Genomic DNA, 53970 nt, shown 5'->3' with positions numbered 1-53970 from the left:
GTGACGCCGACGGAGCGGGTGGCGGGACAGGCGCGGACGGCAGTGAGACGGCGGATGCCTTTGTTCCGAACCAGCTGGACCGGCGGTCGCGGCCGCAGAAACACCTCGACGGGCTCGTCGGCGGCTGCAAGGTCGCCATGGCCTCCGGCGGACTCCCCGTCACGGGAGGCTTCCGGCCCCAGGTCATGGTCACCATCGACTACCGCGACCTCCTCGAACGCCTCCACCGCCTGACCGACACCGGGGAAGCTTGGAAGCTGGGAGAGGCCGTGCACTCCGGAAAGTCCGGCCGGACTGGAGACGCCAGCGGACTCAACCCTCGCACCGGCACCGGCGCCGGCCCGTTCGGTTTCACCGCCACGGGCACGATGGTGTTCACCGGACCCGTCACCGCCGCGACCATCCGCAAAATCGCCTGCGACGCCGACATCCTCCCCGTCCTCCTCGGCAGCAAGGGCCGCGTCCTGGACATCGGCCGCACCACCCGCGTCTTCCCGCCCCGCATCCGCAAAGCCATCACCGCCCGCGACCAGGGCTGCGCGTTCCCCGGCGGCACCATCTCCGCCCCCTGGTGCGAAGCGCACCACATCACCTACTGGTCCCGCGAAGGCTCCACGAGCACCGACAACGGAACACTCCTGTGTTCACACCATCACCACCTGATCCACAAAGAACATTGGACCATCCAGCCCCACGCGGGCGTCCCGTGGTTCATCCCGCCACCCCACCTCGACCCCCACCAAACACCGAGACGCAACCACTACTTCCGCTGCTGAGACAGGCGGCCAGTTGGCCAAGAGCCGCCCCCGGGACAGCGAATCATGCGCCGAGCACGAACATTCCATCCGGGCCCTCGGCCGCACGTCGGGTGCCTCCGCTCGAGTAGACACTGACCGACCAGAGTGATTCGTCGCTATGCGGACCGAGGTGCCAGTCCGAAAAGCGGTGGGTCAGGGTGAGACCGGAGCCGGCAGCCGCCACGTCCTGCTGCGCAGGTCCGCCCCTGGCCTTCGTGGAAGTACCGATGATGAGGCGGCCACCCGGATTCAGGATCGAGGAGACCTGCTTGAAGATTTCCGGCAGAGCGTCACCAGGGAGGAAGGCCGGGACGTTCCCGGACATGAGGACGCAGTCATAGGCGCCCGGAAGTCCCCATGTGCGCAGTGCCGAGGCAGACACGGCTCCGCCACTCAAGTTCTGAAACCAGGCCCGGTCGAACAGTTCGCGGGCCACCGTCAGGACGTCGTCGGACGGATCAACGCCGTACGCCATATGGCCGCGGGCTCGAAGCGCGCCGACCGCCGACCCGATACCGCAGCCGAGATCCAGGATGTGGGCCCGACGCGGACTCAGCATGTCCACGAACCGCGCGTCCACCTCGAGGTCGACGCCGGCGTCGACCAGGCCGCGCATCTTGGCGGCGTACGCGGCATAGCCGGGTCCGGGATTCACTGCATCAGTCTGCCCCGGCGCCGTCACGGCGTTCAGCGCCGCCAGCGATACGGGGTCGTCGTGGACACCCGGACCAGGCCGTAGCGCTCCAGGATCGGCCGTGAATATCCGGTGGAGTCGCTGTGGATGAGAGTCTTGCCCAGGGACAGTGCCGCACGCGCCCGGCCTGCGGTGACCGCGCGGTAGATGCCCCGGCCTCGCCACTGTTCGCGCGTGGCCCCGCCCCAGATCCCCGCGAAGTCCGTGTTCGGCACCGGCTCCAGCCGGCCTGCACTGACAATCAAACCTTCATGTTCGGCCACCCACAGCTCCATGCCGTCGTCACGGGCCATTCGGCGCAGGATCGCTTCGGCGTTTCCGTCCGAGACGGGACTGCCAAAGACCTCGTCCTGCATGGCGCTCATCGCCCGGATGTCCGGTTCTTCCGTCACACGCCGCAGGCGCACTCCGGGCGGCAGCGCCACGTCGACGTCGAGCGCATCGCCGGCCCCGATCATCACGGACTCGGTCTCCTCCGGCTCAAAACCGTTCGCCAGCAGCGCGTCGTGGAGCCCGGGCGCATGGTCGTGGCCGCGGGTCTTCCATTCGACCCGCGTGATGTCCGGATCCGCACGGTAGAACGCCACGGTCTCGGCCACCCACCGCGCGATCGTCTCTGCGCTGGCTCCGGCCAGGTCCTGATAGGTCACAAATCCGCGGCCGCCGGCAAAGGTCACGAGCCGCAGCGGGCCCAGCCGCTCGACGGCGACCGCGCTGGGAGTCTCGGCGTCGGTGCGGAGCTGCTGGTCGTACGCCGCAAGGAGTGTTGAAGTATCCATCAGGCCCACGGTACAGCGGCAGGCGGCCGGGTTGGCGTCGAAACCTGTCCTTCCGAGGCGGGTAGTACGGTAAGCGGTAGCACGGCCAGCGTGGCCGGCCCGGGGGAGGTCAAGTGGGTACAAAGCGTCGGCTGGGCGCTGCGGTCGGGGTCGCCGGAGTTGCTGTCCTTCTTGTCAGACTCCTGGCCAAGGTCAACGATGCCGCGCGCTATCCGGACAGTCTTAAGGTTCTAGCCGTCGTCGTGCTTCTTTTGGCGGTGGTCATTCCCATTTGGCTGACGTGGCTGTTTCACAAGGCGAGAACGTTTAAGGCGCAGTTGCAACTGGCCCATCCCGGCGCGCTCGTCGTGGATACCTTCTGGACGGGGCGGGAACTCGGGCGGTTCCTCAAGAAAGGCCCGTTGTCGCCGAAGGCGAAGGGGACCGGATACATCCTTGCCCTGGTTGCGGACGCCCGCGGGCTCCAGCTGGTCAGACCGCGACGGCGGCCCGTCTATTTCGGACTCGTGCCGTGGGAGCAGGTGGTCTCAGTGAGAATGGAAACCCTGCGGAGGCCGCTGGAGCGCCGGGCCATGGTGGTCATCGAAATTGAATCGTGGGGCACGCCGTATGTCGCCGTTTTCCGTCTGGTGCCTTCCGGGAGGCAGAACCGCGAAACAGGAATGGATCTCGCCGAGATGATCCTCGCAAAGAGGCCCCGTGTTCCTTTGCCGGAGAACCGTGCGTAGCATGGCAACCCTCGAGAACCTGGCCAACGTCAGGTCCGCCTATGACACGGTGGCCGAGGCATATGCGACGGCGCTCCCGGACACCAGCTTCGAGGCCCCACTGGATATGGCCATGATCGATGACTTCTGCGCCAGGCTTCTCGCCGTCCCCGGGCCCAAGGTGATCGACGCCGGATGCGGCGCCGGGCGCCTGAGCGCCTACCTCAGCAACGCCGGGCTGGATGTCATCGGGGTGGATCTCTCGCCGGGGATGGTCCGGGTGGCGCGGCGGAGCCATCCCGCGCTCGTCTTCGAAGTGGGCCAACTAACCGATCTCCCCGCTGCAGATGCTGCCGCGGACGGCATCCTTGCCTGGTACTCGATCATCCATTCAGCGCCGGCGGAGTTACCGGCGATCGCCCGCGAATTCTGGCGGGTGCTGCGTCCCGGCGGCCTGGCCCTCATCGCCTTCCAAGCCGGCAGCGGACACCGCGCGCTTGAACGCGCCTACGGGCACGACGTCGAACTCCGGGCGGAACTGCACTCCCCCGACGACATCGTCCTCCGCTTCACGGAGCAGGGCTTCGTGCTCGAGGCGCAACTTGTCCGGGCCGCGCGGTCAACTGAAAAACACCCGCAGGCAATGCTCCTGGTGCGCAAACCCATGGTCTCCGGACCCTAGCCACCGGGCGCCGGCCCCGCCCGGCCGGCGCGGTAAAGTGACACCCGGAAGATTCCTTCCCGGTCCCGCCACACATTCTTGAAAGGCTCGCTGCAATGAGCATGCTCGGCACCAAATGGAAGATCCACGGAAACGGCAAGTCCATCCGCCCCGGCGAGGTAGTGCGGCCCGATGAGCGCCTCGCGTGGCCCCTGACAATCGGCGTGGGCATGCAGCACGTCGTCGCCATGTTCGGCGCCACCTTCCTGGTCCCGATCATCACCGGCATGCCGCCGGCCACCACCCTGTTCTTCTCCGGCATCGGCACCCTGCTGTTCCTGGTCATCACCAAGGGACGGGTGCCCAGCTACCTCGGTTCCTCCTTCGCCTTCATCGCCCCGATCATGGCCTCACAGCAGCAGTACGGGATCCCCGGCGCCCTCGGCGGCGTGGTGCTGGCCGGCGTGGGGCTGGCGATCATCGGCGCCGTCGTGCAGAAGTTCGGCGCCGGCTGGATCAACCGCCTCATGCCGCCGATCGTCACCGGCGCCATCGTGGGCCTGATCGGCCTCAACCTCGCCCCCGCTGCCAAGAACAACTTCGATGCCGCCCCGATCACCGCCCTGATCACCCTCGCCGTGATCATCGTCGTCAGCGTCGTCTTCCGCGGAATCCTGGGCCGGCTGAGCATCCTGGTGGGCGTTGTGGTGGGCTACCTCGTCGCCATGATCCGCGGCGAGGTCAACTTCGCCAAGGTCGACGCCGCCGCGTGGGTGGGTCTCCCGCACTTCCAGACCCCCGAGTTCCACCTCGGCGTCGTCGGCTTGTTTGTGCCGGTGGTGCTGGTGCTAGTGGCGGAGAACATCGGCCACGTGAAGTCGGTGTCCGCCATGACCGGGCAGAACCTCGACGGCGTCTCGGGACGCGCGCTGATGGCTGACGGCGCCGCGACGGTGCTGGCCGGCCTGGGCGGCGGCTCGGGCACCACCACCTATGCAGAGAACATCGGCGTTATGGCCGCCACGAAGGTCTATTCGACCGCGGCCTACTGGGTAGCCGGCATCTTCGCCGTTGTGCTGAGCTTCTCGCCGAAGTTCGGCGAACTGATCGCCACCGTCCCGGCGGGCGTACTCGGCGGCGCCGCCACCATGCTCTACGGCATGATCGGCGTCCTGGGCGTCAAGATCTGGGTGCAGAACAAGGTGAACTTCTCGAACCCGATCAACCTCACCACCGCCGCCGTGGCGCTGATCGTCGGCATCGCCGATTACACCTGGACCATCGGCGACCTGAAGTTCACCGGCATCGCGCTGGGCTCCGCGGCCGCCCTGGTGATCTACCACGGCATGAAGGCCATCGCGAAGGCCCGCGGCACCGTGGCCGAACCGGAAACCGAAGACGCCGCGCCGGTCGCCGCGGTCAAGGCTGCCGTCAACGCCGCCGCGAAGCGCGCCCCGAAGAAGCGCCGCTAACCCCGGCCCGCGGCACAAGAAGGCCGGCGCCCTCCCACCATCTGGTGGAAAGGCGCCGGCCTTCGACGTGTGCGCGGCGGTTTAGCCGGCGTCGAACGATTCCTTGTCCTCGCCGTCGCGGTCCTTGGGCGACTGTTCCTCCGGCAGGTCCGTGCCGCTGCCGTCCGGGATGCCAGCGGCGTCCTGGCCGGATTCCGAGGAGAACGGCCGGCCCGGCGCGGGTTCCTCGGTGTTGGCCGCGTCCATCTCGGCTTCCGAGGACGGCACCGCACCACCGCTCTCGGCTGCCGCCTGGCTGCCCTGCTCGAATCCGGCTTCGCTGTTTTCGTTTTCCGCGTTCATCTGTTCCTCCGTTCCTCCGAAGCGTCCGGCTCCGGGTTCTCCTGCACTGTCCTGGTCTTCGGCGCCGAACTGGCTCAGATCCGGCGCGCCGGCCGGGTACGTCTCGCCGTCCGGGCTGTCCTGGTTAAGGCCCGCGGCGTCGAAAGCCTCTTCTTCGCGCGGCTGGGCGAACGTCTTCCCATCTCCGCCTGGCATTTCCTGCTCCGCGGTGGGCGTACCGTAGCCGCCTGCTTCTTCTTCAACGGCGCGTCCGTGCTGGTTTTCCTGAGTCATGTCGTTCCTCCTGCGCTCTGGCATTTGGCCGGTCGAATCTGGATGATCGGATCGAGGGGTAGGCCGCGCCCGGGAGCGCGTCCTTACCGTGTCTTCCACCGTACCGGAAAATCGTCAGTAAGCTTAGTACCAAGTTTTGATCCACATTAGGAGCGCTGATGCCGGACGCCGGGGAAAGCCGCGAGGGCGGCCGGGACGAGACCTTCGACGAAAAGATGGACCGCAACTGGACGGAGCTGCTGCAGGAACTCCGGGTGCTGCAGACGGGCGTCCAGATCCTTGCGGGCTTCCTGCTGACACTGCCCTTCCAGTCCCGTTTCGAGACGCTGGACGGCTTCGAGCTGACGCTCTACCTCGCGAACGTCGTCCTGGCGGCGCTGACGACCGCCCTGATTCTGCTGCCGGTCAGCGCGCACCGCAGGCTCTTCCGCAAGGGGCTCAAGGAAACCCTCGTAGCGAGCGCGGACCGAATCGCGAAGGTGGCGCTGGCCGGCGTCGCCCTCCTGAGCGTGGGAACCTCGGCGCTGGTCTTCGACGTGGTGGCGGGACGGGCCGCCGGGCTAACGGCCGGCGGCGCACTGCTCGCCATATTGTTGGCGTTGCTGGTCCTGATTCCCAACCGGCTCCGCCGTCGGGCCGTTCGGGGATAAGTCATGCCCGCTACAGTCGTTCAGACCATTCATCCAGATTCAGGAGCAAAGATGCGCAAGTGGGCCAAGGAACACGGACTGCTGCTGGCCAACATCGGACTTTTCCTCGTCTTCTTCGGCGGCATGGTGGTCAGCGGGGCGGCCGACTACAGCGAGGACCAAGTGTCCCACGGCCAGTCCGCCGTCGGGATCTTCGAGTACCTGGGTACCGGTGCCTTCCTGGAGGCGACCTTTGAGAACTGGGAGTCGGAGTTCCTGCAGATGGGCATGTACGTCATCCTGACGGTGTTCCTCTTCCAAAAAGGCTCCTCCGAGTCCAAACCGATCGGAACGAAAGCCCCGCAGGATGAGGACCCTCGGCACGCCACGATCAAGGCGGCAACGCCGTGGCCGGTCCGCCGCGGTGGGTGGGTGCTCAAGCTCTATGAGCACTCCCTCTCGATCATGTTCGCGCTGCTGTTCCTGATGTCCGTTGTGCTGCACGCGGTCGGCGGCAGCGAGGAGTACAGCCAGGAGCAGCAGGCCCACGGCCAGCCTGGTGTCACGGTGCTGGGCTATCTCGCCACGAGCCGGTTCTGGTTCGAGTCATTCCAAAACTGGCAAAGCGAGTTCCTCGCCGTCGCGGTGCTGGTCGGTGCCTCCGTATACCTGCGCGAGCGAGGCTCGCCGGAGTCAAAGCCGGTAGCCGAGCCGCACTACGAAACCGGCGCCTGATCCCGGGGGAATCCGGCTGCCGGCAACGCCTGCCGGATTCCGTCGCCGGCCCGCCCTGTGTAGTCTGGCCGGTGTAAGCAGACCATGATCCAGAAGGAGCTTCCAATGGCCAAGGGTGATATCGAGACGTACTACGAAGACGGAGTGTGGAAGAACAAGCGCGAAGGAACCGGGCGCGCTTTTTCCACCAGCGCAACGAAAGACGAGGCGGTCGCGGAGGGCCGGGAAGCCGCCAAACGGGACAAGGTTGAGCACATCGTCAAGAACCAGGACGGGCAGATCGCCAGCAAGAACAGCTACGGAAACGACCCCGCCAACATCCGGGGCTAGCCACAGCGTACGGCGGCGGCTCAGGCCCCTTCGAGCACCTGGCTGGTGGTCCAGGCCACGTACTTCGCGGCCTTCGCGATCGCTTCCTCGGGGCTCGGCGCCGCGTCCAGCAGCTGGGCGGCCGCGACCACCCCGTGGCGGGCCAGCTCGTCCGGGGTGACAAGGATCTGGCCCGCGACCATGATCACCGGGATGCCGAGCGCGTGCGCGGCGTCGGCCAGGGCAATGGGCGCCTTCCCGGTCAGTGACTGGGAGTCCAGCGAGCCCTCCCCCGTGATCACCAGATCCGCGTCCGCGAGCTTTTCGGCCAGCCCGGTGAGCCCGGCCACAAGGTCGAACCCGCCTTCCAGTTCGGCGTTCGTGAAGGCCAGGAACGACGCCGGGAATCCGCCGGCCGCGCCCGCGCCCGGGACGTTGACGTCCCGGCCGCTGGCCTGCCGCAGCACCGACGCCCAGTTGCGCAGCCCGGCGTCGAGCACTTCCCTGGTGTCCTCGTCGGCACCCTTCTGGGGGCCGAAGACGTGGGCCGCACCTTCAGGCCCGTAAAGGGGATTCTGCACATCCACGGCGATCCGGAACTTCACGGCTGCAAGCCGGGGATCCAGTCCGGCGACGTCGACGGCGGCCACCTCGGCGAGCGAGCCGCCGCCGAGGGGCACCACGTTCCCGGCGTCGTCGACGGGCTTGAGGCCCAGGGCACGCAAGGCGCCGCTGCCGCCGTCGCTCATCGCCGAGCCGCCCACGCCCAGCACGATTTCGGTCGCGCCGGCGTCGAGCGCGGCCGCGATCAGCTGCCCGCATCCGTAGCTGTGCGCGCGCAAGGCGTTCGCCGGGGTCGGTTCCATGTGTGCGAGCCCGGATGCCTGTGCCGTCTCGATGACCGCGGTGGCGCCGCCGAAGGCATCCTGGCGGATGGCCCAGGCCGCCCCGATCGGGGCCAGGATGGGCCCGACGACGGCATTCAGGCGTTCCTCGTATCCGGCCGCGACGGCTGCCTCCAGGGTGCCTTCGCCGCCGTCTGCCACCGGGAACTGGACGGTTTCGGCGTCGGGGTACACCCGCAGGGCGCCCTCGGCCATGGCGGCGGCGGCTTCGGCGGCGGTCAGGGAGCCCTTGAACTTGTCCGGGGCGATCAGGATACGCATGGCTCCATCCTGCCAGCCGGCACCGACTTTCCCGCACCGCGACAAGGCCGGGGCGCGGTAGTAACGTGGGCACTTCCGGAAACCCGGCAACCTCCCGCGGCAGTCCGCGGCCGTATTGGCACGCTTCCGCGGGACCAGAGCACAGGAGGAAACGGTGGGCGACAGCAGACAGGCCAGCGGAACCGGGCCCGGCATCAAGGGACTCGTCTTGGTCCGGCACGGGGAAAGCGAAGGAAACGTTGCTGCCACGCTTGCCCGTGAGGCGGGGGCGCACGTCATCAACGTTCCGGCGCGCGACGCCGACGTCGGACTCTCCGAGACCGGCCGGGAACAGGCGCTGGCGCTGGGCCGCCTGCTGGCCGCCGTCTCCGAAACGGACCGTGCCGCCGTGTGGTCCTCCCCGTACGCCCGCGCACGCCAGACCGCCCAACTCGCCGTCCAGACCGGCGGGTGGCAGGTGCGGATCCGGCTGGATGAACGGCTCCGCGACCGCGAACTCGGGATCCTGGACATGCTGACCTCCGCCGGCGTGGAAGCCCGGCTGCCGGAGGAAGCCCAGCGGCGGCGGTGGCTGGGGAAGTTCTACTACCGGCCGCCGGGCGGCGAGTCGTGGGCCGATGTCGTGCTGCGGCTGCGGTCGCTACTTGCCGATCTGGACCGCGACCACCCGGGCGAAGAGGTTCTGCTGGTCTGCCACGACGCCTTGATTGTGCTGTTTCGCTACATTCTCGAGGGCCTCACGGAGGCAGAATTGCTGGACATCGCCGCCACCACCAGCGTCCTGAACGCCTCGGTCAGCCGCTTCGTGCGGAGGGATTCCACGGGGGCGTGGGAGCTGGAAAGCTTCAATATGGCGGACCATCTGACGGAGCACGGCGTCCCCGTCACCGAGCACGCGGGAGACGCAAATGTCCACCCGCGCTGAGGCCGCCGCCCAACTGACACCAACGCTGCTGCGCGGCTGGCCGCTGCCCGGCGGCGGCGCCGGCAAGGACGACCGCGGTTCGGTACTCGTGGTCGGCGGTTCCCGTAAAACGCCGGGTGCAGCCCTGCTGGCTGGCATCGCGGCCCTGCGCTCCCGGGCCGGGCGGCTGACCCTTGCGACGGCGGAGTCGACGGCGGTTCCGCTGGCCGTCGCGTTTCCCGAGTCCGGCGTGGTGGGCCTGCCGGAGACGGCGCGCGGATCGGTGAAAGGCTCCTCGGCCTCGCTGCTGGCCGACGAAGTGGAGGCCGCCGACGCCGTCCTCATCGGGCCCGGACTGGACGACAAGGATGAGACGCTGGCGCTCCTCCGGGGCCTCCTGCTTCCGGGGCGGGGGCGGCCGAAGCGCGGCCCCGCCGTCGTGCTCGACGCCTATGCCCTGGGCTGCCTGCCCGAGCTGGTCGACGAATTGAAGCCTTGGGCGGGCAGACTGATCCTCACCCCGAACATCACCGAAGGCGGCATCCTGCTGGGCCGGGATGTTGAGGACCTCAAGCGGGACGTGCCGAAGATTGCCGAGGCCTACCAGGCTGTGGTGAGCTGCCAGGGGGTGATCGCGGAACCGGGCGGGGACCTTTGGGAAATCACCACCGGACACAGCGGGCTCGGCACCTCGGGGAGCGGCGACGTCCTGGCCGGCGCCATCGCAGGCCTCCGGGCACGCGGCACCACCGACGCGCAGGCCGCCTGCTGGGGTTCCCACCTGCATGCCGCCGCCGGCGATAGGCTCGCGAGCCGACTCGGCGGATTGGGCTATCTGGCCCGAGAGCTCTGCGACGAATTACCTGCGCTGATGGTGGAACTCAGCAGCTGAGCACCACAGCCGGCGGGCCGAAACGGCACCTCAGTCCCCCCACTGCCCCCGCTCCTGCAGGACCGCCTTCAGCAGGTCGGCCCGGTCGGTGACGATCCCGTCCACCCCGAGGTCCAGGAGCCGGTGCATCTCGGCCGGTTCGTTGATGGTCCAGACGTGCACGTGCAGGCCGTGGCGGTGGGCGCGGCGGACGAACCCGGCCGTCACCACGGTCACGGCGCCGTAGCGGACCGGGACCTGCAGGGCGTGGACGCCGCGGAGCGCACGGGCCGACACAAGGCGGAACAGGGGCGCGGGAAGCAGCGGGCCCAGCAGCACAAAGAGCGCGTTGGAGGCCATGCTGGCGGAGCTTGCGGCGGGACGGCTGAGGCGGCGCAGCACCGCGCGCCGCCGCCGGTCCGAGAAACTGGCAATCAGGACGCGGTCGTGCAGGCCGTACTGCTCGATCGCCGCGGCCAGGGTTTCCACCGAGTTCCAGTCCTTGACGTCGAGGTTGAGCCGGACCTCCGGGAACTCCGTGACGAGTTCGGCCAGCAGTGGGACCGGCTCCGCACCGGCGATCCGGGCCTTGGCCACGGTCTCGGCAGACAGCTCCGAAATGCGGCCGCTGCCGTCCGTGACGCGGTCCAGGGTTTCGTCGTGGAAGAGCAGCAGGACGCCGTCGGCGGTGGTGTGCACGTCGGCTTCCAGGTAGCGGTAGCCGAGGGCGACGGCGGCGCGGAACGCGGCCATGGAGTTCTCGGCGCCCTCCGGCGAGAAGCCGCGGTGGGCCATCGCCACGGGCTCACCCGCAGTGCCGCCGGAGGCGAGGAAGGGGTGCGGGTCGGTCACCCTTGAAGCGTACCGGAGCGGTTCGCTCAGGATCCCTGCGGCAGGATCTCCACCCCGTCGCTGCAGTGCAGCAGCGTGCGGCCGCCGCCGTCGAGGTCCACCCAGACCGTGGTGTGGTCCACCGTCAGCGCGTCCACGAACCCGCCGGTCTCATAGCCCGGCGCGAGCCGGACCCGCACACGGTCGCCCTGGCGCAGGCTCTGCCAGTGCGCGTCGGGGTCCACCCGCCGCAGCGGCTGCTCATCAAGATGTCGGTTACCGTTCCTGGCCATGATTGCCCCACTTCAGTCATACGATCCGTTCGGTGCTGCCAGCCTAGGAGACCAAGGTGAACGGCAGTTGTCAGCCAGCTGGGAATCCCGTGACCGCCGGGTGCCGATCGGTTTGAGGGAGGTTGCAGGGACTTTACGGAAGCCGGACGCCCAGTTCGGCGAGCTTGGCCTCGAGGATCTGGGCCACGCCGTCGTCGTCGAAGTGCGGTGCCTGCTGGCCGGCGGCGCGGATGGCTTCCGGGTGGCCGCTGGCCATGGCGTAGCCGTGCCCGGCCCAGCGCAGCATTTCGATGTCGTTGGGCATGTCGCCGAACGCCACGACGTCCTGCGCCTGAACGCCCAGGGACGCCGCGTATTCGGCCAAGGTCACAGCCTTGTTGACGCCGGGCAGGGACAGCTCCAGCAGCGCGATGTTGGGTGCGGAGTGCGTGGCGGCGGCCAGGTGCGCGACCGCCGGGGACACCTCGGCCAGGAATTCGTCCGCGGTTCCTTCCCGGACGATCGCGAGGAATTTGACGACGGCGTCGTCGGCCGTGAGCGTCTCGTCCAGCGGGGCCGGCGTGAATTCGGCGAGCAGGCCGGTGGAGCCGGTGCCGAGGAAGCCCGGTTCCAGGTGGAAGCCGGTGAGGGTTTCGGCGGCGAACAGCGCGGACGGACGCAGCCGCTGGATGATCCGGCGGGCCTCGAAAACGGCGTCGAGCTCCAGCGATCGGGCGGAGACCACCCGATCCGCCTCCAAGTCCCACACCACCGCGCCGTTGGAACAGATGACCGTGCCGGCATGGCCCAGCTGGTCCTGCAGCGGGTGCAGCCAGCGCGGCGGGCGGCCGGTGACAAAGACCAGTTCCACCCCGGCATCGCGGCAGGCGTGGAAGGCGCGCACGGTCCGGTCGCTGATCTTGCCGTCGTGGCCGAGGATCGTTCCGTCAATATCACTTGCTACCAGCCGCATACTGCCAGTCTACGTGGGCGTCGACGGGCGCCGGCCGGGGGGACGGCCGGCGGGACAGCACACGTGGGCGGCGGTCAGAATCGTTCGTAGATGCCGGTCAGGGACGCGCGGGCAAGGACGTGCGGGCCCAGCTTGACTTCCAGCTTGGCCGGGGACGCACCGGCGTCGAGCCCGGACTTCTCCACGTTCAGGGCGAGCACCGTGATGACGTAGCGGTGCGGACCGTGGCCCTTGGGCGGGGCCGCCCCGAGGTAGCCGGCCGAACCTCCGTCGTTCCGGAGCTGGAAGGCACCGAGGGGCAGGCCTCCGCCGTGGCGTGAGCCGGCGCCGGCGGCCAGCGAGGTGATGTCCGCCGGGAGGTCCAGCACGGCCCAGTGCCAGAAGCCTCCGTGGCCCGGGGCGTCCGGGTCGAACACCGTAACGGCGTAGCTCCGAGTGCCGGCCGGGGCGCCGCTCCAGTGCAGCGGCGGCGATTCGTCCCGGCCGCCGGGTCCGGTCGAGGCACCGCGCTGGGCCGCGGGCAGGACCTGGCCGTCCTCGAAAGTGTCGCTAAGGAGCGTGAAGGTTGCCATGGCTTCCTCTCAGTTGCTGGTGAGGCCCGCACTTTCCGGGTCGAGTTCCATCCGGTTCACTTCGGCCCGTGTGGGCGGGTTGGCGCCGGCACGGGAGACCGTGACGGCAGCCGCAGCGGCAGCGTGGGCGAGGAGTTCGCGCAGGCTTCCAGCCGAGAGTTCGCGCAGGTCCTTGCGGTTCTGTGCCCCGTTGAGGCCCAGGTCCACGATGCCGGAGAGCAGCGCCGCCATAAAGGAGTCGCCCGCGCCGACGGTGTCCGCGACTTTTACCGGCGGCGCCGGGACGTGCGCCTCGCCGGCGGCGTTCACCGCCCACGGGCCGGAGGCGCCGCGCGTGACCACCACCATGGCGGGCCCCTCCGACCCGCCGAGGGAGAGCCAGCGCCGCGCTGAATCCAGCGGATCCACGCCGGGGTAAAGCCATTCGAGGTCCTCATCGGAGGCCTTGACCACGTCCGCGAGCGTAACGAACTTTTCGGCCTGGCGGCGCGCGTAGTCGGCGTCGGTGATGATGCTGGGCCGGCAGTTGGGATCGAAGCTCACCGTGGTCGACGGGTGGGCATGTTCGACGGCGGCGAGCACGTCCGCAGCGCCCGGCGCCAGCATGGTCGCGATCGAGCCGGTGTGCAGCAGCGTGCTGCCCTGCAACATAAACGGCAGCCGGTCCGCCAGGCCGGGCAATTCCCACGCGAGGTCGAAGATGTAGCTCGCGGCGCCGTCGTCGTCGATCTGGGCGGTGGCCACCGACGTCGGCAATTCGTCGGGTCCCAGCGGGAGCAGCACCGAACTGGACCGCAGGTGCGCCGCGACGGCCTCCCCGTAGGCGTCCCGCCCGTAACGCCCGATGAACTGCACCGGGTGGTCCAGCCGGGCCAGGCCCACCGCGACATTCAGGGGGCTGCCGCCCACATGGGCCTGGATACCTGAGGAGCGCTGGACGACATCAACCAGGGCCTCACCGATGACTGTGAGCATGCTCATACTCTGCCAGAGAACGCGGCCCGGCGCTCCTGTGAACCGGCGTGGGATGATTTTGCGGTATACCCCCAGGGGTATATCCTTTTTGAATGGCAGACCTCAACATCCCGGCCGGGCGGAGCGCCGTCGTGCTGGGCCTGCGCCAAAACCTTGCCCAGTTCATGCTGCTCGTGACGGTCAACGCCCTCGTCGGCGGCACCCTTGGCCAGGAGCGCACCGTCCTGCCCCTGCTGGCCAGCGACGTTTTCCATCTGGACAAGTACACGAGCGCGCTGACCTACATCCTGGCCTTCGGCCTGGCCAAGGCGGCAACCAACTACTTCGCCGGAACCCTTTCGGACCGCTTTGGACGCAAGCCGGTGCTGGTGGCGGGGTGGCTGATCGCCCTTCCCGTCCCGCTGCTGCTGATCTTCGGCACCAACTGGTCCTGGATCGTTGCCGCCAACGTGATCCTGGGCATGAGCCAGGGCCTGACCTGGTCCACCACGGTGGTCATGAAGATGGACCTGGTGGGCCCGAACCGGCGCGGCCTGGCGATGGGCTTCAACGAGGCCGCGGGCTATCTGGGCGTGGCCGGCACCGCCCTATTCACCGGCTACCTCGCCGCCTCCTACGGCCTGCGTCCGGCGCCGTTCCTGCTCGGCGCCGCGTACATCGCCCTGGGCCTGGGCCTGTCCGTGCTTGCCGTGAAGGAGACACACCACCACGCGAAGACCGAGGCCGCGAACCACGTGGACGCGCACAGCGGTGCCGGAGCGGCTCTCAGCACCCGCGAAATCTTCACCCTGACCAGCTTCCGGGACCGTTCGCTCTCTTCCGTGAGCCAGGCCGGGCTGGTGAACAACCTCAACGACGGACTGGCCTGGGGACTGTTTCCGGTGCTCTTCGCCGGCGCCGGCCTCTCGATCGAGCGGATCGGCATCCTCGCGGCGGTGTACCCGGCGGTCTGGGGCGCGGTGCAGTTGGTCACCGGCGCGGCCTCGGACCGGCTGGGCCGCAAGTGGCTGATTGCGGGCGGCATGTTCGTCCAGGCCGCAGGGCTCGCGATTGTGGCCGCCGGGCACGGCTTCGAAATCTGGCTGCTGGCGGCCGTCCTGCTCGGCGTCGGCACGGCCATGGTCTACCCCACCCTCCTGGCGGCCATCGGCGATGTGGCCCACCCGCAGTGGCGTGCGCGGTCGGTCGGCATCTACCGGCTGTGGCGCGACGGCGGTTTCGCCGTGGGCGCGCTGCTGTCCGGGCTGCTCGCGGACGCCTACGGCATTCCGGTGGCGATCTTCGTCGTCGCCGGCGTGACCGCGGTGTCCGGGCTCGTCGTCGCGGTCCGGATGCGCGGCACCGACCACCACGCGTAGCGCGGCGGCGCGCACCAGCCCGCGCAGGGCCGGCACCACGCCGGCTCAGCGCTCCGCGCCGCCTTGCTGGTAGACGTCCGGGATCCCGTCCTGGTCCGAGTCCCGTGTCTCCTCTTCCTCCGCCGCCCGGTACTGCCGGTTCCGGGTCTTGAGAACCGCGGTGGCCAGCAGGGCGGCGAGCAGTGAGGCTGCCAGGATGCCGACCTTGGCGTGGTCGTCGTGGAGGCTGCCGTGGCCGAAGCTGAGTTCCGCCACCAGCAGCGACACGGTGAAGCCGATCCCGGCCAGGATCGAGACACCGAAGACGTCGATCCACTTGAACGAACTGTCCAGGCGGGCCCTGGTGGCCTTGGTCAGCAGCCACGTGGTGCCCAGTATGCCGGCCGGTTTCCCCAGCACAAGGGCCAGGATGATGCCCAGGGTCACAGGATCGGCCAGCGCCGAGCCCAGCCCGTCCCAGCCGCCCACGGCGACGCCGGCGGAGAAGAAAGCGAAGACCGGCACCGCGACGCCGGCCGAGATCGGCCGGAAGCGGTGCTCGAAGATCTCAGAGAGCCCGGGACCGGCTTCCGGCCCCCCGCTGGCCTGCGAGCGGAGGACCGGGATGGCGACGCCGAGCAGGACGCCGGCCACCGTGGCGTGGATGCCCGAGGCGTGCACGAGGGCCCAGGTGGCAAGGCCGAGGGGCAGCAGGATGAACCACGCCGCGGGGGCCTTCAGCCCGAAGAAGCGGCGGTAGCGGTGCGCCAGGTAGGTGTACAGGCCCAGCGGCACAAGGGCCAGAAGGAGGGGGGCGATCTGAATATCGCTCGAGTAAAAGACGGCGATGATGGTGATGGCGATCAGGTCGTCCACCACGGCGAGGGTCAGCAGGAACATCCGCAGCGCACTGGGCAGGTGCGAGCCGATGATCGCGAGGACCGCGACGGCGAAGGCTATGTCCGTGGCCGTGGGGATGGCCCAGCCGCGCAGGGTCTCCGGGCTGCCGAGATTGACGACGGCGTAGATCACCGCCGGGATGATCACGCCGCCGGCGGCGGCAGCGACCGGCACCACCGACTTGTTCAGCTGGCGCAGGTCCCCGGCAACGAATTCACGTTTGAGCTCCAGGCCGACAAGGAAGAAGAAGATGGCGAGCAGTCCGTCGGCCGCCCAGGCTCCGAGGCTGAGGTCAAGGTGCCAGGGCCCATAGCCGATTTTGAAGTCGCGGAGGGCGAAGTAGCTTTCCGATGCCGGCGAGTTGGCCCAGATCATGGCGGCGACGGCAGCGGCCACAAGGAGGGCGCCGCCAACGGTTTCCTTGCGCAGGATTTCGCCGATGCGCAGTGACTCGGCGTAGCTGCCTCGGCCCAGGATGGTGGGGCCGGGCGTGCGGGGCAGAGGCGTGGGCGGGGGGCTGTGGCTCATGCGGAAGTCCTAAAATTGGGTCGACTGAACTATGCCGACCAGACTTCCCGGCGCACCTGAGTCCAGTCTAGGCGATGACCGGTTGCCGCAGCCCGCCCAGGCTCAGCCCAGCAGTTGCTGGACCAGTTCGCGGCATTTCCGGTACGCGGGGGCCTTTGGCTCGATCAGGGCGAAGTGGTCGCCGGGGACCTTGAGGAGCTGGACGGGGGCGCCGCCGGCCTTGGCCGCCGCGGCGTAGGCCTCGGACTGGCTCAACGGGACGGTGTCGTCCTCGGTGGTGTGCACGGCGTAGACGGGGACCCGGAGCGGCACCGCGCTCATCGGGTCCGCGAACTTATGCCGTTTGGGGTATTTTTCCGAGGAGCCGCCCAGGAAGTTGCTCACGGCGCCGTTGCTGAGGTTCAGCCGCTCGGCTTCGGCCAGGTTCAGCAGCCCGGACTGGCTGACCACCCCGGTGAGGTGCACCGCGGCGTCGCCGTTCTTGCGCTGGAGCTGGCGGTCCGCGTCCGGTGCGCCAAGCTCGCCGAGCCGGCTCCGGCCGGCCGCCCAGACGGCCAGGTGTCCGCCGGCCGAGTGGCCCAGCGCCACCACGCGGTCCAGGCCGAGGCTGTGTTCGCCGGCAACGTCGCGGAGTTTGTCGATCCCGGCGAGGACGTCGGCGAAGGTGTTCGGCCAGCCGCCGCCGTTGCCGGCCCGCCGGTACTCCAGGTTCCAGGCGGCGACGCCATGCGCGGCAAGGTCCTTCGCCAGTGGTTCGCCGAGTTCGGCCCCGTACTGCGAACGCCAATAGCCGCCATGGATAACCACCGCCACGCCCCTGGGCTGGGCCGCGTCGGGGAGGAAAAGCTCCCCCCACTGGCTCGGGTCGTCGCCGTAGTGGTACTTCTGCCGCTTCACTGTGTCCTCCTTGGGGCCCGGTGAACAGGCGGTGGCTGCCCCCAGTGTCACCGCCGCTGCGGCCGCGAAGAAAGCACGACGCCGCACATCAGCCATGTGCAGAGCCTACCTTGGGCGCTGCACGGCGCTGCGGAAGGCGGCTCCGTATTGCGGCCGCAGAATGGCCGCAGAGTGGCCGCAGGGCGGCGCGCCGGGCCCGCTGTCGGAGCCGGGCCGTAAGCTGGGCCCATGGCTAGCAACTGGGAGCGCCTTGACCCCGCGCTGCGCGAATCCGTGCAGGACAATGTGGAACTCTACGAACGGGTCCGCCCTGCCCTGAAACTGGTCACCCGCGATGTGTTGCTGACGCTGCGCACCATGCTCAAGGGCACCGAGGTGACGCCGCTGTTCGTGACGGGCCGGACCAAGACCGTCGAGTCGTTCCGCGAGAAGATTTCGCGGGTCGAGGAGCCACTGGAACCGGGAGGCCCGCCGGTGCTGAAGTTCCCGGACCCGTTCCGCACGCTCAATGACATGGTGGGGATCCGCGTCATCACCAAGCTTCCGGCCGAGAACGCCGTCGTCGCCAACCTGATCAAACGCCAGCGCCAGCTCTTCGACTGCCGCGGCGACCGCGAGAAGGACATCGGGTCCATCGAGTCGGGGACCTACGGCTACTCCAGCCGGCACCTGATCCTTCGGACCATCCAGAACGAGACCGTCAAGGAGTACCAGCAGGCGTTCAACCCGGACGCGCAGCCCAACGGCAGCTACTTCTTCGAGTGCCAGATCCGCACGGTGTTTGCCCACGCCTGGAGCGAAATCGAGCACGACATCCGCTTCAAAGCCGAGGATCCGCGCGCCTGGACCCCGCATTTCGACCGCCAGTTCACGGCCACGGCCGCCATGCTGGAGACCGTGGAGAGCGCATTCGCTGACCTGCATGAACGCTACGAGGAGGTCCGCAGCTACTGGGACATGGACGGCGAGGGAGCGGCGCAGCTGACCCCGAACCGGATCCGCGACGTCTGGCGGACGCTGCTGCCGCACGTGGACCGGAAGGTCGACGACGACTGGGGCTGGGCCGCCGAGCTGATGGCCGCGCACGGCCTGAACCAGACTGTACAGCTGGCGGGCCTGCTGAGCGCCAACCGGATCACCGAGGTCCGCCGGGCCCTGGACCACCGCTACTCCCCCGGCCCGGACCGGCTGCTGGACGACCTGTTGCTCTGGCAGTACGGCACCACCCACATTGACCTCACCGCGGAACCCGCTGACGCCGTCCCGCACCCGCGGCGGGACAGCCTGCTGCGCCGGCTCAAGCAGATCGAGCGCTACCGGCTCACGCAGGGTTAGGGGCAGGCCCTAGAGTGCCGTCGGCTCGAGCCGTTCCTCGAGCACGTCGCCGGTGGACCCCGCGGACCGGACCCGCGTCACCCGGTACGCGGCCTTCCCGGGGACTTCCGTGAACGCTTCGACCAGTTCGGTCCCGCGGTAGAGCAGGCCCACGCCGTCGTCGCTGCAGTGGGTCTCACCCAGGGTTCCGTCGGCCACCAGGCGGTGGACCGTGGGCCGGCGCGCCGCTTCGGAGTCGTAGTGGACGCCGTTGTCGAACGGAAGCAGCCCCAGGCCGTTGTTCACCGCTCGCAGTTCGGGACCGAACGAATCCGTGGTGCCGCCCTTGAACCAGCAGATCGAGCCGGCCGACACCCCTGCCAGCACCACTCCGGCTTCCCAGGCGCGGCGGAAGATCCCCTCCAACTCGTGGGCGCGCCAGACGGCGAGGAGGTTGACCACCGAGCCGCCGTTCACCCAGACGACGTCCTGCTCCAGCAGGTACTCCTCGATGTTCTCCACGTTGGGCATCGTGAACAGGTTCAGGTGGGTGAGATCGAACCCGGCCAGGCGCCCGGCTTCGCTGACTTCGTTGTTGAACCAGCGCTGGTCACCGCTGGCGGTCCCGACGTGGGCGACCTTAGGGGCCCGCCCGCTGGCGCCGGAGAGGTCCACGGCGTGATGGACCAGTTTGTTGAACTCCAACCGGGTCCGCGAACCCGGCCGGTAGCCGCCTGAGGTCGCAAGGATGGTCGGACTTTCGGCAGGCATAGGGTGTTCTCCTCGAACGGGTCGGCAGGCTCAGACGCAAACTATGAGACTAACCGCCCCCTAAGCCTCGTGGGCTACTTTGGACGCTAGCGGCCCGGCTCAACGATGAAAGAAGGACCACGTGGACAATGAGGCAGGCAGCTGGTTCCTCAGCGGCGCCGAGCGGGCCAACCCGGCCACGGCCGTTCAAGCGGGCGGCGCCGGGTCGCCGTCGTGGTCGGAGGGCAACCTCGTGCGGCCCCTGATTCACGGCGCGAGCTACTTCGCCCGTCTGCATGAGGAGCTGAGCGCGCTGCAGGCGGGAGACCGTGTGTGGTTCACCGACTGGCGCGGCGACGCGGACGAGCGGCTGCTGGCGGACGGGCCGTCGATCGGCGACCTGCTAGCCGGCTTGGCCCGAGCGGGAGTGGAGGTCCGCGGCCTGGTCTGGCGATCCCACGGTGAGCGCATCTCGGCGCCGATCAGCGGCCGCTCCAACCAGCGCCTGGGGCGCGAGATCAACGACGCCGGCGGTGAGGTGCTGCTCGATCAGCGGGTGCGCCCGTTTGGTTCGCACCACCAGAAGATGGTCGTTATCCGCCGCCGTGACGACCCGTCCCGGGATGTTGCGTTCGTTGGCGGGCTGGATCTTTCCCACAGCCGCAGGGACGACGCCGACCATGCGGGAGACCCGCAGGCGGTCGTCATGGACTCCCGGTACGGTAAACCGCCGCCGTGGCATGATGCCGCCCTTGAACTGCGGGGCCCTGTGGTGGCTGATGTGCTGGCAGTGTTCGCCGAACGGTGGAACGACCCCCATCCCCTGGACCGCCGCACGCCCTACCGGATGCTGCTGCAGCGCCTGGCCAAAATGCCGCGGCACCCCGAACCGCTCCCGGCCGCCGCTCCGCCGCCGCCGCCGGCGGGCCCGCACGCCGTGCAGCTGCTGCGCACCTACGGCGTGAAGCGTCCGCCGTTCCCGTTCGCACCCGAAGGGGAACGCAACATCGCCCGCGCCTACACCAAGGCCTTTGCCCGCGCCCGCTCGCTGATCTATATCGAGGACCAGTACCTGTGGTCCACCGAGGTGGCTGCCGGGATCGCGGAGGCCCTGGAACGGAATCCCGCCCTGAACGTGATCGCCGTCGTGCCCCGCTATCCCGACGCGGACGGCGCCATCGGCGGGCCGCCCAGGCGGCTCGGGCAGCTGCGTGCCCTCGACAGGCTGCGCCGGGTGGCGCCTGGCAGGGTCGGCGTGTTCGACCTGGAGAACAGCGCGGAAACCCCGGTCTACGTGCACGCCAAGATCTGCATCATCGACGACACCTGGTTTACCTGCGGCTCGGACAACTTCAACCGCCGCTCATGGACCACCGACAGCGAGCTCACCTGCGCCGTGCTGGACACCAGCGCCGGAAACCGGCAGGCCGCGGACGCCCAGGCCGGCCCGGCCCCGGCCCGGTCACTGGCCCGGTCACTGGCCCACCAGCTCCGGCTCCAGCTCTGGGGCGAACACCTGGGCCTGGACGAGGGGGATGGCCGGCTCGAGGACCCGGCCGAGGGACTGGCGCTGTGGAACGCCGCAGCCCACGCGCTCGATCGCTGGCACGACGCCGGCCGCGGCTCGCCCCGGCCCGCCGGACAGGTGCGCCGCCACACCGTCGAACCCGTGTCCCCGCTCCAACGGCTCTGGGCGGACCCCCTCAACCGCCTTATCGTGGACCCTGACGGCCGGCCCCGCAGGCTGCGCGGGACTCCCCGGTTCTAGGCGTATCCGGGCTTTTTCGGCCAGCTCCGGGAGCGGTTTTTGGCGCAATATAAAAAGTACGCTTAGTATTTTGGTGAAACGGTCCGTTGGACCGGGACTTGAATCTGGTTTGTGAAAATCTTCATCAGAAGAAAAACAAAGGGAGTCACTATGTTGCTTTGGATCGCTATTATTCTCGCCGTTCTTTGGCTTCTGGGCCTGCTCGGCAGCATCGGCGGTGGGTTCATCCACCTGCTGCTGGTCATCGCCGTCGTCGTCCTGGTCTTCCACTTCATCCGCGGACGGTCGCGCGTTTAGTCCGGACTGCGTAAGGCTGTGGCGGGGGTGCTGAGAATTCAGCGCCCCCGCCATTGTCTTGTCCCCTGAGCCCTCCACCCGGGCGGCCGCGGCAGAGCAGCGGCCCGCGGACGCTGGCCGGCAGTCAGGAATCCGGCCTGCGGAACCGCGCCACGTAGCGGCGCTGCCACGGTGTTTCCACTGCGCCGCGCCGGTAGTTCTGCCGCACGAAGGCGACGGCGTCGGCCGCCGGGACGCCGTCGAGGACGGCGATACAGGCCAGGGCGGTGCCGGTCCGGCCCCGGCCGCCCCAGCAGGCCACCTCCACCCGCTCCGTTTCCGCCCGCCGCCAGGCCTCCTGGAACGCGTCGAGGGCGTCGACGTCGTCGGCGGGCACGTGCAGGTCCCGCCAGCGGACCCACCGGGAGTCCCACGCCACCGGCCGCGGGCTGCTGCCGAGCAGGTACAGCCCGAACTCCGGCCGAGGCCCGGGCGGAAACGGCGCCAGGAGGGGCCGGCCGCGGATGAGCCGCCCGGAAGGAAGACTGAGCACACCGGGCAGTCCCGGCTCCCACGTCGGCGCCATAGTCCCGAGCGTAGTCTTCGGGCCGGAATTACGCACCGGCCGCCTTCCCGCCCAGTTGCCTTCCGCGTGCAGCCCCAAAAAGCTGCAACACGCCGCGTTTTCCGGTGTCCGGACCAGGGTAACCGGGCAGGAACGTGGACATTCGGGCTGCAGGGCCCTAGCGGCCAGGCGAACGGGCCCCTAAAGTGGCGCGGAAACCAAAAACCCGGGACCGGGCCTCACTGAAGGGATCCACGGATGTCATTCCAGGCGTACCTCGACACCATCGAGGACAAAACCGGCCTCACTCCCCGCCAACTCCTCGAGCTCGCCCGGGAGAAAGGCTTCGGCGACGGGTCCGTGAAGGCCGGCGAGATTCTGGACTGGCTGCGGGCGGACTACGGCCTGGGCCGCGGCCACGGCATGGCGCTCGTCCACGTCATCCGGCAGGGTCCGGGCATCAGCAGCAAGCACGTCGGAACCACGGGCGCGCACAGCGATGAGTCGGACACACTCTGGCTGGACGGCAAGGCGTCGAAGCCGGTCTCGTAGCACCGGCTCGGCTATAAATCTGACATACTCGTCCGCTGGTTGGTCATAAAGTGGCCACATCGCGGACGCCGGTGGCACCATTCTTGGATGCTTGAGGCAACTAAATCCCCTGAGTCCGTCCCGGAGACCCGCACCGCAGCGGATGCCCCGGTCAATCCGGCCCTCGCCGCCGAGGCGAAGATCGCCCGCATTGCGGTCACGGTGTTTCCGCTCCTCGTCGTGGCAGCCGGCGTCGCCGGATTCCTCCTGCCGGGCGCCTTCAAGCCGCTGGCGCCCAGCGTGCCGTACCTGCTCGGCATCATCATGTTCTGCATGGGCCTGACCCTGACCCCGCCGGATTTCGCCTCCGTGGCGAAGCGACCTTGGGCAGTAGTGCTGGGCATCGTGGCGCACTACATCATCATGCCCGGCGCCGGGTGGCTGATCGCCCAGGCGCTGCAGCTTGAGCCGGAACTCGCCGTCGGCCTGATCCTGGTCGGCTGCGCGCCGTCCGGCACGGCATCGAACGTGATGGCGTTCCTGGCCAAGGGCGATGTGGCCCTGTCCGTGGCCGTCGCGTCCGTCTCAACGCTGATCGCCCCGGTGGTCACCCCGCTGCTGGTGCTGTTCCTGGCCGGGTCCTACCTGCAGATCGACGCCGCCGGCATGGTGCTGGACATCGTCAAGACCGTGCTGCTGCCAGTGGTCGCAGGCCTGCTGGCCCGGCTGTTCCTCAAGAGGCTTGTCGCCCGGGTGCTCCCGGCGCTGCCCTGGGCCTCCGCCGTCGTCATCTCGCTGATCGTGGCGATTGTGGTGGCCGGCAGCGCCAACAAGATCGTCGCCGCCGGCGGCATCGTCTTCCTCGCGGTGGTCCTGCACAACGGCTTCGGCCTGGGCCTCGGCTACCTCGCCGGCAAGCTCGGGCGGCTCGACGACAAGGCCCGCCGCGCCCTGGCCTTCGAGGTGGGCATGCAGAACTCCGGCCTCGCCGCGACGTTGGCCACGGCGCACTTCAGCCCGCTCGCCGCACTGCCTTCCGCCGTGTTCTCGCTCTGGCACAACATCTCCGGCGCCATCATGGCGGCCTGGCTGGCCCGCCGCCCGCTGCGCGACGCCTGATCCCGGACGGGACACTCACGGCCCCACTCTCGGTCCTGACGCTTCCCGCTTCGACTCTGTTGCCCTGCATGACGGGCGAAGGGCATGTGCCTTGCGGGGCCCGTACCGGGTCGGGAGGATGAGGGGACCGCATAGGCACACCAGGGAGGTGGAACTTGCCCATGGACGACCAGTACACAACTGAACGGGACAGCTTCGGCAGGCTGCTGGCGGACCGGCAGGTCTGGCGGCAGGCCGCCACCATCCCCGCGGCCGGCGAACTGACCGCCCGCTGGCTGGAGGGGCGGAGCCAGTACCAACCGGGAACGTTCACGCCGGACATTGACGCGGAGACCGCGCCGATCGCCGGCCTGTTGGCGGAACTCAACCGGAACGGGCTGTTCACCAAGGAATCGCAGCCCGGGCTCCTCGATGGCGCCGGCGCGCAGCGGGCCTACGTGACGGGATTCTGCACGTCGGAGTCGGCCGGCCGCCTGCTGGACCTCTCCGCACGGACCGAATTCGTGACGGTGGCGCACGCTCCGGGGGAAATGAGCCGGGCCTCGATTCCCGTGACCCTGCAGGAGGCCGAGATTGTCACCGTGCTTGGCACAAGCGAGAGCCCGATTGAAGCGGACCAGTTGCAGGACTGGTCGGCCGAGGCCAACGAGGCGTTGGCACTGGTCCTGGCCGAGTCCTGGTACGTCGAAATCTTTGACCCGGTGTGGGGGCGCGACGGCGTGCTGCTGCCGGCGGTCCTCGACGCCCTCACAGCTGACTGAACCGACGACGGCGGCCCAGCGGGTTCAGCCGATGCTGGCTGCCTCGTCGAGGGTGCGTGATTCGAAGTGCTCCAGCAGCTCGCGCATGGCCTCCACGCCCTGCGTAAACGTCGCCGAGGCCCGCCACTGCTCGATCTGCTCCAGTGATTCCCACGGCCCGGTGCTGATGAACCGGTTCCGGACGTCGCGGTCGTGCATCAGCACCGCCTTGGTGTGCGGGTAGTCCTCCTGCGTTTTGCGGGCCAGGTCCCGCCAGGCCTGGATAAAATCGTTCTCGCGTCCCGGGTGGACCAGCCAGATTCCCAGCGTGTAGACAGACATGGCTGCCGCCTCCATTCTCTGTACGGGGTTGATAGCGCCGATTATGTTCCCGCGGCGGAGTACCCGGTAGGGCCGGATTGCCCGGCCAGTTCTGGCCAAATGACGAGCGGCGCCCGGCTCCTGCGCTAGCCTGTCACCGTGGGCCGTTGGACTTCCGGCGGCCCGGCCCGTGGCCGAGGTGGCCCCGGAGCCAGAATCTGTACGTTGTTCAGTATCGAGCAAAGGATGATCATGGCTATTTCAATTGAACTCGGCAAGAAACTCGACAAGGCCTACGAGAACAAGAGCCTGGACGAAGTGCTCGCCGCGCCCCCCTCAGCACTGGCGGGACTGACGGAGAAGCACGACGAGATGCTCGCCAGCATGGGCATCAACACAGTCCGCGATCTGGGAAGCAACAAGTTCTTCGCCACCGCCGGCGTTCTCGTTGCGCTCTCCGGCCACGTCGGCTAGCCAAAGATCCGTCCAACAGACTGACAAGGGCCCGTCCGGTTTCAACCGGACGGGCCCTTTGCTTAACCCGGGCGGCGGCCGTGCGGGCCCTACCCGATCAGCGCCAGCACCGCTCCGGCGGTCACCACGCCGCCGGCTTCGGCGCGCACATCCGTGACGGTCCCGTCCCGGTGCGCGGCCACCTGGGTTTCCATCTTCATCGCTTCCAGCACGACGACGGGGTCCCCGGCCGCGACCCCGGCCCCCGGCTCAACGAGCCACTTCACCACGGTCCCGGCCATGTGGGCGCGCAGTTCCGCCGGGTCCGCGGCGGCGCCGTCGTCGGGAGCGGTCGCGTCCTCCGGTGAAACCCCGGCCGGGAGGCCGCCGGAGAGCGGCCCGCCGGAGCGTGCCCAGCCGTCCAGCAGCTCCGCCGGCAGTCCGACGGCAAGACGTTTGCCGTCGATGTCGACGGTGATGGTGCGGCGTTCGCCGTCGGGCGCCGTGGTGCTGTAGCCCGGGTCGGCGGCGATGGAAACTGTGTCCGCGAAGTCGGTCTCGATCCAGCGGGTGTGGATGCCCAGGCCGGTTTCGGAGGTGAAGTCCGGCGATTCCAGCACGGTCCGGTGGAACGGAAGCACCGTGGCCACCCCGGTGATGCTGAGTTCCGCGAGGGCGCGGCGGGCCCGGCGCAGGGCCTGCTGCCGGTCCGCCCCGGTGACGATCAGCTTCGCCAGCAGCGAGTCGAACTGCGGCGGGACGAACGAGCCGGAGCGGACGCCGGAGTCGAGCCGGATGCCCGGGCCGGTGGGGCCGGAGAACTCCGCAACGGTGCCCGGGGAGGGCAGGAAGCCCCGGCCCACGTCCTCGGCGTTGAGCCGGAATTCGAAGGAGTGCCCCCGGGGTGCCGGGTCCTCGGTGAAGCGCAGCGGCTCCCCGGCGGCGATGCGGAACTGTTCCTGGACCAGGTCGATCCCGGTGGTTTCCTCGGTGATGGGGTGCTCAACCTGCAGGCGGGTGTTGACCTCCAGGAAGGCGACCGTGCCGTCGGCCGCGACCAGGAACTCCACCGTCCCGGCGCCGGAGTAGCCGGCCTCCCGGCAGACGGCTTTGGACGCCTGGTAGATCTGGCTTCGCTGCCCGTCCGTGAGGAACGGTGCCGGGGCTTCCTCAACGAGTTTCTGGTGCCGGCGTTGCAGCGAGCAGTCGCGGGTGCCGACGACGACGACGTTCCCGTGGGTGTCCGCCAGGACCTGGGCCTCGACGTGGCGCGGCCGGCCCAGGTAGCGCTCCACGAAGCACTCGCCGCGGCCGAACGCGGCTACGGCCTCGCGGACGGCGGAGTCGAAGGCTTCCTCGATTTCTCCGAGCTCACGGACCACTTTCATGCCGCGCCCGCCGCCGCCGAAGGCCGCCTTGATGGCGATCGGCAGTCCGTGCTGCTCGGCGAAGGCGCGGGCCTCCGCCGCGGAACCGACGGGGCCGTCGCTGCCGGCCACGAGGGGTGCCCCGGCGCGGACGGCCGTTTCGCGGGCGGTGATCTTGTTGCCCAGCAGGCGGATGGCGTCGGGTGCGGGCCCGATCCAGGTCAGGCCGGCGTCGAGCACGGCCTGGGCAAAGTCGGCGTTTTCGGACAGGAAGCCGTAGCCGGGGTGGACCGCGTCGGCGCCCGAGGCGGCCGCGGCGTCGAGGAGCTTGGGGATGTTCAGGTAGGTGTCCGCTGGCGCGTTGCCGCCCAGGGCGCACGCCTCGTCCGCGGCGGAGACGTGCACCGCGTCGGCGTCGATGTCGGCGTAGACGGCGACGGACGCCAGCTGGGCGTCGTCGCAGGCCCGGGCAATCCGGACGGCGATTTCGCCGCGGTTGGCGATCAGGACCTTGCGCATCAGTTACTCACTTCGTGTTCGGCGGCGGTTTCGTGGTTGTGGCCGGGGGTGGCGGGCTTGGTGGTGCCGGGCTCAGCCCAGCGGAAGCGGATGGTTCCGCCGATCGGGACCTGCGCGGCGAGGTCCAGTTGCGAGTCGACGACGACGGCGATTACCGGGTAGCCGCCGGTGATCGGGTGGTCGGCCAGGAAGAGCACGGGAAGGCCTTCGGGCGGGACCTGCAGGGCGCCGGCGACGGTTCCTTCGCTGGCCAGTTCCCCGTCCCGGATGCGCTGCAGCGGGATTCCGTCCAGGCGCATGCCCACCCGGTTGGACTGCGGCTTTACCTTCCATTCCTGGCCCGTCAGGGACTCCAGCGCCGCGGCGTCGAACCAGTCGGCGCGCGGGCCGGGGACGACGTCGAGCACGGTCACCCCGGTGCCGGGGAACTCAGGTTGCAGTTCGGGGTTCCCGACGACGCCGGACTCGGAGTCACCGCCAGCGGCCAGGAGTTGCCCGGCAGCCAGCGGGGCAGGGCCGATCCCGGACATGGTGTCGGTGGAGCGGCTGCCGAGGACCGGGGCGGCATCCACGCCGCCGCGGACCGCGAGGTAGCTGCGGAAGCCGCTCTCCGGTACGCCGATGCTGAGGGTTTCGCCGTCGAGCAGGGCGAACGGGGTGGCCATGGGGACGGTGCGGCGGCCCGGGTCCGCGTCCGGGCCGGCCGGGGTGGTGATGGCCAGTTCGGACGGCGCCCCTGCAACGGCCAGGACCTGGTCCCCGACGGCCTGGACCGTGAGGCCGCCGGCGACGGTCTCGATCGCCACTGTTTCAATACCGGCTGCGCCGGGCGCGTTCCCGACAAGGCGGTTGGCGCGGCGCAGCGAGGCGCGGTCGAGGGCGCCGGCCGCGGAGACCCCCAGGCCGGAGTGGCCGTGGCGTCCGAGGTCCTGGATCAGGCTCTGCAGCCCGGGCGAGACGATCCGGAGTCCGGAGGCCACCTCCGGCCCGGAAGCCCCCTCCGGCGCGAGGACTTCGGGACGCGGGCCGGCCGCCAGCGCGACGCTCTCGCGGACCGCGCGGAACTGGATCCGCGAGCCGGGGGCGGCGAGGGCGGGCTGCTCCCGGTCGAGGTCCCACATCCGGGCGGAGGTGCGGCCAATCAACTGCCAGCCGCCGGGTGAGCGGCGCGGGTAGACGGCAGAGTAGGTCCCGGCCAGCGCCACGGACCCCGCCGGCACGGCGGTGCGCGGGGAGCTGCGGCGGGGAACGGTGAGGGCCTCGTTCTCCCCGACGAGGTAGCCGAAGCCCGGGGCGAAGCCGGCGAAGGCCACTGTCCACGGCTGGCCGGTGTGCGCGGCGATTACGCCGTCGATCCCAAGGCCGGTCAGTTCCGCGACTTCGGCGAGGTCCTCGCCGTCGTACACGGTGTCGATCACCACCAGTCCGCCGTCGCGCTGCACCGGGGCGGCGAGGTCGAGCTCCAGCAACTGCCTGGCGATCCGGCGGGCGGCCGCGGGCGAGTCGGCCGTGACCATAACGGTCTCGGCGGCCGCCAGGACGTCCACCTGGCCCGGCAGCGGGTGCTCCAGGAGCTGCGCCTGGAGCGCGAGCACGCCTGGGGTGCCGGCGAGTTCGGCGAGCACCGCCCGGGTGCCCACCGCCCGCACCGCGTTCACTTTGTGGCCGGCGTCCTGCCGTGCTGCCGCCGTATCCATTGCTGCCTCCATGATGGTTGCCACCTCCAGGGTCCGCGCCGCCTAGGCGCGGGCGTCCTGCAGCAGCCGCTCTTCCTCGCTGGTCTGCGGGTTCCGGCCGATGGCCAGGCCCACCACGGTCACCACGGCGGACACAGCTAGGTACCCGGCAATCAGGAACCAGTTGCCGGTGGCGGCGAAGAGTGCCGTGAAGATCAGCGGGGCGACGGCGCCGCCGATCACGCCGGCCAGGGTGTAGGCCAGCGAGCTGCCGGCGTAGCGCAGCCGGGCGGGGAACTGCTCGGTGATGTAGGCCGCCTGCGGTCCGTACATAAAGGCGTGGAGCGCCAGGCCGATCACGACGCCGATGGTCAGCATCAGCACCGATTTGCCCTGGATCATGAGGAAGAACAGCGGGATGTAGAGGGCCGTGCCGACAGCGGCGATGCCGTAGACGAGGCGGCGGTTGAACCGGTCCGTGAGTGCGCCGGCTGCGGGGATCAGGGCGAGCTGGAAGGCCGAGCCGATGAGGATGGCGCCCAGCACATTGCCGGTGGTCATGCCCAGCTGCTTGGTGGCGTAGAGGGCCACAAAGACAGTGAAGAGGGAATAGAGCACGTCGGGGCAGATGCGCGACAGGGCGGCGGCCAGCAGGGCGCGGGGTTCCTTGGTGAAGACTTCCTTGATGGGGGCCTTGGAGGCCTCGCCGTGGGCCTGGATGGCTTTGAAGACCGGGGTTTCCTCCAGCTTGAGCCGGATCAGGAGGCCGAAGACCACCAGCAGGGCGGAGGCCAGGAAGGCCACGCGCCAGCCCCAGGACAGAAACGCTTCGTTGCTGAGGGTCGCAGCGAGCAGGGCCAGGACGCCGTTGGCCATCAGGTTGCCGGCGGGCGGTCCGATCTGGGCGGCCGAGGACCAGAATCCGCGCTTGCGCGCGTCGCCGAATTCACTGGAGAGCAGCACGGCCCCGCCCCATTCACCGCCGACGCCGATGCCCTGCGCCAGGCGCAGCAGCACCAGGATCGCCGGGGCTGCGACGCCGATCGCGGAGTAGTCGGGCAGCACGCCGATGAGCACGGTGGCGACGCCGATCAGCATCAGGGTGACCACCAGGACGTGCTTGCGGCCGATCTTGTCGCCGAGCCGGCCGAAGACCACACCACCGATGGGGCGGGCGAGGTAACCGACGGCGAAGGTGGAGAAGGACAGCAGCAGGCCCACCAGCTCATCCCCCACGGGGAAGAAGATCTTGGGGAAGATCAGTGCCGAGGCCACGGAGTAGATCGCGAAGTCGTAGTACTCCAGCGAGGTGCCGGTGAGGCTTGCGATGTAGGCCTTGAGGGCACCGGGCGGCAGGTTCCTCTTCCCAGCATTCTTTCCGGCGGCCGGAACGGCCTGGTTGGGTGTGGTCATGATGTTCCTCCAGTTGCGGGTGGTGCCTGTGCTGGGTGGGTGTGCTTAGACGAAGGGGGCGGTGCCGATGCCGGCGGCGTTGAGCGCCTCGCGGACGGCGGCTGCCATGGCGACGGCTCCCGGGGAGTCGCCGTGGACGCAGATGCTTTCGGCCCGGATCTTCAGGAGGGAGCCGTTGATGGTGCGGACAGCGGAGTCCGTGGCCATCCGGAGCACATGCTCGGTGACTTCTGTGTGGTCGTGCAGCACGGCTCCGGGGAGCGTGCGGGACACCAGGGTGCCGTCCGGGTTGTAGGCGCGATCCGCGAAGGCTTCGGTGACGGCGCGCAGCCCGGCGGCCTCGGCCAGGCGGAGCACTTCCGAGCCCGGCAGGCCCAGGATGGCCAGGTTCGGATCGACGGACTTCACGGCGTCGACGACGGCCTTCGCCTGCGCGGTGTGCGCGACGATCGCGTTGTAGAGGCCGCCGTGCGGCTTGACGTAGCTGACCCTGCCGCCCTCCGCGGCGGCCAGCGCCTGCAGGGCACCGATCTGGTAGACGACGTCGTCCGCCAGTTCGACCGGGTCGATGTCCAGGAAGCGGCGGCCGAAACCGGCAAGGTCGCGGTAGCCGACGTGGGCGCCGATCACAACGCCGGCTGCGACCGCTTCGCGGCAGGTCTTCCGGATGACGGAAGGGTCCCCGGCGTGGAAACCGCAGGCAACGTTGGCGCTCGATACGGAGCGGAACATCGCGGTGTCGTCGCCGAGGCTCCAGCGTCCGTAAGACTCGCCGACGTCGCTGTTCAGGTCGATGGTGGTCAGCCCGGTAGTTGCCATGTGTGATCCTCGTCTCAATGCTTGGCCACTTCAAGGATGCACTATCTCGTCGAATTGTTCAACAATCCGACGATTCCCTTTCGGGACAATCGTGTAGATTCGGCACTATGACGACTTCCGACGCCGGCCCCCGCGCCCTCGCGGCCGCGGCCCGCCTGCGCATTGCCGTCCCGTCGGTGGCGGACCGGGTCGCGGCGGAACTGCGCCAGCAGCTGGCCGACGGCGTGCTGCTGCCGGGCACCCGGCTGACCGAGTCGACGATTGCCGAAGACCTCGGCGTCTCCCGCAACACCGTGCGGGAGGCCTTTGCCGAACTGGCTGCGGAACGGCTGGTGGTCCGGCACCCCAACCGCGGGGTCTTTGTCGCCAGCCTGGCCCCCGGCGACATCCACGATGTGTACACCGTGCGGCGCGCCGTCGAGGTCGCGGCCCTGCGCGGCGGGGGCAGCCCGGAGCAGGTGGCAGCAGTCCGCGCCGCGGTCGAGGAAGGCAGGGCGGCGGCGGACGCCGACGACGAGGAGGCCCTGGGCACCGCGAACCAGCACTTCCACCGCGCGATTGTGGCCCTGGCCGGGAGCCGGCGGCTGGACACCATCATGTCCCAGGTACTCGCCGAGATGCGGCTGTTTTTCCACAAGGCCACCGTGGATGCGCACTTCTACCGCAGCTACCTGGCCGACAACGAACAGATCTGCGCCGCGCTGGAAGCCGGCGAACCGGACCGCGCCGCGGACCTCCTGCTGGCCTACCTCGACCGCTCGGAACAAAAGCAGAGCGCCGTCCACGGGGAGTAAGCCGGCGCCTGCCGCAGGACCCGCGGCCGGTGGCGGCTTCGGGGGCCCTTGCTAGGGTGGAATCATGAAACGCACCCTCGCCGCCGCCTCCCTTGCCGTCCTCGCGATCACCCTGTCCGGCTGCGGCCAGGTGCAGCAGGCCACCGACAAGGCAGTCAGCGACGGTGCCTCCCAGGTTGCCACCGCAGCCGGCAACGAGCTCAAGAAGCAGGCGTGTTCCCTGGTGGCCGACGGCCTGGTCAGCGCCTCGGACAAGAAGGCGTTGGGCGGCCTCGTCTCGGGCGCCCAGGCGGCCGGACTGCCCGCGGAGATCACCACGCCGCTCAAGCAGATCGCGGACTCGGGCGACCAGGTGCCGGCCGATTCGGTCAAGGCCCTGCAGGACGCCTGCGCCAAGTAGCCGCAGCTCGGAACAACTGCTAGCGCTTGCCCTTTTTCCGGGAGCCCTTGCCGCGGCCCTTGTCCGGGTTCGGTGCGTAGCGCTGCGCGACCTTGGGTTTCTTCACCGCGGGGCCGCGCCGGTCCGGTTTCGGCTCGCGTTTGGGCTTCTCCTGTTGCGCCGACGGCTGCCGGGAACTCGCCGCGGTGCGGCCGCGGACGATCCCGATGAACTCCTCGATCACCTCGTCGGTGGAGTCGCTCGGCCAGGCCAGGGCGATTTCCGTGGTGGGCGCCCCGGTCAGCTTCCGGGCCACCGTGTCCTTGACGTTGAAGTGGCGCGCCACAGACATCGGCAAGACCACCAGGCCCGCGCCGCTGGCAACTACCTGCAGGGCCGGTTCGGGTCCGCCCAGGGCAGCAACATCCAGGAACGTCTCGGTAGCCAGGTCCGCCAGCGACACCTCCTCGAACACGGAAATCTCGTGGCCCTTGGGCGCCACCACCACGGGCTGCTCCTCGTAGAGCGGGATGACGCTGAGGCCCTCGCGCTCCACCGGCAGCCGGACGAAGCTCAGGTCCGCGGAGCCGTCGCGGAGCACTGCCAGCTGGGCGCCGTCGTCGGACATAAAGGAGCGCAGCGGAACGTCGGGCATCCGCTCTTCCCAGCGGCGGATCCACTTGCCGGGCGTCACACCGGCCACGTAGGCGAAGCTCAGCTCCCGCGTCTCGGGCAGCGAATCGTCGTGGGACTGGGCGGTTTCTTCTTCTGCGGACACATGTTCACAGTACCGCCAGTACCGGGGGCCGCTGCCGGTCCGGCACCAGATTGGTGCCCTGCGCGCATCCCGCCGGATACCCTTGAAGTATGACCTCTGCGAACTCCCAGTCCATGAAGCCGGCCACCGTTGCCAAGAAGCTTGGTATCTACCTGCCCGCAACACCCCAGGAGTTCCAGGATTCGGTTATCACCCGCGCTGATTTCGCCGAGCTCCAGGCCAACCCGCCGGAGTGGCTGGCCGAGCTGCGCCGCACCGGCCCGCACCCGCGCCCCGTTGTCGCGCAGAAGCTCAACGTCTCCATCAGCGGCCTGGCCCGCGGCGGCGTCGAGGAAGCGCTGACGACGGCGGAAATCACCGCGCTGCTGCAGGCTCCCCCGGCGTGGCTGGTCGCCGAGCGCGCCACCCACGCCGCCGTCCGCGCCGAAGCCCAGCGCGTCAAGGATGAGGCCGCGAAGAAGGACGCCAAGAAGGCCCGCGCCAAGGCCGAGTAGGCCGCCGCCGTTTCGACGGTTACGTGCCCACTCGACGCTGCCAACCGCCCTGCCGGCAGGGAACCGTCGAAACGGCGGTGTACCGGTGTTTAGTCCTGGTGCAGCTGGACGTAGTTTCCGCAGCCGTCGTCGAGCACGACACTCGTGCCGCCGGGGCCCTCCGAGGGTTCACCCTGGAAGATCACGCCCTTCGCCGCCAGCCGCTCGTACTCGGCCCGCACGTCCGGCACGCCAAAGACAATCGCCGGCAGGCCCGCATCGTGGCAGGCGTTCATGTAGGCCGCGCCGATCGGATTGTCACTGGGTTCCAGCAGCAGCCCCACTGAGCCGCCTCCCGCGCCGGCCGGATCCTTGATGATGTAGAGGTTGTGTTCCGGCAGCGCCATGAGTGTTTCGAAGCCCAAAATGCCGGTGTAGAACTCATGGGCGGACGCCGGGTCCTTGACGTGGATGCTGCACATTTTTAGTCGCATGCGCCCTAGGGTACGCGAGGCCGGTGCGCCCGGGAACCGGCCATTGACGGCCCGGCCGCGATGGATTCCAATGGAATCAGCGGAACAGTGCCCGCCCGGGACGGGTTCCGCAGGAGGTGCGCGATGCCGTCACTGTCGGGATCCGGTCCGCTGTGGGCCCTGCAGATCCTGCCCGTCGCCCTCCTCGTGATGGCCGCCGCGGCCGGGTCGGTCTACCTCGCGCGAAAGCACCAGGCGTCCGACGGCGGCCTGCCGGATGCGGTGTTCTGGGACGGCTTCGCTGGACTCGCCATCATCGCCCCCGCGGTCCTCCTCCCGTCGCTGGCGTCCCCTCCGACCGGTCTACTGCTCACCGCCCTCGCCGTTGCAGCGGCCGCCCTCAGCTACCGGTTGACACCACACCTGTTCCGCTGGCGGGAGGTCCGGCGGGCCGCCCGGGACGCGTCGGCCGCCGACGCAGCCGCGGCCGAGCGGCACCGTGAGGCCCTCGAACGATGGCGGCGCTACGAGCTGGACCCCGCCTTCTGCATCGACTTCCCGGCGATGAGTGATCCGCGCCGGCCGGAAACCTCCGCCATGCTCAAGGCCATGAAAGCGGCCGAGCAGCAGCGCACCTGGGCCGGACGCGGCCCGGCCTCCGGCGGCTACTCCTCCGCCGTCGACCGGCTGGAGCGGGCCCTGGCCAAGGCCGAGCGCGCCGCGGGCGCGCGGCACGATTCCACAGAACTGCACATTTCTTCTGAGGGGGCACGATGACTGACATCACGATTATCGGCAGCGGCAACATGGCCCGGGCGATCGGCCTCCGGGCGGTGGCGGCCGGAAGGTCCGTTCAGGTCCTGGACCGGAGCCCTGACAACGCCGCGAAACTCGCGGCGGAGCTTGGATCCGCGACGACGTCCGGGGGCCTGGGCGATGTGCCCGAGGGAGACATTGTGGTCCTGGCCCTCTACTTCGAGCCAGCCAAGGAGGTCGCCACGCACTACGGCGACACGCTCAGCGGCAAGACAGTGATCGAGATCAGCAACCCCGTCGACATGGAGACCGGCGACTCGCTGGTGGTCGAACCGGGAACATCCGCGGCGGAAGAGGTGGCCAAGCTCCTCCCCGGCGCCCGGGTGGTCAAGGCATTCAACACGACGTTCGCCGGCACCCTCGCCGAGGGCTCAGCGAAGGGTATGCCGCTGGACGTCTTTATCGCCTCCGACTCGGAGGCGGCCCGGAACGAGGTGGCGGCCTTCGTCGCTGCGGCAGGACTCCGGCCCCTCCAGGTCGGGGCGCTGCGACACGCCCGCGAGCTGGAGGGGATGCAACTGCTGGTGGTGGGGCTGCAGTTGAATCCGGCCTACGAGTCCTTCAATTGGGGAACGGCACTCAAGATCCTCGACTGAGCAGCGCCAACCGGCACAACTAGAGCTCGACCGTCCCGCTTTCGCCGACGCTCATCCGGCTGTTTGTGACCTTCGACTTCACCCACTGCAAGACGGTCGCGGCGGTTCCGCCCGGGCTGGTCCAGTACTCGGCCGAATCCGAATCCACGTGCAGCAGCACCACCTCCGGGGTTTCCGGGCCGTCCGGGAACCACGCCTCAACTGCCTGGTTCCACCGGTCGCGGATTTCCTGCCGGTCCGTGACCACCTCTGCCGTGCCGGCCACGGAAACCCACTCCGTACGCCTCCCGAAGGAGACATTGACCGTGGGATTGGCGCTGATGTGGGCGACCTGGGAGGTGTCTGCCGACGTGAAGAACCACATGTCGCCGTCGGCCTCGACGTCCTGGACGGCCAGCGGCCGGCTGACGAGTGCGCCCTTTTCGTTGATGGTGGTGAACATCCCGATCCGCGAATCGTTGATGATTTCCGTCACCTTGCTGATGTCCTGTGCGTCCGACATGCGCTCACCTCGTCCTTGATCCAACGGGGTAGGTCCCCCTCCCGCCAGCCTATTGATAAGTGTGCTTACTTTTCAAGATGCACACCCAAAAGCTGGCGGAGGGGGACCTTCGGCGCCGGTTGCCGGCAGGAACGAATCCGGTCAGTGGCCCCGGGACAACACCTGGCCCCTGAAGAATTCCGGGCGCAGCCTCGCCATGACCAGCATGAGCACCGCTCCAAGCAGGATGACGCCCATGCCCAGGATAAAGACCAGGCCCAGCCCGCCGACGGAGGAACCGGAGCCGTACCCGGGGTCCATCGAGTCGTAGGCGGTCTTGACGAACATCACCAGCAGGATGACGCCGCCCAGCAGCGGGGCCAGGAACTTGAAGAAGAACGAGTGCGCGCCGCTGAAGGCCTGGGCGCGGAAGAACCAGACGCAGGCCAGGGCGGTGATGCCGTAGTAGAAACAGATCATCATGCCGAGCGCCGTGATTGTGTCCCACAAGGCGTTCTCGGACAGGGTCCGGGTGACGACGTAGAACGCGGCGGCCGCCACGGCCGAGGCAATGGTGGCATAGCTCGGCGACTTGTAGCTGGGGCTGATCCGGCCGAACTTGTGTGGCAGCGCCTTGTAGTGGCCCATGGACAGGAGGGTGCGCGCCGGGGACACAAAGGTGGACTGCAGCGACGCGGCCGAGCTGCTGAGGATGGCCAGCGACATCAGGATCGCGAACGGTCCCATCACGGGCCCGGCGAGGACGGCGAAGATACTGCCCTGGTTCTCCGGGTTTCCGGCGCCGAGGCCCTCTTCGCCGATGCCGGCGAAGGCCAGCGTGGACAGCGCGACCGTCATGTAGATGATCACAATGACCAGGACCGTCACGGTGGCGGCGCGGCCCGGTGTCTTCTCCGGGTTACGGGTCTCCTCGTTCATGGTCAGCGTCACGTCCCAGCCCCAGTAGATGAAGATGGAAAGCGAAACGCCGGCCGCGAAGGCGGAGAAAGACTCGACGGCGAAGGGGTTGAACCAGTCCGGCGCGATGGCGGTGGCATCAAAGGCGGTGCCGTTGGCCACGTGGCTGAAAGCGGCGACGGCGAACCAGCCCAGAACGAGCAGCTGGAAGGCGACCAGGACGTACTGGACGGTCTTGGTGGTCTCCATGCCCCGGTAGGAGATCCAGCAGGCGAGGGCGATAAAGACCAGCGTGGTGGCGATGTTGAGCGGCAGGTTGGTGGTCAGGTCCGCCAGCTCCGGGTTGCCAAAGAGCTGCGCCAGCATGAGGTAGAAGAAGTCGACGGCGACGGCCGCCAGGTTGGAGAGCACAATGATGGTCGCTGCGATCAGCCCCCAGCCGCCCATCCAGCCGATCCACGGGCCGAACGCCCGCGACGCCCAGGTGAACGAGGTGCCGGCGTCGGGCATGGCGTTGTTCAGCTCGCGGTAGCCGAAGGCCACCAGCAGCATGGGGAGGAAGCCCACGAGGAAAATCGCCGGGAGGTGGACGCCGACCTCGGAGACCGTCGGGCCCAGGGCGGCGGTCAGGGTGTAGGCCGGGGCGATGCAGGAGACACCGATGACGACGGCGCCGATCAGGCCCACCGATCCGGCTTTCAGTCCTTTTTCGCTCAGGCCGTGGCGCTGCTCGGTGTGTGCGGCCTTGGAGGTCGCGTGTTCGGTGCTCATGCTCGTGCCTCTCGGGAGGTGTCATTCGACGTTGAATGGGACAAGTTCTTGAGTTCGTAGTCGCTGGGGACCACGATCATCGGCACCGGCAGGGCGCGCAGGATGCGGTTCGCGGTGCTGCCGAGGAAGATGGAGCGGTTGCGGGCAAGCCGGCTCGAGCCGATCAGCAGGACCTCGCCGGACTCCCACTCGAGCCGGTCCACCGCCTCTTCGACGCTGCGGCCCTGGGCCACGACGACGTCGGCCTTCGACGCCGGCGTGCCGTCCGGGGCATCCGCCGGAAGGGCTGCCGCGAGGTGTGTGGTGGCGTAGGCGCGGGCGGCCTCGGCAGCCTCCGCCGAGTCCCCGTCGTCCAGGGTCAGCAGCGAGACGACCCGCAGCGGCACCTCCCGGTTCACTGCCATGGAGACGGCAAAGTCCAGCAGCTTTTCCGCGCCCGGGCGGTCCCCGAGTCCGCAGCTGACGCGGGTCAGGGCATCGCGGCGGTGGTAGCCGTGCGGGGCCAGTGCCACCGGGACGGTGGCGGCGTGCAGCAAGGCACTGGCCACAGACCCGACGGAGAAGCGCTTAAACAGCCCGTTGCTCGTGGCGCCGATGATCAGCATGTCCGCCTGGAACTCGTCACAGGCCTCGATCAGGGTCTGCGCATCGGATTCACCGCTGCGGATGTGGGCCTTGGCCGGGACGTCCGCGGGCACCAGGGCCAGCGCTTCGTCGAGCCATTCGCCGGCCTGCTGGTGCAGGTAGCTCTCATAGCCGGCGGCGGGGGCGTGGGCCGCGTTGAAGACCCCGGCGTCCGGGATGGCCACCACCAGGTCCAGGCCTGCTCCGCGGCCGCGGGCCAGGGAGACGGCCAGGTTGATGGCATCGCGGCCTCTGTCATTGGCTGAATACCCCACTACGTAACGCATCTGGCCGACCTCTCTGGTTGTTTGGGCTAGGGGTTTGTGGATAGGAATTTGGCTCTAGCGCGCGGCCGGGGTGCGGTCTGCGGCGGCGACGATCCGGGACGCCGTCGCGCGCCCCATCCGCACGGCGCCGTCGACGTGCTGGTAGCCCTCGGCCGCGAGGTCGGAGCAGGCCCAGTAGATCGGCCCCACCGGGGTGTGCTGGTCCTTGCCGTACCGGTGCAGGCCGCCGAGGTCGTAGCTGGCGGCGTACGCGCCGCGGGTCCATTCCTCGGAGCCCCAGTCGGACTCGTAGTAGACCTCCGGCTCGAGGGCCTTCTCGCCCAGGAAGCCCGCGATGGATTCGAGGATGGCGCGGCGGCGTTCCCCGGCGCTGAGCTCGAACATGGCGTCCGCTTTTTCGTCCGAGACGAAGCCCACCAGGGTGCCGCGGAGATCCCCGTGGTTGGTGTTGTCGTAGACCTCCTGGACCAGGGCGTCGGCCCCGAAGCAGGTTCCGGACAGCCCGTCTTCGCGCCAGAACGGGGTGCTGTAGACGGCGTGTACCTTGATGACCAGGCCCAGGGACTGGTGCTGGTGCATCTGGTGCTGGCGGCGCGGCAGCGGCGGGTTGTAGGAGACACGGGAATAGAGGTTCGGCGGGACGGCCATGATCACGAAACGGGCGTTCACGGTGGCGCGGTCCGAGACCACAGTGACGCGGTGGCCGGCGGCACTCTCCTCCCAGTTGACCGTGCGCACCGGACTGGAGAGGACGACGTCGTCGCCCAGTTCCGCTGCCTGCAGCAGCGAGACCTGCTGCATGCCGCCGACGACGCGTTTGTCCAGGATGAAGTCTTCATCGGTGAGGTTCGTGAAGGACCCGGCCGACGCCGCCATCAGGACCGCCTGCAGGGCGGAGAAGGCGTGCGCGGGCTTGGTCAGCATGCCCCCGGCGATGAACAGGCCGATGTTGTTGCAGGCTTCCTCATCCGAGGAGTTCGCGCGCAGCCAGTGATGGAAGGAAATGGTGTCCAGCTCACGGGCCTTGGGGTGGGCCCACGGTTCGGCGGCGCCGATTTCCGCGGCGAGTGAGTCCAGCAACTGTGTCAGCTTGTCCATTTCGGCCGCCGTGGTGTCGCCGACCGGGAAGGTCTCCCCGGTGTACAGCGTGCGCTTGCCGCCGGCGCCGATGTAGACCGAGTGTCCCTCTCGGAAGCGGTCGTAGGTCTTCAGGCCGAGCTCCTTGAGAAGCCCAAGCAGTGCGGTCTGGTCCGGCGAGACCCACTGGCCGCCGATCTCCAGCATGGCGCCGTCGACGGTGTCCGTCCAGGTCCGGCCGCCCACGCGGTCGCGCGCTTCCAGCACAGCGACGCTCAGGCCCGCCTTCCGCAGCTCCCGGGCAGCGGTCAGGCCGGCGGGGCCGGCTCCAACGATGACGACGTCGCGGTCAAGTTCAAGCATGATGTCCTCTCTGTGGCCGCGGCGTGATGCAGGCCACTAAATGAATGTCATTCATTTAGGACGACTATAGCGGCAACGCTGGAGAGAGGGAAGACCCGGCGCAAAGTCGCCTTCGGTGGAATAATCCGGTGGAATGGTCCAGAGGACAGCCCAGTAGAAAGGCCCGGAATGCCGGCAGCCACCAGCGCCACCGCGGAGCCGCACCGCCCCGACGCCAAGCAACGCCGCCGCGTGGGCCGGCCCCCTGCGGCCGTCCTTGACCTGGACGGCATCACGGCCGCCGCGCTGCGGCTGGTCCGCAAGAGCGGCTATGACGGATTCACCATGGCCGCCCTGGCCCGGTCACTGAATGTGGCACCGTCAGCCATCTACAACCATGTCTCCTCCAAACGGGAGGTGCTGGTCCTCATCCAGGACCACCTGACGTCGTTCGTGGATGTCTCGGCCTTCGAAACCGAGCCCTGGGAGCAGGCCGTCCGGGAATGGGCCTGGAGCTACCGGGACGTTTTCTCCCGGCACACGCCGCTGATCCCCGTGATTGCGGTGCTTCCGGTGGCCGACGCGCCGAAGACCCTCGCCATGTACGAGACCGTCAGTGCAGGGTTCCGCCGGGCCGGCTTCCCGCAGGAGCGCATCATTGCCGCCATCGTGGCCCTGGAATCCTTCATCTTCGGCTCCGCCTACGACGTGACGGCCCCGGCGGACATCTTCGACGCCGGCACCCTGGCGGCCTCGACGCCGAACTTCACCGCCGCGGTGGCCAGCATGGGCGAGCAGGGTTACGCGAACCAGGCAGATGTGGCTTTCAGCCTGGGGCTCGAGGCTCTGATCGCCGGGTTCGGCGCGCTGCGCGCGTCAAGTCCAGCCTAGAACTTGCCGTAGCGGGCGCGGGCCATGGAGTAGAGGCCATAAGCGACCAGCCCCGCCGCAACCGCGGCGAGCAGAAACACGCCGTACGGCTGGGACCCGAGGGTTTTGAGGCCGCCGTCCAGGCCGGTGGATTTCGATGGATCCGCGGTGGCCGCGGCGACAATGATGAGAATGCCGACGAGGGCGAGCACTACCCCCTTGGCGGCATAGCCCACCGTTCCGATCCATTCGACCGCGGTGCGGGCCTTGCCCGGATCCTGCAGGTCCTCCATGAACTTCCGCGTGACACCGCGGTAGACGTAGTAGACGCCGGCGCCGATGATCGCCAGTCCCAGGGCGGTCAGCAGCACCACACCGGCAGGCGCCGCCATGAGCTTGGCGGTGAAGTCGCTTGCCGACTGGCTGGAGCTTTTGCTGCCGCCCGTGGCGAAGACCGCGAAGGTAAAGGTCAGAACACCGAACACCACGGCCTTCCCCGCAGCCGAGGCTGCCTCTTGCAGCTTCTTCTTTGACTCGGTTTCGGACCGGGCTGCGAACACGGCCTCGCCCACCATCCAGAGGGCCAGCGCGGCGCAGGCGGCGAACCCCGCCCAGAGCAGGACCGGGCCTCCCGGTTTCGAGGCCAGTGAGCCGATCGCCCCCGACTGGTCGGCCTGGCCACCCTGGCCCCGGTCGATTTGCAGGGCAATGGCGCCTACCAGGATGTGGACCAGCCCGATAAACACGTAGCCGGCGCGCGCCAGCATCTGCAGGGCCGGGCTTCGGCTCGCCGACGCTGCCTCGGATACCGCCCGATTTGCCTTCTGCGAGGCATTGCCCATGGCCAGACCTTCCCGGTGAGAACCTGATTTCCTGTGGCCCGCTCAGCAGCGGCCGGGCCGCCGGCGTCGCGGAATGCTTCAGTGTAGATCCGTCCCCGGGCGTCCGGACAGACCCGGGTGGCCCGGCGAAGACATCCCCCGCCCGACGGCACCCTCTTGCTGGCCTGCGGGGGCGGGCCGGGCTAGGGTGGCGGCAATAATCAACTCTTGGATTGGGGACCAATGAGGTTTTGGCGCTCGGTGATGAGCAGAAGAAGTGTCGTCGTAGCGGCGTTGCTCGGGCTCGCCCTGGCCGGCTGCCAGCCGAACGCCGGACCGCCCAGTGCCGGGCCGGCCCTGGCGGCGGCCGCGGTGTCCACGCCCTCGTCAGCCGAGTTTGCGGCCATCATCCAGACGGCGGTCGAAGACCGCAACGGTGTTGCCATGGATCTTCCGCCGGCCCCGCGGTTGCCGGAGGGGAAGGCGACGGCGGCCTACCGGGCCAAGCGCGAACGGGACCTGCCGGTGGTCACCGAGTCGAAGGCGCGCTTCAAATCATTCGGGTTCTGGTACACATCCTTTTCAACCACCGTGACCGTGGAGTCGACAGAGTCGAGTGGCACCGAAGCGACCGTCCGCTTCAAGGAATTGACGGAGCAGCACCAGGCCTCGGCGGCTAGCGGGCCCAGCAACGTCCCGGAAAGCTACTCCCTGCCGCAGATTGCGACGTTCAAGGCGTCCGCGCAGGGCTGGCAGCTCGACAGCATCACCCCCGTGGGGAACAACTTCGGCCTGCCGATGTCCGTCGTTCCGCACTGAGGCCGGAAACAAAAAAGAACCCCGGTCCGAAGACCGGGGTTCTTTTCATTTGCGTGCGCGAGGGGGGATTTGAACCCCCACGCCCTTTCGGACACTGGCACCTGAAGCCAGCGCGTCTGCCGTTCCGCCACTCGCGCGCAACTTCTTTCACCCAGCTGAAGGCCGTATTCCGGACCATCAACCTCGTAAAAGCAGCGAGATCAAGCATAACGGACAACTGCGGGAAAACACCAATCGGGCATCCGAGGCGCAAAACGGCCCGGAAATCCGGACCGGCTCCGGGTCCGGCGGCAGCCGGTACCCCGGGGTCCCTTCCTCGCGCCGCGCACGCCGCAGCCCGGACATCGGCGCACGTCAGCGCAGGTCCGGGGCAAATTTCACGGCCGGGACGGCGGGGCTCATTAAGGTCATTCCCAGCCTTGCCCAGTAGTATCTGATGTAGGAGTGCCCGAATACGGCGGACTCCCGCGAATGTTGGAAACCGAGTTCCGGAACAAACGCTGCACCGCAGCCGTCAGGAAAGGAGAAGGACCATGGGCTTGCTGGACAAAGTCGAGCGCGGCATCGAAAAGGCCGTCCGCGGAGTCTTCTCCACCGGTTCTCGCGCCCAGGTTGAACCCGTCGAGATCGCCAGCCACCTCCGCCGCGAAGTGGATAACAAGGCACTGACCATTGCCGCGGGACGCACCCTGGCTCCCAACGTCTTCGATGTCCTCCTCAGTGGTGACGATTTCCAGCGGGCCCAGGAATGGGGCACCCCGCTTGCCGAAGAGCTCTGCGACGTCGTGATCAACCACGTCCGCAGCCAGGGCTACACCCTGCAGGGCCCGGTCCGTATCAGTTTCCGCCGCGACGAAGAGCGCCGCGCGGGCGATTTCGAGATCAAGTCCCGGACCGAGAAGGCGGGCGGAGCTCCGGCGCAGCCTGGGGCCCAGGGCGCCATGCCGGCCGCCCCGACCCGCCAGCCCGCGCGCCTTCAGCCGGTGCTGGACATCGACGGCCAGCGCTATTCGCTGAATGCTCCCTCCGTCGTATTGGGCCGTTCCTCCGAAGCGGACATCCTGATCGATGACACGGGAGTTTCCCGCCGCCATCTGGAAATCCGCACGGGCCAGGGCACCGCACAGGCAATCGACCTGGGGTCTACGAACGGCAGCTACGTGAACGGCCACAAAATTGTGGGCAGTTCGGAACTCACCGACGGCGCCACGATCACGATGGGACGGACCAAAATCATCTTCCGCCTTCTGCCCGCCAACCCGGGCGGCCGCCCGTGAGTGAACTGACAATCACCGCCCTGCGCTTTGGTTTCCTGATCCTGCTCTGGGTGCTCATTTTCAGCATCGTTTCCGCCATGCGCCGCGACCTGATGATCGGTCGCAAAGCCGCCGCCGGCGCCCCAACGGCTCGCCAGGTGCGCCGCAATCCCGCTCTGGCCGAGCCCGCCCCGGCCCCGGTGAAACAGCAGGCCCGCCAGCTCGTCGTCACCGAAGGACCGCTTAAAGGCACCACCCTTCCGCTGGCCGCGAGCCCTATCCTGCTCGGCCGCGCCCAGGAAGCAACCCTGGTCCTGGAGGACGACTACGCCTCCGGCCGGCACGCCCGCCTGTTCCCGCAGGGCAGCCGCTGGTTCATCGAGGACCTCGGTTCCACCAACGGCACGTATCTGGCAGATCAACAGCTCACCCGGGCACTTCCGGTTGAGCTGGGTGTCCCCGTGAGAATCGGCAAGACGGTCATTGAATTGAGGCCGTAGCCATGGCTGCCCCCGAGACTCCCGCAGACAAGGCAGCAACTGCCCCGAAGCGGCCGCTCATCATGCGTTATGCCGCGCGTTCCGACGTCGGGCGCGTGCGGTCGAAGAACGACGACTCCGCCTACGTGGGCCGCCACCTCGCCGTCGTCGCCGACGGCATGGGCGGGCACGCCGGCGGTGACGTGGCCTCGGCGGCCACCGTCCTGGACATGATCCACCTCGACCGCGACGACTACGACGGCGAGGCCGGTGAAGCCGACACGGTACTGGCGGACGAGATCCAGACCGCCAACTCGCTGCTCTCCGAACTGGTCCACATCAACCCGAAACTGGCCGGGATGGGAACCACGGTCACGGCACTGCTGCTGGCCGGGGGCAAGCTCCACTTCGCGCACATCGGCGATTCGCGCGCTTACCGGCTGCGCAACGGCACCTTCGAACAGGTCAGCGTGGACCACACCTTTGTCCAGCGGCTCATCGACGAGGGCCGGCTGCGCCCCGAAGAGGCGGAGACCCACCCGCACAAGAATGTTCTGATGCGCGTGCTCGGCGACGTCGATGCCAGCCCCGAACTCGACCTGGACGTCCTCGGCGTCGAACCCGGCGAACGCTGGCTGCTCTGCTCCGACGGGCTGAACTACGTCGCCGGCCATGTTGTTGAACGCACCGTGCGCGAGACCAAGAGCCTGCGCGAATGTGCCGAAAAGCTTGTTGACCTCACCCTCGAGGCCGGCTCCCCCGACAACGTGACGGTCGTGATGGTGGACATCGCGGAACAGACGCCCGACGACGTCAACACCGCCGCCGTCGAGGTCGTCCCCGCCCCGGCCGCCGTCACCGGCACGGCACAGGCACCTCAGGCGCCCATTGCCGCAAAGGCGCCGCCGACGGGCAGCCCCGGCAGCACCTTTGCCGGCAACGCCGCCGCAGGCGCCCTGACGGGGAAGCCCGGCGACGCGGACGCGAAGAACCCGGAATCCGGGGCCGAGCGGGCCAAGGAACCCCAGCCCTCCACCGACCCGAACCTCGGCGAGCACCTGTCCGCCGAGGTCCTGCGCGAGGAACTGTCCACCCGGCCGCACGAGCTGGTGGGCGCCGCAGCAACCGCCGCCGAATCCGGCTCGATTCCCTCGATCGCCGGGCGGACCGTGGCCCGCCGCGCCGCCACCGTGCTGACGCACAAGGCGGAACAGGACAAGGACGAAGTCGAGGAGTACAAGCCCCCGGTCAAACGCCGGCGCTGGCTGACGATCTCGATCGCCGCGGCCATCGTCGCCGTCCTGGGCATCGGTCTCTGGCTCGGCTACGCGTGGACGCAGACGAGGTACTACATCGGTGAGCACGACCAGCGCGTCGCCATTTTCAACGGGGTGTCACAGCGCCTCGGGCCCATTCCGCTTTCCACCCTCGAGACAGTGACTGAGATCCGGATGTCCGACCTGCCAGAGTTCTCCCAGCAGCGTGTCCGCCAGACAGTTCCCGCCCGGGACCTCTATGACGCGCAGCGGATCGTCAAGAACCTCGAACGCACCGGCACGACGGCGCCGGCCGACGAGTGCCTGACGCCCTCTCCCGCGCCGAGCGCCAGCGGCCAAACGCCTACCCCTGCCGCGCCCTCGGGCTCGGCCGCGGCCCCCGCACCATCCGGCTCAGCCACGCCGTCGCCGGCCCCGACCAATTGCGAGGGGGCCAAATGACGCCTATCGACCCCACCCCCCGGCCGCGCCGCAACGCCGAGCTGGTCCTGCTGATCCTCGCCCTCGCGGTGGGTATCGGCGCGAACGCCCTTGTCGGCGTCGACCGTCAGAAAGCCTTCGACACGGACTTCTGGTTCCAGTCCGGGCTGCTCGCCGCCGCGGCGCTGGCCTTCCACGTGGTCCTCCGCCTCCGTGCTAAATATGCCGATCCGGTAATACTTCCGCTGGTCGTGGCCCTCAACGGCCTCGGCCTGGCCATGATCCACCGCCTGGACCGGGTCAACGAGGACACCGGAAACAACCAGCTGCGCTGGACCCTCGTGGCCATGGCCGTGGCCATCGCGGTGATCTTCATCCTCAAGGACCACCGGCTCCTGCGCCGCTTCACCTATATTTCGCTTGCGGTCAGCGCGGTGCTGCTGATCCTTCCGCTGGTCCCGGGGATCTCCGCCGGCGAGGTCCTGGGCGCCAGCGTCTGGATCAAGCTGGGATCCATGACGTTCCAGCCCGGCGAACTCGCGAAGGTCACGCTCGCCATCTTCTTCGCGGGGTACCTGTCCTCCAACCGCGACCTGATCCTGCTCGCCGGCCGCAAGATCGGTCCCGTGCAGTTCCCTCGGTTCAAGGACATGGGTCCGATGATTACGGCCTGGCTGGTGAGCATCGGCGTGCTGATTTTCCAGCGGGACCTTGGAACCTCGATCCTGTTCTTCGGCCTGTTCCTGGTGATGATCTACGTTGCCACCAGCCGGATCAGCTGGGTCATCATCGGCATCGTGCTGATGGCGGCCGGCGGCTTCGTCGCCTCGAAGGTCTTCTCCCACGTGGCATTGCGGATCGACGGCTGGGTGAACGCCTTTACACCCGAGGTCTACGATCGGCAATTTGGCGGCAGCCGCCAGATCGTCGAGGGCCTGTTTGGCATGGCCAACGGCGGCCTTGTGGGCACCGGCCTTGGGCAGGGGCGCCCCAACCTCGTCCCCTTCGCGAACAGCGACATGATTGTTGCCTCCTTCGGCGAGGAATTGGGACTGATCGGCATCTTCGCGATCGTGCTGATGTACCTGCTGCTCTTCACCCGCGGCTTCCGGGCCGCGCTCGGCACCAGGGACGCCTTCGGCAAACTGCTCGCCACCGGGCTGTCCTTCGCGATTGCGCTGCAGTGCTTCGTGGTGATCGGCGGCGTCACACGCCTGATCCCGCTCACCGGCCTGACCACGCCCTTCCTGGCCGCCGGCGGATCCTCGCTGCTGGCGAACTGGATCATCGTCGGGCTGCTGCTGATGATCTCGCACACCGCCCGCGGCCCGGTGGACACCACCCCGCTCCCGCCGGCCCAGGACCCTGACGCGAAGAAGGACACACCTTCCCTGCCGCCGAAGCCCGCCACGGCCCCGGCCCGCAGTGCCCGAACCAGTCCAGAAGCTCCCACCGAGGCGGTGAAACACCTGTGAACCAGGCCATTCGCAACTCCTGGATCGCCGCGATCGCGATGTTCGCGCTGATCTTCGGCGCGCTCAGCTATGTCCAGGTGGTCGGAGCGGACGAGCTCAAAGCCAACGCCTGGAACAAGCGCACCCTGCTCCAGACCTACTGCAACGACCGGGGTTCGCTCATCGTCGGCGGCACCCCTGTGGCGCTGTCGGAGCCGGGCAACGACAGCTGCCAGTTCCAGCGCCGCTACACCCAGCCGGAGCTCTACGCGGGTATCACGGGCTATTTCTCCAAGAACTACGGCCTGACCGGTATGGAACTGGCCATGAAGGACCAGCTCTCCGGCAGTTCCGACCAGCTGTTCCTGGACCGGGTGGGCCAGCTGTTCCTCGGCAACCAGCCCAAGGGCGCCTCGGTTGAGCTCACGCTCGATCCGAAGATCCAGAAGCTCGCCTACGACCTGATTCCGGAGGGCCAGCGCGGGTCGATCGTGGTGACCAACCCGAAGACCGGCGCCATCCTGGCCATGGTTTCCAAGCCCTCGTACGACCCCAACCTGGTTGCCACCCAGGATGCCGACGCCGAGGCGGCCAACATCACCGCCCTGAACAAGATCCCCGGCATCAACCTGAACCAGTCCGTCAGCGGCCCCACCGGCGCGCTGCTGGCCCCCGGGTCCGTCTTCAAGATCATCGACACGGCCGCGGCCCTCAGCTCGGGCAAGTACAACAAGGACAGCGTGCTGCCCAACCCGGCCGAGATGCCGTTCCCTGGCATCCAGTACAAGCTGCCGAACTACGCCGGCGGCAACTGCTACACCCGGGACACGGCCACCTTCGCGTTCGCCCTGCAGCAGTCCTGCAACACGCCGTTCGCCCGGATCGCCCTGGACCTCGGGCAGAAGGCGATCGCGGACCAGGCGGCCAAGTTCGGGTTCGGGCAGGACTTCGGCGACCAGCTCAAGCTGGAATCTGCCAAGAGCAGCTTCCCGAGCGAGCCGCTGGATGCAGCCGGCCTCGCGCAGTCGGCAATCGGGCAGCGTGACGTGCGCGCCACGCCGCTGCAGATCAACCTGATGACGTCCGCGATTGCCAACGGCGGTGTCCAGATGAAGCCCAGCCTGGTCAAGACCCTGAGGGCCCCGGACCTGCGGATCATCGACGAACCCAAACCGGAGACGCTCCGGACCTCCACCACCCCGGAAATCTCCCGCCAGATCACCGAGTGGATGACCAGCGTCGTCAGCGAGGGCATCGGCCGCGGTGCCGCGGTGCCCGGCATCCAGGTGGCCGGCAAAACCGGCACGGCCGAGCTCGGCACTGGCCTGAACAACTCATGGTTTACCGGGTTCGCCCCGGCCAACGACCCGCAGGTGGCTGTCACGATTGTTATGCAAGGCGTAGACATCACCACCGGCGCACAGCTAACCAGTCCGAACGCAAAGAAGATTTTTGAGGCGGTGTTGAATAAGTGAGGCCTACATCGGGAATCACCCTCGGCGGCAGATTCCAGCTGACCACACGCATTGCGATCGGCGGCATGGGTGAAGTCTGGAAGGCCAAGGACCTAATCCTTGGCCGGATCGTCGCCATCAAGGTCCTCAAGGAGGAGTACACCGGCGACCCCGGTTTCCTTCAGCGCTTCCGGGCCGAAGCGCGGCACACCGCCCTGCTGAACCACGTCGGCATCGCCAACGTCTTCGACTACGGCGAGGAGGAGGGATCCGCCTACCTTGTGATGGAGCTCGTCCCGGGCCAGCCGCTGAGCAGCATCATCGAGCATGAGCAGGTACTCTCACCGGACCGCACCCTGTCGATGATCTCCCAGACGGCACGGGCTTTGTCTGTTGCGCACGCCCAGGGCCTGGTGCACCGCGACATCAAGCCGGGCAACCTGCTCATCACCCCGGACGGGCGGGTCAAGGTCACCGACTTCGGCATCGCACGGCTCGCGGACCAGGTGCCGCTGACCCAGACCGGCCAGGTCATGGGCACTGCCCAGTACCTCGCCCCGGAACAGGCCACCGGCCAGACTGCTACCGGCGCCTCCGACATCTACTCCCTCGGCGTCATCGGCTACGAGTGCCTCACCGGGCACCGCCCGTTCTCCGGCGAATCCCAGATTGCGATCGCACTGGCCCAGGTCAACGACGCCCCGCCGCCGCTGCCGGACACCCTGCCCCGGCCGGTCCGCGCCCTGCTGATGTCGATGCTGGCCAAGGATCCCAAGAACCGCCCGGCGGACGCGATCAAACTGGCCGAAGCTGCGGACGCGATCCGCAACGGCGACATTGCGGCCGCGCACGCGGCCGTCCCCGGCATGCTGCTCTTCGAGGCGGCCACCGGTCCCATGACTGCGCCGGTGAACGTCCCCACCGCCGCCACGGGTGTCATCGGCGCCAGCGCGGCCGAGGACAAGTCGACGTCGGCGCTTCCGGTGGTCGGTGCAGCCGGCGCCGGCGCAGCGGCCGGGCTGGCGGCGGGAGCCGCCGCGGCCAGCGGCTACGGCGCCCGGAACGCCCTGTCCCGCGCTGATGCGCTGGCTGCCGAGCGGAACTGGGCGCACGAGGAGGAAGAGGACTACGACGGCTACGAGCCGGAGGAGGAACCCCGCCGCAAGGGGCGCAGCCCGTGGACCTGGCCGCTGATCGCCCTGATCCTGCTGGTGCTGTTTGCCCTGATGGGAATCGTCCTGTCCCAGGCCGGGATCCTGTTCCCGTCGTCCCCTGCCGCCACGAGTTCCAAAGCCACCACCACAAGCGCCGCGCCGACCTCCAAGAGCCCCAGCCCCACGTCCAGCTCCGCCACGCCTACGCAGTCGACGCCGGCTGCGATCAACCTGTTCCCGGACGCCTACAAAGGCCGGCCCTACAACGATGTCCGGGCGGAACTGAACAGCATGGGCCTGCAGGTCAAGGGCGCGCCGGTGTTCGACCCCGCGGCCCCGAACACGGTGCTCGATATCAATCCCTCCGGGCCCGTCCAGCGCGGAGACGTCATCACGGTCAGCTACTCGAAGGGACCCGAAATGGTGACTGTCCCCTCGCTGGAGCAGGGTGCCACCGAGGCGGCCGTCCAGCGGGCGATCGAGTCCGCCGGACTGCGCTGGCAGAAGGGCGACCCGGTCGACGGCAAAAAGAACCAGCAGGAGGGCACCTTCGTGAGCTCCGAGCCCGCCTCCGGCAAGCAGGTAGCTGCCGGCTCCGTCGTGATCTACCACCTCGCCGCCGCCCCGGCCTCTCCCGCGCCGAGCGTCAGCACAACAAAGTAGGCACCGTGTCCACTTCACCCCGCACCCCATCGCACCGGGAGGACAGCAGCCCGGTGACCAGCCAGCGCGTCCTCAGCGGGCGCTATGAGCTGGGTGAGCTGATCGGCCGCGGCGGGATGGCCGACGTCTTCCGCGGGGTCGACACCAGGCTGGGACGGACGGTGGCCATCAAGCTGCTGCGCCCGGATCTTGCCCGGGACCCGCAGTTCCAGGCCCGGTTCAAGCGGGAGGCCCAGGCTGTCGCCGCGCTGAACCACCCCTCAATCGTCGCCGTGTTCGACACCGGGGACCATGCCGTCCCCGGCGGCCACGACGACACCGTGCGCGTGCCGTACATCGTGATGGAGTACGTGGCCGGCAAGACCATCCGCGACCTGATCAGGGCCAAGGAAGTCACCATCGACCAGGCCATCGACTACAGCCTGGGCGTGCTCTCGGCCCTGGATTACAGCCACAAGGCCGGCATCGTGCACCGGGACATCAAGCCCGCCAACGTGATGTTCTGCCCCGACTCCAACAGCGTGAAAGTAATGGACTTCGGGATTGCCCGCGCCATGGCGGACTCCTCGGCGACCATGACCCAGACGCAGGCGGTGGTGGGCACGGCCCAGTATCTGTCGCCCGAGCAGGCCCGCGGCGAAACAGTCGACGCGCGCAGTGACCTGTATTCGGCCGGCTGCCTGCTCTACGAGATGCTGACCGGGCGGCCGCCGTTCATCGGTGACAGTCCTGTTTCGGTGGCCTACCAGCACGTCCGCGAGATCCCGGACCCGGCCAGCAGCCTCAATCCCGACGTTTCCGAGGCCTTGGACAGTGTGCTGGCCAAGGCACTGCAAAAAAACCGTGCCGACCGCTTCCAGGACGCCGCGGCTTTCCGGCGGGCCCTTCGGGCCGCGCGCAGCGGCGTTGCCGTGGCCGCGCTGCCGCGCAGCGAGAGCCCCACGGATCCGAACAACACGGTCGCCTCCCCGGATCAGGCGCCGCCCACCGCCGCTTTCGCCCTGACCGGCGCCGCTTTCCTTGACGACACCGCCGCCGGCATCCCGCCGGCGCACCTCGCGGAAAGCGACGAGCCGCTCACCGCGGTGTCCGGCAGCCACGTGCCTCCGGACACCGGAAGTCTGCCGCTGAGCCTCCCGGCCGAGCGCGAGCCGACCGTCCAGCAGAAGTCCCGCCGTCGAACCTGGATTGCCACGCTCGTGATATTCACGCTGCTGGTGCTCGCCGGCGGCGGACTGTGGCTCTACAACATGGTCAACCAGCAGCCGCCGCCGGTGGCCAAGGTGGACGTCCCCACGGTGGCGTCCCTGACCGAGTCCGAGGCCCTGCAGAAGCTCTACAACGCCGGGCTCAAACCGAAGCTGAGCCGGGTCCAGCATGAGACGGTTCCCAAGGGAACCGCCGTCGGAACGGTACCCACGGCCGGCAGTTCACTGGAACGCAATTCGGAAATCACGCTCAAAATCTCCGAGGGCCCCAGTGTCATCACAATCCCTGCGGACCTGCCCGGCAGGACCGAGGCGGACGCCAGGGACGTGCTGCGCCGGACCGGCCTGACCGGAGCGCCGAAAACCACCCTGAACAACAGCCCCAACGTGGCGGCCGGCGTGGTCATCACCACCAACCCCGCGCCGGGGCAAAACGTCGCTGTGGGGAGCACCGTGGAAATCATCGTCTCCACCGGCAAGGTGGCCGTTCCACAGCTGGTCGGGCTCCCGCAGGCGGAGGCGGAGGCGGCGTTGAAGAACGTCGGGCTCATTGCCAGCATCAAGGTAGTCGAAAACACCCAGGTCGAACCGGGTAAGGTGACCGCGCAAAGCGATCCTGCGGACGCCGCCGTGGAACAAGGCAAAACGGTCACCATCACCGTGGCCAAGGCCCCGCCACCCCCGCCGACGCCGACCCCCTCGCCGTCGTCGACCAAGATGAACACCAAAGGCAGCGCTGACAATCTGCTCGGCGGCTTCACCGGCCCCTAGGGGCCACTCCCCGGGCGTTGACGCCGGTGGTTAGTGCTGGATCAGCGGGCTCAGGTCCGCGGCCCGCGCCGCCGCGCCTGCCATTCCGAGGGATTCAAGCCAGTTGCCCAGCATGAGGTAGCCCCCCTCGGTCAGCACCGATTCCGGGTGGAACTGCACTCCGCACAACGGGGCCGTGCGGTGCTGCAGTCCCATCACGACGCCGGTTCCCGTCTCGGCGGTGATCTCCAGGACTTCCGGGATGCTTTCGCGCACGGCCGCGAGCGAGTGGTAGCGCGTCGCGGTGAAAGGCGACGGGAGGCCGGTGAACACGCTCGTGCCGTGGTGCTCCACAAGCGAGGTCTTGCCGTGCATGAGTTCGGGGGCATGGGTGACGCGGCCGCCGTAGGCCTCGGCCAGCGCCTGGTGCCCAAGGCAAACACCCAGCATCGGTTTATTATGGCTGCCGCACCACTTGATCAGCTCGATGCACACCCCGGCCTCGGCCGGCGCTCCGGGCCCGGGCGAGATCAGCACACCGTCGCGCGCTTCGGCCATCTCAATCGCCTCGGCCAGCGTCACGTCGTCGTTGCGGACCACCGTGGTCTCCGCGCCGAGCTCCTGCAGGTAGCCGACCAGGGTGTAGACAAAGCTGTCGTAGTTGTCCACGACCAGGATCTTCGTTGTGCTCATGGGTGCCTTGCTGTGCCAATCGTCGAGACAGTGAACGGGCTGGATTGCGCCATCCGGAGGAACAGGAACAAAACCATCAATACCAGTTCCCCGGCCGGCAAGACCAGCGCCGACGCAACCCGAAGCCGCGGCCGGTGCGGCAGCGGCGGCGTGGCTCCCGGCACGACGCGGGTGCAGCCTGAACTGCAGCTAGAATTGGCTGCGATTAGGATTCCAAACCTGACCAAAAGCGTGATGGCTGCCGGTTATTCCTCCCTGCAGGATATCAAGCAGAGCCATCCGCTTTTCGTCCAGCCCGCCAAGGAGGACCCGTGCCAGAGTCGAAGCCGCGTAAGAGGACTGCCCGCGTGGCGCAGCAGACTTCTGCGACGCAGGCCTACAAGCCGAACCCCGTGTGGTTCAAGCCGGTCATGTTCGGCCTGATGATCATCGGCCTGCTGTGGATCATCACGTACTACATCAGCGAAGGCGCCTTCCCGGTCAAGGACTGGGCCTCGTGGAACATCGTTGCCGGCTTCGGCATCGCCATCGTGGGCTTCCTGATGACGACGCGCTGGCGCTCCTGACGCATTTCGACCTCTTCGCAGC

58 protein-coding genes and 1 tRNA gene (1 of these 59 running past the window's edge) are annotated in these 53970 nt (G+C 68.5%); 32 read left to right on the top strand and 27 right to left on the bottom strand.

The genetic code is table 11. The features are described 5' to 3' along the window. Positions 1-776, top strand: partial view of an HNH endonuclease gene (locus ABLI39_RS16545; protein ID WP_349414649.1) — the 3' end only. The gene continues 793 nt to the left of window position 1, outside the view; 776 of the gene's 1569 nt are visible here — the last part of the coding sequence; its start codon lies off the left edge, out of view; its stop codon occupies positions 774-776. A 43-nt stretch (positions 777-819) separates the two neighbouring features. Here ABLI39_RS16545 and ABLI39_RS16540 read toward each other — a convergent pair whose 3' ends face one another. Further along, entirely contained in the window at positions 820-1452 is a 633-nt protein-coding gene (locus ABLI39_RS16540) for a class I SAM-dependent methyltransferase (protein ID WP_349414648.1), read from the bottom strand. 32 nt (positions 1453-1484) lie between these two features. Further along, entirely contained in the window at positions 1485-2270 is a 786-nt protein-coding gene (locus tag ABLI39_RS16535) for a GNAT family N-acetyltransferase (protein WP_349414646.1), read from the bottom strand. Between the two features lie 113 nt (positions 2271-2383). Here ABLI39_RS16535 and ABLI39_RS16530 point away from each other — a divergent pair, with 113 nt between their 5' ends. From ABLI39_RS16530 to ABLI39_RS16520, 3 genes are all read left to right on the top strand, one after another. Continuing rightward, a complete protein-coding gene (locus tag ABLI39_RS16530; RefSeq protein WP_349414644.1) occupies positions 2384-2998 on the top strand; it encodes a hypothetical protein in 615 nt (204 codons plus the stop codon). Position 2999: 1 nt separating this feature from the next. Continuing rightward, positions 3000-3659 (top strand): class I SAM-dependent DNA methyltransferase, encoded by a 660-nt coding sequence (locus tag ABLI39_RS16525; RefSeq protein ID WP_349414642.1) that lies wholly within the window; start codon positions 3000-3002, stop codon positions 3657-3659. Positions 3660-3754: 95 nt separating this feature from the next. Further along, positions 3755-5110, top strand: a complete 1356-nt coding sequence (locus ABLI39_RS16520) for a uracil-xanthine permease family protein (RefSeq protein WP_349414640.1) — start codon at positions 3755-3757, stop codon at positions 5108-5110. An 81-nt stretch (positions 5111-5191) separates the two neighbouring features. On the opposite strand, the gene ABLI39_RS16515 is transcribed toward ABLI39_RS16520, so the two are convergent. Then, positions 5192-5725 carry a hypothetical protein gene (locus tag ABLI39_RS16515; protein ID WP_349414638.1) on the bottom strand — a complete coding sequence of 178 codons (534 nt, stop codon included), beginning with the start codon at positions 5723-5725 and terminating at the stop codon, positions 5192-5194. A gap of 158 nt (positions 5726-5883) precedes the next feature. On the opposite strand from ABLI39_RS16515, the gene ABLI39_RS16510 reads away from it, so the two are divergent. The 3 genes from ABLI39_RS16510 to ABLI39_RS16500 all read left to right on the top strand — a co-directional run bounded on the left by ABLI39_RS16510 (position 5884) and on the right by ABLI39_RS16500 (position 7419). Then, positions 5884-6375, top strand: a complete 492-nt coding sequence (locus ABLI39_RS16510) for a DUF6328 family protein (protein ID WP_349414636.1) — start codon at positions 5884-5886, stop codon at positions 6373-6375. Between the two features lie 51 nt (positions 6376-6426). Beyond that, positions 6427-7089, top strand: a complete 663-nt coding sequence (locus tag ABLI39_RS16505; protein WP_349414634.1) for a DUF6766 family protein — start codon at positions 6427-6429, stop codon at positions 7087-7089. 105 nt (positions 7090-7194) lie between these two features. Continuing rightward, on the top strand, positions 7195-7419 hold the full coding sequence (locus tag ABLI39_RS16500) for a DUF2188 domain-containing protein (protein WP_349414632.1): 225 nt from the start codon (positions 7195-7197) through the stop codon (positions 7417-7419). Positions 7420-7439: 20 nt separating this feature from the next. Here the strand turns inward: ABLI39_RS16500 and ABLI39_RS16495 are convergent, their stop codons facing one another. After that, entirely contained in the window at positions 7440-8564 is a 1125-nt protein-coding gene (locus tag ABLI39_RS16495) for a glycerate kinase (RefSeq protein ID WP_349414630.1), read from the bottom strand. A gap of 154 nt (positions 8565-8718) precedes the next feature. Between ABLI39_RS16495 and ABLI39_RS16490 the strand changes: the two genes are divergently transcribed. Together ABLI39_RS16490 and ABLI39_RS16485 are read left to right on the top strand one after the other, a co-directional pair. Continuing rightward, a complete protein-coding gene (locus tag ABLI39_RS16490) occupies positions 8719-9489 on the top strand; it encodes a histidine phosphatase family protein (protein WP_349414629.1) in 771 nt (256 codons plus the stop codon). Next, a complete protein-coding gene (locus ABLI39_RS16485) occupies positions 9473-10360 on the top strand; it encodes an NAD(P)H-hydrate dehydratase (RefSeq protein ID WP_349414627.1) in 888 nt (295 codons plus the stop codon). The genes ABLI39_RS16490 and ABLI39_RS16485 overlap by 17 nt, the downstream gene beginning before the upstream one ends. A 30-nt stretch (positions 10361-10390) precedes the next feature. Here the strand turns inward: ABLI39_RS16485 and ABLI39_RS16480 are convergent, their stop codons facing one another. The 5 genes from ABLI39_RS16480 to ABLI39_RS16460 all read right to left on the bottom strand — a co-directional run bounded on the left by ABLI39_RS16480 (position 10391) and on the right by ABLI39_RS16460 (position 13962). Continuing rightward, positions 10391-11191 (bottom strand): glycerophosphodiester phosphodiesterase family protein, encoded by an 801-nt coding sequence (locus tag ABLI39_RS16480; RefSeq protein WP_349414625.1) that lies wholly within the window; start codon positions 11189-11191, stop codon positions 10391-10393. 26 nt (positions 11192-11217) lie between these two features. Then, positions 11218-11463 (bottom strand): hypothetical protein, encoded by a 246-nt coding sequence (locus ABLI39_RS16475; RefSeq protein WP_349414623.1) that lies wholly within the window; start codon positions 11461-11463, stop codon positions 11218-11220. A gap of 133 nt (positions 11464-11596) precedes the next feature. After that, the gene (locus tag ABLI39_RS16470; protein WP_349414621.1) at positions 11597-12415 is read right to left on the bottom strand and encodes an HAD family hydrolase; all 819 of its coding nucleotides are present in this window, start codon (positions 12413-12415) and stop codon (positions 11597-11599) included. A gap of 74 nt (positions 12416-12489) precedes the next feature. Next, complete coding sequence (locus ABLI39_RS16465) at positions 12490-12987, bottom strand: YbhB/YbcL family Raf kinase inhibitor-like protein (protein ID WP_349414619.1); 498 nt, start codon at positions 12985-12987, stop codon at positions 12490-12492. Positions 12988-12996: 9 nt separating this feature from the next. After that, positions 12997-13962, bottom strand: a complete 966-nt coding sequence (locus ABLI39_RS16460) for a carbohydrate kinase family protein (RefSeq protein ID WP_349414617.1) — start codon at positions 13960-13962, stop codon at positions 12997-12999. A gap of 92 nt (positions 13963-14054) precedes the next feature. On the opposite strand from ABLI39_RS16460, the gene ABLI39_RS16455 reads away from it, so the two are divergent. After that, the gene (locus tag ABLI39_RS16455) at positions 14055-15320 is read left to right on the top strand and encodes an MFS transporter (protein WP_349414615.1); all 1266 of its coding nucleotides are present in this window, start codon (positions 14055-14057) and stop codon (positions 15318-15320) included. 45 nt (positions 15321-15365) lie between these two features. Here ABLI39_RS16455 and nhaA read toward each other — a convergent pair whose 3' ends face one another. Further along, a complete protein-coding gene (gene nhaA / locus ABLI39_RS16450; protein WP_349414613.1) occupies positions 15366-16727 on the bottom strand; it encodes a Na+/H+ antiporter NhaA in 1362 nt (453 codons plus the stop codon). Positions 16728-16829: 102 nt separating this feature from the next. Next, on the bottom strand, positions 16830-17624 hold the full coding sequence (locus tag ABLI39_RS16445; RefSeq protein ID WP_349414612.1) for an alpha/beta hydrolase fold domain-containing protein: 795 nt from the start codon (positions 17622-17624) through the stop codon (positions 16830-16832). 228 nt (positions 17625-17852) lie between these two features. On the opposite strand from ABLI39_RS16445, the gene ABLI39_RS16440 reads away from it, so the two are divergent. Then, entirely contained in the window at positions 17853-18959 is a 1107-nt protein-coding gene (locus tag ABLI39_RS16440; RefSeq protein WP_349414610.1) for a GTP pyrophosphokinase, read from the top strand. A gap of 9 nt (positions 18960-18968) precedes the next feature. Here the strand turns inward: ABLI39_RS16440 and ABLI39_RS16435 are convergent, their stop codons facing one another. After that, positions 18969-19709 (bottom strand): Type 1 glutamine amidotransferase-like domain-containing protein, encoded by a 741-nt coding sequence (locus tag ABLI39_RS16435; protein ID WP_349414608.1) that lies wholly within the window; start codon positions 19707-19709, stop codon positions 18969-18971. Between the two features lie 121 nt (positions 19710-19830). Between ABLI39_RS16435 and ABLI39_RS16430 the strand changes: the two genes are divergently transcribed. Both ABLI39_RS16430 and ABLI39_RS16425 read left to right on the top strand, forming a co-directional pair. Next, positions 19831-21456, top strand: a complete 1626-nt coding sequence (locus ABLI39_RS16430) for a phospholipase D family protein (protein WP_349414606.1) — start codon at positions 19831-19833, stop codon at positions 21454-21456. Between the two features lie 150 nt (positions 21457-21606). Then, positions 21607-21753 (top strand): lmo0937 family membrane protein, encoded by a 147-nt coding sequence (locus ABLI39_RS16425; RefSeq protein ID WP_349414605.1) that lies wholly within the window; start codon positions 21607-21609, stop codon positions 21751-21753. Positions 21754-21877: 124 nt separating this feature from the next. Here ABLI39_RS16425 and ABLI39_RS16420 read toward each other — a convergent pair whose 3' ends face one another. After that, on the bottom strand, positions 21878-22318 hold the full coding sequence (locus ABLI39_RS16420; RefSeq protein WP_349414603.1) for a protein-tyrosine phosphatase family protein: 441 nt from the start codon (positions 22316-22318) through the stop codon (positions 21878-21880). Between the two features lie 237 nt (positions 22319-22555). Here ABLI39_RS16420 and ABLI39_RS16415 point away from each other — a divergent pair, with 237 nt between their 5' ends. The 3 genes from ABLI39_RS16415 to ABLI39_RS16405 all read left to right on the top strand — a co-directional run bounded on the left by ABLI39_RS16415 (position 22556) and on the right by ABLI39_RS16405 (position 24708). Next, the gene (locus tag ABLI39_RS16415; RefSeq protein ID WP_349414601.1) at positions 22556-22849 is read left to right on the top strand and encodes a DUF4287 domain-containing protein; all 294 of its coding nucleotides are present in this window, start codon (positions 22556-22558) and stop codon (positions 22847-22849) included. Positions 22850-22936: 87 nt separating this feature from the next. Next, positions 22937-23947: a bile acid:sodium symporter family protein gene (locus tag ABLI39_RS16410; protein WP_349414599.1), complete on the top strand. Its 1011-nt coding sequence runs from the start codon at positions 22937-22939 to the stop codon at positions 23945-23947. 161 nt (positions 23948-24108) lie between these two features. Further along, complete coding sequence (locus tag ABLI39_RS16405) at positions 24109-24708, top strand: DUF6919 domain-containing protein (protein ID WP_349414597.1); 600 nt, start codon at positions 24109-24111, stop codon at positions 24706-24708. Between the two features lie 24 nt (positions 24709-24732). Here ABLI39_RS16405 and ABLI39_RS16400 read toward each other — a convergent pair whose 3' ends face one another. Further along, the gene (locus ABLI39_RS16400; RefSeq protein ID WP_349414595.1) at positions 24733-25029 is read right to left on the bottom strand and encodes an antibiotic biosynthesis monooxygenase family protein; all 297 of its coding nucleotides are present in this window, start codon (positions 25027-25029) and stop codon (positions 24733-24735) included. A gap of 231 nt (positions 25030-25260) precedes the next feature. Between ABLI39_RS16400 and ABLI39_RS16395 the strand changes: the two genes are divergently transcribed. Next, the gene (locus ABLI39_RS16395) at positions 25261-25482 is read left to right on the top strand and encodes a hypothetical protein (RefSeq protein ID WP_349414593.1); all 222 of its coding nucleotides are present in this window, start codon (positions 25261-25263) and stop codon (positions 25480-25482) included. A gap of 89 nt (positions 25483-25571) precedes the next feature. Here ABLI39_RS16395 and ABLI39_RS16390 read toward each other — a convergent pair whose 3' ends face one another. The 4 genes from ABLI39_RS16390 to ABLI39_RS16375 are packed head-to-tail and all read right to left on the bottom strand — an operon-like array spanning position 25572 to position 31240. Then, on the bottom strand, positions 25572-27347 hold the full coding sequence (locus tag ABLI39_RS16390; protein WP_349414592.1) for an acetyl/propionyl/methylcrotonyl-CoA carboxylase subunit alpha: 1776 nt from the start codon (positions 27345-27347) through the stop codon (positions 25572-25574). After that, positions 27347-29056 carry a 5-oxoprolinase subunit B/C family protein gene (locus ABLI39_RS16385; RefSeq protein WP_502935244.1) on the bottom strand — a complete coding sequence of 570 codons (1710 nt, stop codon included), beginning with the start codon at positions 29054-29056 and terminating at the stop codon, positions 27347-27349. The genes ABLI39_RS16390 and ABLI39_RS16385 overlap by 1 nt, the downstream gene beginning before the upstream one ends. A 30-nt stretch (positions 29057-29086) precedes the next feature. After that, complete coding sequence (locus ABLI39_RS16380) at positions 29087-30436, bottom strand: MFS transporter (protein WP_349414588.1); 1350 nt, start codon at positions 30434-30436, stop codon at positions 29087-29089. A gap of 45 nt (positions 30437-30481) precedes the next feature. Further along, a complete protein-coding gene (locus ABLI39_RS16375; RefSeq protein ID WP_349414651.1) occupies positions 30482-31240 on the bottom strand; it encodes a LamB/YcsF family protein in 759 nt (252 codons plus the stop codon). A gap of 122 nt (positions 31241-31362) precedes the next feature. Here ABLI39_RS16375 and ABLI39_RS16370 point away from each other — a divergent pair, with 122 nt between their 5' ends. Continuing rightward, complete coding sequence (locus ABLI39_RS16370) at positions 31363-32049, top strand: GntR family transcriptional regulator (RefSeq protein ID WP_349414586.1); 687 nt, start codon at positions 31363-31365, stop codon at positions 32047-32049. Positions 32050-32113: 64 nt separating this feature from the next. Beyond that, positions 32114-32449 (top strand): hypothetical protein, encoded by a 336-nt coding sequence (locus ABLI39_RS16365; protein ID WP_349414584.1) that lies wholly within the window; start codon positions 32114-32116, stop codon positions 32447-32449. Positions 32450-32468: 19 nt separating this feature from the next. On the opposite strand, the gene ABLI39_RS16360 is transcribed toward ABLI39_RS16365, so the two are convergent. Then, positions 32469-33206, bottom strand: coding sequence for a LysR family substrate-binding domain-containing protein (locus ABLI39_RS16360; RefSeq protein WP_349414582.1), 738 nt, complete (start codon positions 33204-33206; stop codon positions 32469-32471). 89 nt (positions 33207-33295) lie between these two features. Here ABLI39_RS16360 and ABLI39_RS16355 point away from each other — a divergent pair, with 89 nt between their 5' ends. Further along, a complete protein-coding gene (locus ABLI39_RS16355) occupies positions 33296-33700 on the top strand; it encodes a DUF5997 family protein (protein WP_138767873.1) in 405 nt (134 codons plus the stop codon). An 89-nt stretch (positions 33701-33789) separates the two neighbouring features. Here ABLI39_RS16355 and ABLI39_RS16350 read toward each other — a convergent pair whose 3' ends face one another. Then, positions 33790-34173 carry a VOC family protein gene (locus ABLI39_RS16350; protein ID WP_349414580.1) on the bottom strand — a complete coding sequence of 128 codons (384 nt, stop codon included), beginning with the start codon at positions 34171-34173 and terminating at the stop codon, positions 33790-33792. A gap of 123 nt (positions 34174-34296) precedes the next feature. On the opposite strand from ABLI39_RS16350, the gene ABLI39_RS16345 reads away from it, so the two are divergent. Together ABLI39_RS16345 and ABLI39_RS16340 are read left to right on the top strand one after the other, a co-directional pair. After that, the gene (locus tag ABLI39_RS16345) at positions 34297-34929 is read left to right on the top strand and encodes a hypothetical protein (RefSeq protein ID WP_349414578.1); all 633 of its coding nucleotides are present in this window, start codon (positions 34297-34299) and stop codon (positions 34927-34929) included. Beyond that, positions 34926-35564, top strand: a complete 639-nt coding sequence (locus ABLI39_RS16340; RefSeq protein ID WP_349414576.1) for an NADPH-dependent F420 reductase — start codon at positions 34926-34928, stop codon at positions 35562-35564. The genes ABLI39_RS16345 and ABLI39_RS16340 overlap by 4 nt, the downstream gene beginning before the upstream one ends. A gap of 19 nt (positions 35565-35583) precedes the next feature. On the opposite strand, the gene ABLI39_RS16335 is transcribed toward ABLI39_RS16340, so the two are convergent. The 4 genes from ABLI39_RS16335 to ABLI39_RS16320 all read right to left on the bottom strand — a co-directional run bounded on the left by ABLI39_RS16335 (position 35584) and on the right by ABLI39_RS16320 (position 40085). Then, entirely contained in the window at positions 35584-36066 is a 483-nt protein-coding gene (locus ABLI39_RS16335) for a pyridoxamine 5'-phosphate oxidase family protein (protein WP_349414574.1), read from the bottom strand. A gap of 141 nt (positions 36067-36207) precedes the next feature. Beyond that, on the bottom strand, positions 36208-37734 hold the full coding sequence (locus ABLI39_RS16330) for an APC family permease (RefSeq protein WP_349414572.1): 1527 nt from the start codon (positions 37732-37734) through the stop codon (positions 36208-36210). Continuing rightward, positions 37731-38645 (bottom strand): universal stress protein, encoded by a 915-nt coding sequence (locus ABLI39_RS16325; RefSeq protein WP_349414570.1) that lies wholly within the window; start codon positions 38643-38645, stop codon positions 37731-37733. Before ABLI39_RS16325 ends, ABLI39_RS16330 begins: the two co-directional genes overlap by 4 nt. Positions 38646-38699: 54 nt before the next feature. Beyond that, positions 38700-40085 (bottom strand): flavin monoamine oxidase family protein, encoded by a 1386-nt coding sequence (locus ABLI39_RS16320; RefSeq protein WP_349414568.1) that lies wholly within the window; start codon positions 40083-40085, stop codon positions 38700-38702. Between the two features lie 168 nt (positions 40086-40253). Here ABLI39_RS16320 and ABLI39_RS16315 point away from each other — a divergent pair, with 168 nt between their 5' ends. After that, the gene (locus ABLI39_RS16315) at positions 40254-40955 is read left to right on the top strand and encodes a TetR/AcrR family transcriptional regulator (protein WP_349414566.1); all 702 of its coding nucleotides are present in this window, start codon (positions 40254-40256) and stop codon (positions 40953-40955) included. On the opposite strand, the gene ABLI39_RS16310 is transcribed toward ABLI39_RS16315, so the two are convergent. Beyond that, the gene (locus tag ABLI39_RS16310) at positions 40952-41776 is read right to left on the bottom strand and encodes a DUF1206 domain-containing protein (RefSeq protein WP_349414564.1); all 825 of its coding nucleotides are present in this window, start codon (positions 41774-41776) and stop codon (positions 40952-40954) included. The two genes, ABLI39_RS16315 and ABLI39_RS16310, sit on opposite strands and share 4 nt — an antisense overlap. A gap of 243 nt (positions 41777-42019) precedes the next feature. Between ABLI39_RS16310 and ABLI39_RS16305 the strand changes: the two genes are divergently transcribed. Further along, the gene (locus ABLI39_RS16305) at positions 42020-42574 is read left to right on the top strand and encodes a hypothetical protein (protein ID WP_349414562.1); all 555 of its coding nucleotides are present in this window, start codon (positions 42020-42022) and stop codon (positions 42572-42574) included. A 54-nt stretch (positions 42575-42628) separates the two neighbouring features. Here ABLI39_RS16305 and ABLI39_RS16300 read toward each other — a convergent pair. Next, positions 42629-42711: transfer RNA gene (locus tag ABLI39_RS16300), tRNA-Leu, on the bottom strand. A 396-nt stretch (positions 42712-43107) separates the two neighbouring features. On the opposite strand from ABLI39_RS16300, the gene ABLI39_RS16295 reads away from it, so the two are divergent. The 7 genes from ABLI39_RS16295 to pknB are packed head-to-tail and all read left to right on the top strand — an operon-like array spanning position 43108 to position 52710. Continuing rightward, the gene (locus ABLI39_RS16295; protein WP_349414560.1) at positions 43108-43851 is read left to right on the top strand and encodes an FHA domain-containing protein; all 744 of its coding nucleotides are present in this window, start codon (positions 43108-43110) and stop codon (positions 43849-43851) included. Further along, a complete protein-coding gene (locus ABLI39_RS16290) occupies positions 43848-44330 on the top strand; it encodes an FHA domain-containing protein FhaB/FipA (RefSeq protein WP_056736728.1) in 483 nt (160 codons plus the stop codon). Before ABLI39_RS16295 ends, ABLI39_RS16290 begins: the two co-directional genes overlap by 4 nt. 2 nt (positions 44331-44332) lie before the next feature. Beyond that, entirely contained in the window at positions 44333-46027 is a 1695-nt protein-coding gene (locus ABLI39_RS16285) for a PP2C family protein-serine/threonine phosphatase (RefSeq protein ID WP_349414558.1), read from the top strand. Beyond that, positions 46024-47481: an FtsW/RodA/SpoVE family cell cycle protein gene (locus tag ABLI39_RS16280; RefSeq protein WP_349414556.1), complete on the top strand. Its 1458-nt coding sequence runs from the start codon at positions 46024-46026 to the stop codon at positions 47479-47481. The genes ABLI39_RS16285 and ABLI39_RS16280 overlap by 4 nt, the downstream gene beginning before the upstream one ends. Further along, entirely contained in the window at positions 47478-48935 is a 1458-nt protein-coding gene (locus tag ABLI39_RS16275; RefSeq protein WP_349414554.1) for a peptidoglycan D,D-transpeptidase FtsI family protein, read from the top strand. The genes ABLI39_RS16280 and ABLI39_RS16275 overlap by 4 nt, the downstream gene beginning before the upstream one ends. Continuing rightward, complete coding sequence (locus tag ABLI39_RS16270; RefSeq protein WP_349414552.1) at positions 48932-50731, top strand: protein kinase domain-containing protein; 1800 nt, start codon at positions 48932-48934, stop codon at positions 50729-50731. Before ABLI39_RS16275 ends, ABLI39_RS16270 begins: the two co-directional genes overlap by 4 nt. Before the next feature lie 5 nt (positions 50732-50736). Beyond that, the gene (gene pknB, locus ABLI39_RS16265; RefSeq protein WP_349414550.1) at positions 50737-52710 is read left to right on the top strand and encodes a Stk1 family PASTA domain-containing Ser/Thr kinase; all 1974 of its coding nucleotides are present in this window, start codon (positions 50737-50739) and stop codon (positions 52708-52710) included. A 30-nt stretch (positions 52711-52740) separates the two neighbouring features. Here pknB and ABLI39_RS16260 read toward each other — a convergent pair whose 3' ends face one another. Then, positions 52741-53382, bottom strand: a complete 642-nt coding sequence (locus ABLI39_RS16260) for an anthranilate synthase component II (RefSeq protein ID WP_349414548.1) — start codon at positions 53380-53382, stop codon at positions 52741-52743. 311 nt (positions 53383-53693) lie between these two features. Between ABLI39_RS16260 and ABLI39_RS16255 the strand changes: the two genes are divergently transcribed. After that, positions 53694-53948, top strand: coding sequence for a cell division protein CrgA (locus ABLI39_RS16255; protein ID WP_138767892.1), 255 nt, complete (start codon positions 53694-53696; stop codon positions 53946-53948). The last annotated feature ends 22 nt before the right edge of the window (positions 53949-53970 follow it).

It is taken from the genome of Pseudarthrobacter sp. B907, assembly GCF_040137805.1.
GTDB lineage: Bacteria > Actinomycetota > Actinomycetes > Actinomycetales > Micrococcaceae > Arthrobacter.
This window is presented reverse-complemented; position numbering and strand designations above follow the sequence as displayed.

What these genes read in the sequence shown, in the direction of transcription:
- ABLI39_RS16425 (WP_349414605.1), top strand. Translation starts at nt 21,607, where the DNA reads ATGTTGCTTTGGATCGCTATTATTCTCGCCGTTCTTTGGCTTCTGGGC.
- ABLI39_RS16405 (WP_349414597.1), top strand. Translation starts at nt 24,109, where the DNA reads ATGGACGACCAGTACACAACTGAACGGGACAGCTTCGGCAGGCTGCTG.
- ABLI39_RS16380 (WP_349414588.1), bottom strand. Translation starts at nt 30,436, where the DNA reads ATGACCACACCCAACCAGGCCGTTCCGGCCGCCGGAAAGAATGCTGGG.
- ABLI39_RS16285 (WP_349414558.1), top strand. Translation starts at nt 44,333, where the DNA reads ATGGCTGCCCCCGAGACTCCCGCAGACAAGGCAGCAACTGCCCCGAAG.
- nhaA (WP_349414613.1), bottom strand. Translation starts at nt 16,727, where the DNA reads ATGAGCCACAGCCCCCCGCCCACGCCTCTGCCCCGCACGCCCGGCCCC.
- ABLI39_RS16350 (WP_349414580.1), bottom strand. Translation starts at nt 34,173, where the DNA reads ATGCGACTAAAAATGTGCAGCATCCACGTCAAGGACCCGGCGTCCGCC.
- ABLI39_RS16520 (WP_349414640.1), top strand. Translation starts at nt 3,755, where the DNA reads ATGAGCATGCTCGGCACCAAATGGAAGATCCACGGAAACGGCAAGTCC.
- ABLI39_RS16395 (WP_349414593.1), top strand. Translation starts at nt 25,261, where the DNA reads ATGGCTATTTCAATTGAACTCGGCAAGAAACTCGACAAGGCCTACGAG.
- ABLI39_RS16495 (WP_349414630.1), bottom strand. Translation starts at nt 8,564, where the DNA reads ATGCGTATCCTGATCGCCCCGGACAAGTTCAAGGGCTCCCTGACCGCC.
- ABLI39_RS16310 (WP_349414564.1), bottom strand. Translation starts at nt 41,776, where the DNA reads ATGGGCAATGCCTCGCAGAAGGCAAATCGGGCGGTATCCGAGGCAGCG.
- ABLI39_RS16345 (WP_349414578.1), top strand. Translation starts at nt 34,297, where the DNA reads ATGCCGTCACTGTCGGGATCCGGTCCGCTGTGGGCCCTGCAGATCCTG.
- ABLI39_RS16295 (WP_349414560.1), top strand. Translation starts at nt 43,108, where the DNA reads ATGGGCTTGCTGGACAAAGTCGAGCGCGGCATCGAAAAGGCCGTCCGC.
- ABLI39_RS16475 (WP_349414623.1), bottom strand. Translation starts at nt 11,463, where the DNA reads ATGGCCAGGAACGGTAACCGACATCTTGATGAGCAGCCGCTGCGGCGG.
- ABLI39_RS16485 (WP_349414627.1), top strand. Translation starts at nt 9,473, where the DNA reads ATGTCCACCCGCGCTGAGGCCGCCGCCCAACTGACACCAACGCTGCTG.
- ABLI39_RS16440 (WP_349414610.1), top strand. Translation starts at nt 17,853, where the DNA reads ATGGCTAGCAACTGGGAGCGCCTTGACCCCGCGCTGCGCGAATCCGTG.
- ABLI39_RS16535 (WP_349414646.1), bottom strand. Translation starts at nt 2,270, where the DNA reads ATGGATACTTCAACACTCCTTGCGGCGTACGACCAGCAGCTCCGCACC.
- ABLI39_RS16280 (WP_349414556.1), top strand. Translation starts at nt 46,024, where the DNA reads ATGACGCCTATCGACCCCACCCCCCGGCCGCGCCGCAACGCCGAGCTG.
- ABLI39_RS16510 (WP_349414636.1), top strand. Translation starts at nt 5,884, where the DNA reads ATGCCGGACGCCGGGGAAAGCCGCGAGGGCGGCCGGGACGAGACCTTC.
- ABLI39_RS16335 (WP_349414574.1), bottom strand. Translation starts at nt 36,066, where the DNA reads ATGTCGGACGCACAGGACATCAGCAAGGTGACGGAAATCATCAACGAT.
- ABLI39_RS16355 (WP_138767873.1), top strand. Translation starts at nt 33,296, where the DNA reads ATGACCTCTGCGAACTCCCAGTCCATGAAGCCGGCCACCGTTGCCAAG.
- ABLI39_RS16330 (WP_349414572.1), bottom strand. Translation starts at nt 37,734, where the DNA reads ATGAGCACCGAACACGCGACCTCCAAGGCCGCACACACCGAGCAGCGC.
- ABLI39_RS16435 (WP_349414608.1), bottom strand. Translation starts at nt 19,709, where the DNA reads ATGCCTGCCGAAAGTCCGACCATCCTTGCGACCTCAGGCGGCTACCGG.
- ABLI39_RS16325 (WP_349414570.1), bottom strand. Translation starts at nt 38,645, where the DNA reads ATGCGTTACGTAGTGGGGTATTCAGCCAATGACAGAGGCCGCGATGCC.
- ABLI39_RS16515 (WP_349414638.1), bottom strand. Translation starts at nt 5,725, where the DNA reads ATGACTCAGGAAAACCAGCACGGACGCGCCGTTGAAGAAGAAGCAGGC.
- ABLI39_RS16370 (WP_349414586.1), top strand. Translation starts at nt 31,363, where the DNA reads ATGACGACTTCCGACGCCGGCCCCCGCGCCCTCGCGGCCGCGGCCCGC.
- ABLI39_RS16400 (WP_349414595.1), bottom strand. Translation starts at nt 25,029, where the DNA reads ATGTCTGTCTACACGCTGGGAATCTGGCTGGTCCACCCGGGACGCGAG.
- ABLI39_RS16525 (WP_349414642.1), top strand. Translation starts at nt 3,000, where the DNA reads ATGGCAACCCTCGAGAACCTGGCCAACGTCAGGTCCGCCTATGACACG.
- ABLI39_RS16455 (WP_349414615.1), top strand. Translation starts at nt 14,055, where the DNA reads ATGGCAGACCTCAACATCCCGGCCGGGCGGAGCGCCGTCGTGCTGGGC.
- ABLI39_RS16385 (WP_502935244.1), bottom strand. Translation starts at nt 29,056, where the DNA reads ATGGAGGCAGCAATGGATACGGCGGCAGCACGGCAGGACGCCGGCCAC.
- ABLI39_RS16365 (WP_349414584.1), top strand. Translation starts at nt 32,114, where the DNA reads ATGAAACGCACCCTCGCCGCCGCCTCCCTTGCCGTCCTCGCGATCACC.
- ABLI39_RS16340 (WP_349414576.1), top strand. Translation starts at nt 34,926, where the DNA reads ATGACTGACATCACGATTATCGGCAGCGGCAACATGGCCCGGGCGATC.
- ABLI39_RS16460 (WP_349414617.1), bottom strand. Translation starts at nt 13,962, where the DNA reads ATGCTCACAGTCATCGGTGAGGCCCTGGTTGATGTCGTCCAGCGCTCC.
- ABLI39_RS16390 (WP_349414592.1), bottom strand. Translation starts at nt 27,347, where the DNA reads ATGCGCAAGGTCCTGATCGCCAACCGCGGCGAAATCGCCGTCCGGATT.
- ABLI39_RS16470 (WP_349414621.1), bottom strand. Translation starts at nt 12,415, where the DNA reads ATGCGGCTGGTAGCAAGTGATATTGACGGAACGATCCTCGGCCACGAC.
- ABLI39_RS16320 (WP_349414568.1), bottom strand. Translation starts at nt 40,085, where the DNA reads ATGCTTGAACTTGACCGCGACGTCGTCATCGTTGGAGCCGGCCCCGCC.
- ABLI39_RS16500 (WP_349414632.1), top strand. Translation starts at nt 7,195, where the DNA reads ATGGCCAAGGGTGATATCGAGACGTACTACGAAGACGGAGTGTGGAAG.
- ABLI39_RS16420 (WP_349414603.1), bottom strand. Translation starts at nt 22,318, where the DNA reads ATGGCGCCGACGTGGGAGCCGGGACTGCCCGGTGTGCTCAGTCTTCCT.
- ABLI39_RS16505 (WP_349414634.1), top strand. Translation starts at nt 6,427, where the DNA reads ATGCGCAAGTGGGCCAAGGAACACGGACTGCTGCTGGCCAACATCGGA.
- ABLI39_RS16465 (WP_349414619.1), bottom strand. Translation starts at nt 12,987, where the DNA reads ATGGCAACCTTCACGCTCCTTAGCGACACTTTCGAGGACGGCCAGGTC.
- ABLI39_RS16315 (WP_349414566.1), top strand. Translation starts at nt 40,254, where the DNA reads ATGCCGGCAGCCACCAGCGCCACCGCGGAGCCGCACCGCCCCGACGCC.
- ABLI39_RS16260 (WP_349414548.1), bottom strand. Translation starts at nt 53,382, where the DNA reads ATGAGCACAACGAAGATCCTGGTCGTGGACAACTACGACAGCTTTGTC.
- ABLI39_RS16305 (WP_349414562.1), top strand. Translation starts at nt 42,020, where the DNA reads ATGAGCAGAAGAAGTGTCGTCGTAGCGGCGTTGCTCGGGCTCGCCCTG.
- ABLI39_RS16410 (WP_349414599.1), top strand. Translation starts at nt 22,937, where the DNA reads ATGCTTGAGGCAACTAAATCCCCTGAGTCCGTCCCGGAGACCCGCACC.
- ABLI39_RS16415 (WP_349414601.1), top strand. Translation starts at nt 22,556, where the DNA reads ATGTCATTCCAGGCGTACCTCGACACCATCGAGGACAAAACCGGCCTC.